This window comes from Trichococcus collinsii, assembly GCF_900107505.1.
Taxonomy (GTDB): Bacteria; Bacillota; Bacilli; order Lactobacillales; family Aerococcaceae; genus Trichococcus; species Trichococcus collinsii.
On the sequence record NZ_FNQH01000001.1, the window covers coordinates 720,901 to 769,843 of the forward strand.

Sequence of the window (48,943 nt, forward strand, 5' to 3'; positions counted from 1 at the left end):
AAACAATCCTAACTTGGGCTCTATTGGCAAAATTTCCAATTCGTTGAATAGTTTTTTTGACAATATGGCGTGTTGTGTTTCAAGATTTAACTTTGGTATGGTTGTAGCTTTATCCGCTAGTTTGGGTGTAACTACAGATCCATCCGCGAATGCCCCATTACCGATTGGCGTCCATGCTGTGCCTGTCCATGCGTAATTTAAGAGATTGTCAGTCGTCCATCGCACATCCCCAAGCGTGTTTCCGGTTGTCGGCAATGCGGCAAAAGTGGTACTACCTTTAAAAACATAGGCACTTGATGGCAAATCGGATAAATCAGCTTTTGTCGATTCGATATGCGCCAACTGTCGCTCAGTTGAAAGTAACCTTGAGTTGTTTATTTCCTCAAAATCTTCCAACTTCTCCGCAAGTTTAGCCGCGGCTATTCCAGTTTCCAAAGCCACGTCAAACTCTTCTATGTTGGCATCGGCGGCAGCGAGCGTGGCTGTCAGGTCTTCTGCTAAATCGCTAAACTGATTTTGCCGATTAGTTTGCGCCAAATTAAATGCCGCATTCCGGTCAAATTCGTTGTTATCGAACTCAGCTTCCCTGAGTATCTCGTTAGCCGCGAACTCGTCGATGTACGCGCGCGCCTCTCTTGTGAGCGTGGTCCAGTCGTGTATCATGATCTGTTGCGCTACTTGTGTTTCCAGTCCGTTAACGATCTCGAAGTCATAAAGTTGACTAGGGAAGTTTTGCTCATCTTCCAAACCTTCATTAAAGCGAACAACAAGTTGTATTCTCGCAATCCCGGCATGATTCCCCTCGTCCTCTTTTAACAAATAACTAAATGTAGTTCCTGTTAATTCAACATCCTCTTTCGGATTTTGGAAGAAAGAACCATCCCGCATGTATAGCAGCGTTGTAGCCGTTGCGCCTGAAAGTTCGCCAGCCTGCATATCCGTTACTTGGAACTGAAATTCGGCCGACCTTAAGTCATTCGTGTATACAATAGGTCTAACTAGACTTCTTTCTATAGTTGTTGATCGAAGTTTTACTTGATACGGTATAATTTTCGGCGTTGCCATCTAATCACTCCTTTTAATTCGTTTGTTTGACGTGCTTATTTCCATCTTCCTTTACCTTGGTAGTGCACGCCCATATAACTCTGTGTTGATGCCGCAAATTCACATCGCACATGGCCGAAAAAGCCATTAACATTTGAACCGTTGCGATACGCACCCGCTCTGAAATCGCTAAAAGCTCCGGATCCGTCGTACATGGAGCCTGTCAATACAACTTGGACAGGGTTGACGCAAGAGAACGGGAGAGTCTTTGTGAATGTCGCAACGCTGCCGGTTGAAAACGTTCCGTATAAGTCTATTTTTCCCCAAAATTCTATATCCCCATTCCCATACTTGGTGTAATAACCGTCCGCTTCATTACCTCCACTTTCAACGATGGCCCTTTCGGAAAGCTGCACTCCAATCGCTTTCGAATCAGCCTCCAATTTATCAAAGGTTAATTTATCAACCGCATTAGCGATACCATTTTCCATGTGGTTCATTCGGTCAGCTGTAACTACAGCTCCGTTTGCGGCATTCTGCGCCTCCGACTTCGTATCATCGTAATCTCCCCAGCTTTGTTTTATATATGCCATTATTAAACATCTCCTCCGGCCGCGGCGCTGTTATCGGCTACTAATTTTTCCAAAGCGCTCAGCCGCCTATTCATATCAGCATTTTCCGCTTTTAATTCATCAATAGTTTGAAGCATCTTTTGTAGCGCCATGCTATTGATATTTACTTGTTTTCCCATGTCGATGCTTAGGTAATTGGAACCCTGGTCTTTTACGGCCAAAAATGGCGCATATTGTGCTTCCATCCCGAACTGCTCGCCAGTCGGTTTTTTTTCGTTGTAAGGATTTGTTGCATCCCATTCAAAATTGATAAAACGCATTTTCTCAATGACGGAAAAAGGATCCACAACCGCATCCACAACTTTGTCTTTCAGGCGAATATCTGACTGATTCGTGATGACATTCCCATTCATGTTCAGTGTTCCAAATGCTCTTAGTTCTCGATATAGCAATTGCAAAACAGTTGTGATTCCACCATTTGTATCTAACCATCCGAGACTAGTGCTGTTATATCCGCCCAATGCCAAGATGCCATTATTATCAAATACCCTTCCGCCAGGAGATGTAGACGTTCCTTGCATCCAAATATTTTTGACGTACCTAATTTCTTGGTGTTTCATGTTTAAAATTCTCGGGATTTCAATAACATCTTCGTTGAAAGGTATTCTCAAAAATGTTTCATAAATTCCGGTTGACTCGTTCTTTCTTGAAATGCTGAAAGATTTTCCGGGTTCTACGAAAACCGCAACCCCATTTGACCCTTCTGACACTACGTACCCTGACTCTATCGCCCCGGTACGCGATCCGGTTTTTGTGAAAAATCGCATGCCTCCTTCTTCTACAACAGAGTATTCTCCACTTGCGGCGACTGCCTTCAATCCATTTGGAGTCATACTTACGCCTTGCGCAATTCCGTTGAATCCCGCTTGTATCATTCCGGCGTTCAATATCCCTGTGTCGATAAAATCAGCTACAATATGCCCGTCGATCGTTATCGCTACCCCAAAAGGTCCGTTATAACCGTTTTGGGAAAAGCCGATTCCTTCTTGATTCAACCTGATAACATTTGTGGCCGAATTGATATCTTCCGTGTCCATTACCAGGAATTCATAAGGTTTACCGTTTTCGTCATAACGGGCTGTGAGGTAACCGCCTCTATTTCCGGTTATTTTTTCATTAGCTTCTTCGAATGCATTTTTCAAGCTGCTACTTTCTTCTTTTATCTTTGACAGAGTTTTGTTTATCTGCTGTTGCAGCGTTGGTCTTCCGGAAGGTTTCACGTCTGTCCTACTCTTTGTTTCAGCTTCGCTCGTAGCCTTTAGACCACCGTTATACACCAATTTGTAACCCAAGTTAGGAACCTTTAAAGGAGATCCTGAAGCGTCTTGTATCGTGAATAAGTCGCCGGCCTCCAATGATGGATTACCCCTCCACTCCAACGCGTATGGATAAAAATCCACATCTGCCAACTTTTCGTACACATCGTTTAATATCTCTTGTGTCATTACGTCGTTCTCCAAATTGATTTGAGGTCCGGTATCCCTACCGACCTTAAGAGTCAGTGTCTCTTCGTCTTTGTTGACCGTACAAGTAATTCCTCCAACCCTGTAACGAATCCCCTTTTTAACTAACCCTTTCGAATAATATTCATCCATCGAAATGTTGTAATCGGAGTCTTGGAGGGTTCTTATTTGCAATTTACCCGTTCGGCTAAAAGTGACGAATCCGGCTTCAATTTGTGCGATTAACCCCAGCGCTTGACGATGCGTGTACCCTTTTGGCTCTTCGATTTTAGTAGCGCTCAGGTTCCCGATGTACTTATAATCTATTTCCACGCCCGCTTGGTTAGCTATTTCCGTAACGACATCCCTTATATCTGCAGGGTATTTTAATTGCGAGTTGTAGTCATTTTCTAAAAAAATCATTTGATCTTTGCAAACGATAGTTGTTTTCTTTTCGTTATAGTCGATATCAACATGATCGGATATATAGAATTCACCCAGCGGCACATACTCTATGTCGCTATCCGGATTCCACGAATTTAACCTCGTTCCGCCGACCCTAGCTGTTCCGATTTTCGTATTTAGCATTTTTCTTAACTCGGGAGATAAATTCCCCCTAACTACACCGATTTCAATAGTCACGCGGTCTAGGGCTACTACGGTTTCAATGATTTCGGAAAATACAATCGTGGCCGCATTGGTTATGGCCGATCCGATTGCGTATTCTTCGCCAGCCATACTCCCCAAATCTGCATTAATAGATACCAGGGTTTCGTCATCATAAATAATGTTATTAATTTTTACTCTCGCGCGAATGTCCCTTAAGCTTGATTTCATCGCATCGACAAACAAAGAGCTGTTTTTTAGCAAATGTTTCACCTACTTCTCTATAAAATTCATAGACAGACCTTGCCATTTTATCGCTCCGAATTTTTCGTTCCACGAATACAATGGTGCCGTCCGGTCCCCTACATAGAATGTTTTTGTGGCCATACCTCCGGTTTTTGGGTTCGGGTAAGTAACATCAAAAAAAGCGGAATCCACCGCGTTCAGGATGTCGAATATCTCTCCATCGCTCAGCGGACCCCACTTGATTTCTAATTTCACTTTTTCCGATATAATATCCCGTACCATTGTGCCACTTGCATTTCTCCCGCTTGTGTCAGCATCGATCGTTTGGTATCCCACGCTAAACTCTTGGGGGGCCTTTACGTAACGCCCACCCACTAACAGTAATTCATCCATTCGGACCCCTCCTAGATATTTATAGGGATTGCTCCCGTACGATCGATAATCTCGTTGATTTCGTTGATTACGATTTTTCCGATCTTCTGACCATCCATTACTAACGTTACCTCCATCGGACCGCTCGCTTTATTACCCGATGCAGCATACATAGCTAACGCGTTCGAAATCGATTCCGACATACCCGTAAGCCCTCCGCCAGCCTCTCTCGTAGATATTGGCATATCCAATCGCTGCATAGGCGTTTCTAAAAATAGATCAGGCATTTGTAGCGAGCTAGTATCGGAGACGCCTAAATAGTCTTTTGCTATTTCAAGCAATTCAAGCGCTCTGTTGCGTTTTTCAAGAGGGATGACCATTTCCTTCTTGTTTCCTTCCGCGAGTCTGTAGTAGCCCTCATTTGACACTACGCCGCCATTTTCGTAACCATGGCCGTTTCCGATGACACTCAGCATGCCAGTTGCACCATATCGGCTCTTGGCGTAATTGATACCAGCTAACAAACTGTCCAGACCGTTTAACCGGTTGTCGTGGCCAGGGAATTTATACGCATTGAAAGTTGCTCCGATGACTTGGACCAAACCTTTGGCCAAATCCCCCGTCTTGTTATTGATATCGCCGATGTTCCCTTGGATTGCTTTCTCGTTACCGCCTGATTCAGACTGAATTTGACGCAACCAAGCATTTACATAAGCGTCTGTCGTTGGCAGTCCATTCATGGATAGCGCCCTGATGACGGTAGGTCTCCATCTTTCTACGCCGGTTCCGACAGGAGACTCTGAGCCTTTTTCGAGCATCCCTTTGATAAAGTTCGTCGCACTTCCTGCAACCGTACTAATTCCACCCTTGGCAATAGCCAGAGCTGGGTTTACCGCGCCTGACAAGTTAACAAATTTGCTGATTGCGATATCCAGCAATTCGCTTGGGTTCGATAGATAATCCCAGACTGTTCCGGCCATTTCTTTCGCTCCGTTATAAGCTTTGCTAAACCAATCACCGATCCCATTCGCATAACGAGGAACACCGCCGTACATGCTGTTTGTTCTTTCTCCGTCAAGCACTTTCGCGCCTCTCGGTAGATTAACCAACATGTTTCTTTGGTTCGGGAATAAGCCGACTTGGCCACCAGGTAGTTGGAAAGCTTCGCGATAATTCTTACCGCTGCCGTCATTGACCATTGCCAAGCCGCCCGGATGCGCATTTGTCCCTTGCGCATATGTCGGTACAGCCCAAGTAGATAGTTTGTTGCCACCCGCTCCGACTTTATCCAATATCCAGTTAATCCCGCCAATTACGCCGTTAACAGCTTTACCAATAACGCCGACTATGCCGTTAGCGATTGATGCCGCTGCCGATTTAACAGAATCAAGCCCCTTTCGTAACCCTTCAGCAATTTTCGAACCCAAACCGGTAGCCCATCCAGTAACATTGTCGAACGTTGTACTTGCAGTTGATTGGATACTCGACAAGTATTCGCCTACCTTGGTTTTCATGGTAGAAAAGGCATTAATAGCTCCATTTTTGGCTTCGTTAGCTTTGGTGGACACCTTCGTTGAAACATTTCCCCACGCTTCAGACGTAGCGGTTTTTATTCCGGACCACTTCTCAGATATCCAGCCACCTAATTGACTAGCCTTCTCCTTGATCGTATCCCAATTTTTCCAAAGCAATACACCTACAGCGATGGCAGCTCCGATCGCTATGGCCCATGGTCCGCCTAGGAAAGTAACGACGCCTCCTACAGCTGTTCCAATGCCACCTAGAACCCCGCTCAGACCACCTATGGAAGATAGCCAGCCAAACACACCTGATAAAATCCCTGTTAGTGTTTTGAGTCCGCTAATGACTTTAAGTGCTCCGGCAAACGAGGCGAACGCAACTACAAAATTACTGAATCCCACTTGGTGCTCCGATACGAAATCACCAATACCGCTTAACGATGAGGCCAAACCTTCCAAAATGCTAACGATTACGCCGCCTGTCCACGCTGCTATTGGTGCCAAGAAATCATCCCATAACCATTGGAAAGTCGGTTGTAGAGCCTCTGTTATTTCATTCAGAAATTTCAACGCACCGGAAAGAGCATCTAGAAATGCAGGTAAAGCATCCTCGATCGCCCAACCAGCCAAAGGCAGTAAGACTTCTCGATAGAGCCAAGATAAGCCAGCTCCAATGTTGTCCGTCAAAGGGGCTAAGGCTTTCAATAGTGTGTCGATGGAAGTCATCAGAGGTGTAAAATCAAGGGATTCCGTCCAATCCTCTGTGGCCTTTGCCATATCCCTGAAGTGTCCCGTCAACATTTCGATGATCCCCAAGATCGTTGTGAAGATGCTTACTCCTAAGTCGTTCGTTTCCCAAGCTTCTCTAAGCCCGTTTGCGAGGTTTCCAACCGAAGTCAGGATGCTCGCTATAATCTGAAGGATGTTTCCTAATATTCGTTCGCCACTTCCGCCAGTCCACACTTCCATGAAAGATCGACCGATTGATTTGGTCAGCTCCCAAACTTCGGTTAAAGCGAATTTGGCGGCATCCATTACGGATTTTCCGTATTTATTCCAGGCAGCTTGAACTGGTTCGAATAATTGCGAAAGAATATTCCGTGCATTATCCGCAAATTTAGATAACCATGCCGGCGTCGAATAGTCAGGAGTATTGAAATCGATGCCAGGGGTACCGGCTCCCGATCCAGAACCCGCTCCTGCGTCAGCATCCGAATTGACATCCAGACCTATCCTGTTAATCTCGTCAAAACCCATCAAAGAACGTTGTAACTCTTTGATTTTGTCTTTCGCATCCGTTGCGCCTGTTCCCGTATCTTCCAAGGCTTTCACGTTGTCATATAGCCCGCTTGCGCCTTGTTTTGCCGCCTCGTACGTCGATCCGAAGATGTTGGCTATAAATGAAGCGATATAGCCTGTAGCCTTCGCCAATGCGCTCATAAGCGCGTTTATTGCTGGTAGCGCGGCTTGATAGATTGGATAGAAGGCAGTCAACAGATTCACTTTGATCTGATTTAGCGAGTTTGCGAATTCTTGGTTAGTTTTGAGCGAGTTCCATAGACCTTGCCCTAAAGCCATTATTCCGCGATACAGGAAAGTGAACACAATCAGCTGATTCCCCAACATCCAGATTGTTTTGCGCCATCCGCCTACATACTTACCTAAAGCGCTGTTGCTTTGTGACAACCCTTTATTCATGCGGCTGCCCGATTGGTTGAACATAGAGAAGAAGCTGCCCAAATTCTTACCAACCGACTTAGTGCCGTGTGCAATATTATTGGAAACGCGGTTGAACAGGCCACCGAATCGCGACCAGGTATTACCCGCTTTTGCAGATGCATTTGAAATACTCTTTACCCCAGAAGCCGCATTCCCCGTTTGAATACTAGACTTATCAAGCGTGTCTCCAAGCCCAAAAAGAGCAGTTCTGAGAGCCTTCGCCCTGTCTTCCGTCGTTGCATAAGCCTGTTGCAAAGCGTCGTTAGAACTAATTAATTTGTTCATTTTAGCCGTTTGAACTTGTATCTTTTGCATAGTATCTACTGACTTGTCAGAATCAGCTGTACTAAACCCAGATTGGAACGACCCGACCGTCTTTCTCTGTGACTCATATACCTTCTGCATGTTTGCGATTTTAGATCGTAGCGTTTCGATCTGCCCCTCATTCTGATCCATCGTCGCCGCGATATTCTTCAGGCTAGCAGGAACGGCATCGAACTCAGCCTTCATTGTCCGGGCCATTTCGCGCGCTTTGTTTCGGTAACTCGTCATTTTTTGTTCAGCGCTAGCGATTTGTTCGTCATACTTCACCACTGCGCCTGTGTCGTTGTCTTTTACAGCTGATGTACGTTTAGCAGCTAGGTGAGCAATCTTGTTCTGAGCCGCTCTAGCTTGCCCCATTTTTGAGTTGATATCCTTGACCATCAAATCGATTTCTTTTCCAGCCCTAGCGCGCGTCTGTTTAAACCCTTGCTCCAGATTGCGGGATGTTGCATCAGTCTTGCTTTTGGATAACTCTTCCATCCGGTCCATTTGTTGGCTGAACTTCTTGATGAAATCGCCGAGCGTGTTTTCCACTTTTTTAGTAGCATCGCTCATATCCAGATTCTGCTCGATTTTTTCACCACTCTGACCAGTGGCGCTTTCGATTTTTTTCAAAAGACCGTTAATTTGCGGTAAAACACGGTTGATAGACTCTTGGACGTTCTTCGTGTTTACCTCGAGCAGAACCTCCAGTTTTTCTAACTCCATTTATTTCACCTCCTGTTTTTTCGCCTTCCTAGCCCTTGTAGCTTTGATGGCTTGCGCCATTATCATCATGCGTTGTTGATCTTCTTCCATTTCCTTCACAAGTCGTTCCTCTTCTGTGATTTCCTCCACTTTCCCAGCGAATGGATAGGCGGATTCGAAGCTTGGCATCTTAGACGGCTCATTCATCGCGTAAGCCATTAGTTGTGCTAAGCGGTAGTTTAGGTTAGCTTCTTGCTTGATATCCTCTTCTTTGATGCGTTGGTTCGCATCCACTTGCACGATAATTTCTTCAAATGTTTTTGACCAATACTCATCCGAAGGGATTCCATTTTGAACCGCCGGAAGATACATATCGTTCAAGAGTTCGGTAAGAGTTGTGTATTCTTTCCGATTTACAGGATTGATTCCTCTTCCTTCGCGTTGTCCAGGGTCAGCTCTTCGCTTTCTGCCTTGTCTTTCGATTTCCCGAAAAAACCTGCCTCACCCAGAAGATCTTGAACGATTCCGAACAATTCCATAGAATTGCCGCCATCATCGATAAAGTTCTCAAAAGCCTTAACGACATCTGCTTCTTTCACGCCATGAACGGTATTTGACAGATGCAGAACGATCAGAACTTTGTTGGCAGGTGGAAGTTTCATCTCGCCTTCATTTTTAATGAAAAGACCCATCAAGGACTCGTCCAAACGTTTCTCGATATTCAAGATAGCCCTTCCGGTAAGGCGGCATTCAAGCGTAAGCCCTCCGAAGTTGACCGTTTTTGTAGTAGGCATTTTTGTAATTTGTCCCATGTATATAAACCTCCGTTTTTTTATGAAAAGAAAAAAGGGCAATCGCTTGGACTGCCCTTCATTTTAGTTACACTACCGGCGCGAAGTCCGGACCGTCAGAAACTACGATAACCAATGTGAATTCAAGTGCTCCGTTGATTTCAGCGGCGCTGAACTTGAATTTTGGCACACCTTTGAAAGTGACTGCCATACCATCCGGATAAACCACTTTGAATTCCGTTTCCACTCCGGTTTCGACCAATGTGTGCACATCTGTGAAGTTTGCGGTTTGGTATACAATCGCGAATTCTAAGTTATCAGTATCTTCGATACCAGCGATATATTTTCTTTTTGCATCGGCTAGCGTAGTGACATCTACACGTTCCGGATCTCCACCTAATTGAGGGATCCCTTTGACACCGGCTAATTCTACGAATTCGGCTAATTTTTTGTACGAAAGAACTGTACCTTTTGTTAACAACCCCACGATTTCACCGGCGAATTGTTGTAATTCCAATTTCTCCATATTCCTTTTCCTCCTATAAAAAAACTATTTTTGTTTTGTTGTCCACGATTGCCCTGCACTCAAGCACGATGCGCTTTAACCCGGCCACGTTGGCATCCTTATCGGATACCTTGAACCCAAGTTTTCTCATGCCGTCAGCAATATTTGCAGCAAGATCAGAAACGCTCTTTATTCCGTAAACTTCGATAACGACTGTCCATTTTGTTTGCAGCTCATTTCTGTACGCGTCGATTGCATGCCCTTCTGCGGCGGTACGATATATCGCACAAGGAAAAGTAGCCATTTCTTGCGGATAATCGGTGCTGAAGTCTTCAAGGCCATCAACCGAACTTAAGAGATATGCAATTTCTTGTTTCATATTGAACCTCATTGACCCAACCCCTTCCGCAAATTCTTCTGAACGTGCTCTTTGTATACTTCTTCAGCTTTATCGATACCTTCTTTGAATGCCGGATACATGAACGGTCTAGCAGGTTGTCCGCTCGTACGATAGAACTCCTTGCCTTGAATCGTTATTTTCCGCATGCCGTATATCGCCGTAAGATCGATATCGACAGCATCGACAGGGAAAAACCAAGCCTCTTTCGTGTAAACCGGGTTCACGCCTTCAGGCAGATCCTTCGGAGAAGCTTCACCGACCGGACCAGTACCAAATTCGCGAAACACCGAAACGGGATCGTCATTCCACACGCGACCCACTATTTTTCCTTCGCTGTCCTTCACGACTTCGTTCTTATTGCTGCCAGCCAAACCGCCACGATTGTAGTAAATGCTTGAATTCAGCTTACTTTCTACTCTTCCTTGAATATCTTCGACTATCTCGAATGTCGCATCGAAAACCGCATCTTCAAGGGTCGTGGGCAGTTTTTTTAATTTTGCGTTAAGCCTATCCAATCCAGTTATCGTTACCTTCATATCAAGTCTCCTTAATCAACTTTTCAAGCTTTAAATTGAGGTGGTCTGAGAAGGGTTCGATTGACAAAATTTCATAATCAGGATCCGCCCCAGGATCTACGTAGAGGCAAATGCCATCCTTTTCGTTTTTGCCAGGAACAAGGCTTTCACCCTGATACTTGCAAGTCTTGATATAAGGCAAACGTCCACCGTATATCTGAGCATTAACCACACCGCCTGCAGATTGCACATTCATGCGTAACGGTTCGGCGTCCCTGCTGTAAGAGATGGTTTTATCCCCCTCTTCGTCGCGTGTGACAATTCGCTTCTTCAGGTAAACGGTCTTTAGATCCATTTCACGTAACCTCATCTGACACGCCCCATTCTCGCCACGCGGTATTTGTTTAGCTGAGAGCGTATCTTTCTTGGGATTCCATCTTCAAACGTCTGAGATACGCCACCTTCTGACCTTGATAACTCCCCTTCAGAACCTTGCTGGTTGTACCTTATTTTGGCCAGGTCGCGGATGCATGTTGTCATACCGAAGTGAATATCATCCCGGTTGCAATAGCCCAGGGCCTCCATTACGGCATCATCATAGATGTCCTCTAAAAGCTTCTGTTCAGCAGCATCCATGCTCGACTTGCCAAGAAAGCGAACGAACTTTTCAATCTCTATTGTGCGATCATACGATTGCAACACAATCACCAACCCCTCAATCCGCGCTGTCCGATGCCTTTAACGCATCGCTTTTATTTGCGCTTGCTTTGCGAGTGACTTTCTCTTTCGGAAGCTCTGAGCCTATGTGAACTTCTGACACTATGTCTAGTTCCAAAAGTCTTTCTAGTTTTTCTTTATCGCCATTGATAACGGTACCTTTTTTTACAATTTCTTTGGATTCCGCGTCAACGTAGTCTCTTTTTGTTAAATAAGCCATGATTTAACCTCCTCGGCGCCTATTCGCCATCTTCTCCGTCTTTTTTAGAATCATCTTCCAAGATCTCGAATAACTTTTCATCATAAGCTTCTTTTTTGATGGTTAGTGTCTCATTTTCAACATAACGCTTACCGCTATATCGCACAGGCATTTCCTTGACTCTTACTTTCATTTCTACACCTCCAAAAATAATAGGCGCCGACAATAGTCAGCGCCCGGCAAATTAAGCGATTGGTTGCGCTTGGAAAACTTCGTCTGCGGCAGCGAAGGAAGGTAGCGCCGTAGCGACTGCTTTTTCCCATGTTCCGACAGGGTCAAGGTTTTCCTCGTAAACCATTGCCAACACGTTACCGACCATGGAGATGTCCACAGCGGCGCGGCGTACTAAACGTTCTTCCGGAGTTGGCCCGAATACTGTTTCACCCAGAATCTCATCATCAAACATGACGAATTTGTTTTCAGGGAAATAACGCTTCGTTGTGTAGGTGCCGTTCTTTTGTTGCTCTTTGTACTTATCGTCGTACGTGCGGATGATCGGCAACCCATTAGACTGCATGAAGGCATCCAATTCGTTACGAGTCAGAACCTTGCCGGTGTCGCTACCGAAAACAGAAGCCTTCACTTGCGGATGGCGCAACAATGCATTGAGAATCTTTTTAGATGTCAGAGCGCGTGTCGGCGTAATGCTCATCGCTTCGATCCAGCGGTCGATATCCCCTAATGGATCTGATGTCGGATCTGTCCATAGGTCCGTTCCACTTAGCGCTTCTTTGTGGTCGGCTGGAACTTGGTAGTCCACTGTGGCGTTAAGTCCGTTCTCGTTGATGGTAACTTGGCCATTAGCAAGAACATCCATACGCATCTTCTCAACACGGGCCATTACACCTCTGACCAGAACTTCGATATCGTTGTAGACTTGCTCCGTCAAATACGTTTGCTCTTCAGGAGTTCTAGGGTTTTCCAAAGCCATGATATCTTTTTCTTTCAACTGCATCTTACGCTTGATAAATGCCAATTCAAGCGTCGCTTTTGCAGCTTGACGAGATCCAATTTCAGATTCAGTGTCAAATGCGTGGATGCTTGCGATGACAGGGATGCCGCCACCACCGGTAATTTGCTCTAATTCCAGGGATGTCGTTTTACGAGATGGGAACAATTCATCGCCCAATAATGTTGGAAGATTCCGGTTTCTTAAGTAGTTCAGCACTTCTTTATGGCTGAATAAGTCAAGGATCGATGTGCCTGCAAACATTTGTAATTTCATTTCATTTTTTAACATATGTCTATTCCTCCTGTTTTGTTATTAACGGTATTTGATGCCGGTCATTGCCGTCTTAGCGGCTGCAATCGGTTGTGCAGGCAAACGCTCAGCGATGATATAGCCTTCTACGATCACGGAGGCTGGTTGTGGTCCGTGTGTTACATCGACAGCATTCAGCAAGATTCCTTTGGCTGTTGCATCATTCGCCGGCCAAACAGCACCTGCAGGCACTACCTTGATGCCGTTAGTGGTTACCGTTTGCGCGTGAGTAGAGGCGACTTGTTCCGTGAACGCTTGGAATTTAGCACTTGCCAGAAAATTGATTTCTTCATATTTTTGCTTTTCAAAATACATGTTTATTCCTCCTAATTAACCCCAAAGAGATTTTTTGCTTTCGCTTCGTTGGTTCATTTCTTTTGCGAATTGCTCGCTTTTTGTTGTAGGTTTTGCAGTTGTTCCGCCGGCAGGGATGTCAATAGATGCAGCTAAACGCTTGTCCACCTCTGCTTGTACAGCTTCGGAAAACGCTTCTGATACTACATCGATGTGCGCTTTAACTGTGTTTTCATCGGAATAATTGAGGATGTCAGCCAGTTTGGTGGGAAGACCCTTCTCCGAAAGAATGTCACTCGCAGTGAATTTCAATTCGCGTTGGTTTAGGCGCCTCTCTTTTTCGTCGAGTTCTGCTAACCGTTGCCTTTCAGCTTCGGCTGCCTTTTCTTCTGCAGACATTTGTCCAAGTTTCTCAGCTTGCGTCTTAGCGGTTTCGATTTGCTCTTTCGTTTGTGTTTCCCAATCCTTCTTAGCGTTTGCCAAAGCAGTATTTACGGCTTTTCCGATCAAGCTATCTAATTCTGATTGCGATTGCGGACCTGTAAATTCCGGAGGGGTGCCACCTTCTCCGCCCTCTCCTCCATCGCCTTCAGCGAACATCTGTAAATTGAGCGCTTTTTTAGCCTGCAGCAGATAATCGTATTTAGCGTTTTCCGATAAATTCATTTTCATTTCTCCTTTGCCCAATCAAGTCCCGCTTACTCGAACTGAAATCACGCAAAATAAGCCATCCAAGTGAGTGCCTAAGCCCAAACAAGTACAACTTCATGTGTCGCTATTCAGTTGTTTCAAAAAGCCAAGAGAGTGCCTTTAATTGCCGATTTCGGAGGCATCGCGATAAGTTTAGTGTCGTTCGAGGACAATGATTGTTTATTTAACGTCGTATTTGATGTTTTCCCACTTCTTGTAAGCATCAAGGTAAATTTCTTCCTTGTCGCCGTTATACGTGCACTCGTAGTACATGCCATCAGATAATGGCGTGCTGAGCAATGCTTTATTGTTCTGTAGGGTCTTGCAGCACCAGACGACATAAACCTCGTGAGGCGCAACCGTTACGTGTTCAGTAGGATCCACGCGGTTGTTTGTGTAGTTGGAAACTATTTCCTTACATTTTTCGATAAATTCTTGATTATCCATTTCGCACCCCTATTTGTAGTATCAAACGATTTCCCAATCTTCTGCCAACATATCGCTTTGGGAAGCAAGCCATCCGATTTGGATATGGTTGCTTGTAGTTTTTATAGCGAGGACGTCTACAATAGTAGGCTCTCCTTCATACTCGCCGTAACCATATTTCAAACCCCGTTGCAATTCAGCCCCTTTTATTAAATACACGAACTGACCTTTGCCGTTCCACCCTTGGCGCGCTACTTGCTTACCTTCTTTTAACGCCACTATCGCTTGCACAAAATTCATTCTGTAGCTCCTTCCTGAATAAAAATGAAATCATTATCCTTTAAGACCTGGTAAAGCACTTTCCCTATCCTGTCGGCCATTTCTTCTTCGTGTTCGCTGTAGCCGGCCTCCATCAAAATACCGTGTGTCATTTCGTGGATTAGCGTTTGATTGGTGAGTTGTGGATTCAGGTTGTCATCTATGCGTATTTTGGTTTCTTTGTACGCAATGTGTCCCCAGTTCCCTTCCTTACCCTGCAAATCTTTTGTGATTTCAACGCCGTAAAGAAGGCCGCCTATTTTGATTGTTCTCGGAAACATTCCACACCCCTCTATTTTCGCCTTGCTTTGGCGTATAAATCCTTCAGTCTTTCGTAAACGATCGAATCCGTATACTTAACGTTTTGGAATTCGTCTACTGTCTTGTACGTGAATTCATCACCTAGCATAGCTTTGTAGCGGTTGAATTGCTTTGTGTCCGCAGTCAGGTTCTTCACTTTCTTTCGAAAGGATTCAACCTCTTCTTTGCCGTGACGCTTGGTGAGCATTTCTTCCCATTCCTTGTAATTCGTACGCTGACCAATCTCAAATGTCTTCTTGGCCAAAGGATCGTTCGCGATTCGCTTGCCGTCAAGAGTACGCTCTCCGAAGTATGCGGCGGCTATTGTCCTGCACCACGGGTGAAATGGCGGATAATTCCCATCTTTCCCGTTGCATACAGCCTTATCCACTTCATAAACCTTCCCATCGATAGATCGGCATATGGCGGACGTCCTGAAGTCCAATACGGCAATAAGGATGTATTTCTCTACCCCGTGCGCCTTCCAAGACCTTAACTTTGCTTGCCCGGCCATATAATTCGCTTCCGTGCGCACCAACCGCCTGGCCACATGCATGGCTGTATCGAATTCGCTCGCTAGAATCTTGCTCATTTCACTTTCTGACATGCCTGTTAAATTCTTAACGGTAAAGAGTTCTTCTAATCGTTTGGCCAATAAGTCTGTGTCGCCCCAAATACGTTTGGAATAGTTCGACCCCTTCCATTCGCTCTCGAGGATGTTCTTCACGTACCTGGTTGACAGCTCCTTGAATTCGGGTACCTCAGGATCAGGCTGCAATATGACTTGTTTAACCACTTTTTCCGTTTGTGCATCCCTAATCTGCAATACCTCTTGTGATTTCGTAGCCACGAACTTGGGGTACTGCCCTTCTTTGACCGTAATCTTTTGCTCCGTCTGTCCTACTACCGCCTCGGTTGCCGCTTCGGTGTAAGCTTCGCGGATTGCGTCGATATGGAAGTCCGTCTGTACGTCCAGTTGAACGTTTGCTATTCGTTTAGCTACTAGGTAGGCTTTAGCCTTTAACGTCTCCAAGAGGCTAATACGATGCTTTACAGATAACCCATTTAAATATGCCTTGACATCTCTTTGGATTTCCTTGTCCGTCAAACTCTTGGATAGGCGCTGCAGTTCCGCGAGGTCCGTCAAACTAGCGGAAGTATTTAGAATTTTCCTGACTTCCGCCTCATCCAATCCCGATTTGTTTAAATAACGATCATAGATCTTTCTGGTCTGCCTGTTTAAATAATCTTCGGCTTGTATATAGGATTCGAGAATGACAGCCTCCTTTGCATCCAAAGAACGATGCATGGCTTCTTCGTTTTCGATGTTCCGTTTCAGGAAATAACTCTCAGCTGCCATCGCGTCACTCCACTTCTAGGCACACATGATCCGGATACTGTTCCGCCAGCATGGAAGCACCCAGCTCAAAAACGCCCGTTATCAAATGGCTTTCGCGCGTTGGTTTGCCTATCTCGACAGATCCGACACCAGGGTAGTCAAAATCGACTTGTGTCATCGTTTCTTCTCTGCTCGTAAGAGAATAGCCTACAGTTTGAAGTAGTGTACTGACAGCTGCACAAACGATATCTTGCCCTCTCGGCGCATAGTTCGCATGTCCTGAAACTTGGATAGTTTGGACGTTATGCATCAAGTCTTTCTTGATTCTCACTCTGATCATCTGCATCGTCCTCCTCTTCCATCTCCACATCGCTATGGCTGTTCGCTGTGCCCATCGCCTTCTGATTCAGCTTAATCTCTTCTTCTTTCTGCGCTCGGAGCATTTCCAGTATTTCCTCCGGATCATCTATATCATCTAGCCATCCTAGTGATACCAGCAGCGGGATGAACTCCTGGCTGTCGCTGATTTGTTTAATGATGTCGCTGCGGTTGATTGGAAGATTTGGTTTAAATGAGATCTTGATGCCGTCCACATCGACCGCCTCGCCCTTCAAACTCACGATATTCGCAAGCAAGCGCAAGCGTTCTGTTAACCCGTCTTCCATGTATCCGATCTTTGTGGCCAGAACCAAAAGCAATCCGAAGAGCTTGTATTTCATAGCCTCACCGGATACGTTTCCGCTGAAATTCTCGTCATTTAGGTTCGGCACGTAGGAAGTCTTGTGGAAATCGTCTATTAACGCATCAGCTAGTACCTGCACGCCGTTCTCATCGAAGGTATTAACAAGAAACTCAGCATCCCCGCCGTCTTCTTTAGCGGGTGCATTAAGTACCACATTCCCATTCATTTCATCGGGACGCTCTTCCGGCAGCGTGAACCCATACAGGACCATCACGGCCTTGATGAAGTTTTCTTTGTCCCGTATCCTGTCGGTCATCAGTTTGTTGTAGCCATCGATCTGCGGGATTTGTTGCTCAAAGTCCCCTTGTTTCTCTTCGTTGTTGCGGTATTCGGTGACCGGCACATCTTTGTAGTAGTGAAGCACTACCTTTGGCCTGTCATCCATCAAGCTGCTCTGTGTCAGCTGCATTTCTTTGCTGCGGTATGTGATCACCGCTTTTTTTGTGTAGATATTAAATTCCCAGGTGCGCACACCCTTGATGCTTTGCTTCTCTTTGTAGCGTACCGCAAACAATTTTTCGCGCTCCACAGTGTCATCCACTACCACGAACATGCCCCTAGGATCAATTGCCGCTATTTTGGGCACTGTCTTAAGCGGGTTGTCCGGATGCCGTGATAGATACTGCAATTCCAGCCCGATGCCGTACACTGAAATATCTTTGGCCAGTTCTTTGTCGTGCTTCCGGATGCGCATGGCATCCAGTGCGTCTATAATCGGATCGATATTCCCGGCTTTCGGCGGCGCGTACGATATAGGTGCACCCACAGCAAACCCGACCATCATATCAGTGACATATTTAGCATTATTCACGTAGATTTCTTCTTTTTCATGCGGCGTGCGCACATCAGCAAGCTCATTCGGCTTGTGCGGCCGCCCGTCGTAGTAGTCACTCAGCATCTGCAGCCTAGCCAGTTCCTTCTGATGCTGCTGCACACACCAGTTGATCACCTCGAAAGATGGATTAGAGATATCCCCAGCCTCTTCCCTGTCAATCGCTATTGCCATGTCTTTCCTCCTCTCTTATTTTTGGCACAAAAATAGCCGACTATGATAGCCAGCTTGGTTTTTTCGATAAAGTTGTCTGCTTTCTGTAGATGACCTTGAACACGAAGTATCTCAATGCATCCATTGCGTGGTCGTGCTCCTTGATCGGCTTATCTTCACCCTTCAAAGAGGCTTTAGCATCCCACGTATAAGATCCGAACTCTTGTATCAAGTTCTTGCATGTCCGGCTGAACTTGATAGCACCCTCGTTCATGGCTGCCGCCGTGGCGCGTATGCCGTCAATCACGTCATTTTTAGCCTTGTCCACCGTGTATCCCTCGTTTTTGAGGGCTGTGATGAAGGATGCTGCAGATGGATCCACAATGATAGTGACAGATTTCTTGTCCAAGCCGTGCTTTTCTACAAACCTGTTCATTTCTTCCACATATTCCGCATCCGTCTTCTGCCTTTGCGTCTTACGGCCGGAATAATAATACTCATCCCGCGCGTACCAGGTCTTAAAGTTCCTGCCCCATAAGAGGAAGGCGGTCGGGTTAAGTGTCCCGTAATCGACAGATATGTAGTTCTTGTCAAACCGCATGTCATCCGGTATGTCTAGTACCATAGTTTCAGGATCGAAGTTGTCGTAAATAATCCCCTCAGACATCACCCACAGGCCGAGAATGAACCTCTTGAAGAACACGCCTGAGTACATCCGCTTGTAACGATTCTTGACCTTTTCCGTCAAACTTGGATTGTCGTCCATCGTAAAGTGGATATGCAGCGCCATTTTTTCAGCTGCCTTGTCTATCCACTCAGTCTTAAACCAGTGATAGGGTCCTTCCGGGTTCATATTAAACCACAGTTTGGACCCGTCCACACTACACCGCGCCGTCGCTTGATTGACAAACGATTGTGGCATGAGCGCCGCCTCATCGAAGAAGAAGCCTGCCAGCGTGATCCCTTGTACCAGGTCTTGGGAACTCTCGTCTTTTCCACCAAACACGAAGAAATAGTTCGTCTTCCCGCCTTTAGAGATGGTCAGAATGTTGTCCGATCGATTATCATGCACCTTGTAGCCGCGGCCCCACAGGATGATTTTCAGCGTCCGCAGCACGTTCCGGCGAAATGATCCGATTGTTTTCCCGGCCATCCCGAATTGTTGACCGTCGAACTCCGTCATAGCCCACAGGATATAACTGAGTGACATGATGAGCGTCTTCCCGGCCCGTACAGAACCATCGCAGATGATGGCTTCTAGCTCCTTTAATTTCGGATGCCGCCACCACGTCAGGACCTGCATTTGTTTGTTGCTGAAAGGTGTGAATTTAAAAGATACCTTCGACCGCACGGCCCTACTCATCCAGATCACCCCATACAGTATCAAGCGATTGATCAATGGCATTCAAGAACCCATCATCATCCGTACCATCTTCACCGCCCAGCGCGTCGGCTTTAGCCTCGGCCAGTTCCAGGCGCGCTTTTTCCAGTTGGATCTGCATCAGCTCTTTGTTGATATCCTTCACATCATCACCAAAATACTTAAGTAGGACGTCCATCGCCTTGTTTCGGTCGTACAGCTTCACAGAAACGCCGTCCTTGCCTTTTTTGACCTCTTGGATGATTGAGCCGTCCACCTCATGAGCGTCTTTAAGGATGACAAACGAACGCTTGTACACTTCCACCTCTCCGGTCTTCTTATCCAAAATAGGATTACCGGCCTTGTCCACTACCTCCAGGACATCGGTGCCGAACTCCACATAATCAGTGATATCTGCAAATGCTTGTTTTACGTACTCTTGCAGCAGATCGCGAGTGTCTAGATAGATATCCTGATGCATCTGCGATTTAAGTCGATGGATTTCTTCTTTTACACGAACATTAACCAACAGCCTGGGCCCTGCGGCATTCGCCACTTTATAACTCACGTCATAGGCCTCTTGATATGCCTTCGTTGCATTGAATCTGTTTTGCAAATATAGTAGACAGAAATTTTTTTGTTTCTCGCTTAGCTCGGTATTACCGTCCAGTTCTTCGATCGCTTTCGGTGTTGCAACATTTTTTTGTTGCGTGTTGCGTGTTGCAACATTTTTCTTTGGTGTTGCATCTTTTTTGATCGGCGTTGCAGCCCGTTCCTTTTTCGTAGAACTCTTCTTTTCTTTCTTCCACCCCTCGCGGCTCTTTCGGCTGCGGGCAGTGGCGTACTTGACGCGGTACTTTTCAGCCAGATCCTTCAGGGTGGCATCTGTCTCCTCAAATTCGCGCTTTAATCCGTCCCAATCAATCAACCTCACCACCTCACATGATTATGTATTTTGGACGCAAAAAACCCACCCCGCGACGTAGATAGTCATGAGGTGGGTTTTTGAATATTCTTTTTTGGTTAGCCGCGTGTGTACTCTTGGCTACTATACTACACATTATGCTTGACAGACCTGATTATGTCAAGAATTACAGCGGTACCAACAAAAGGCGCTCCGTCGTATCCGATTTACCATCATTTATATTTATTTCTTTATATAAACTACTTTACATTGTATAAAGTACGTGATATACTTTAGTCAAGTTAAGAGAGAGGGGAAATTAAAATGATTAAAACAGAATGCATCAAACGTGATTGGGATGGCGCGAACGTATATGAGGAAATCTTGATCAGCGAGGAACTGAAAGCCCGTCTAGAACAATCCGCAGACATGAACAAGCTTTTTACTGATTTGATGACCATTAAAAGAGATTACCGCATCACCGACATCAAGTTTTATGAAGCCTTCCCCTTGATCAATCACTATGTTTTATCTGTACAGTACACAAACCCATTCCAATAAGACGCCAGGGCGGTTCATCCGCCCGATCATTTTAAATGAAGGAGGCACCCTGTTATGCATACCAAAGAAAAAAACACGCTTGAAAAAATGATTCGCGAATTCAGTTTGGTGGACTCAGAAAAACGAATGCTAGATAAATACCAATGGTTTGCCCTCGCGAGTGGCATCCGCGATGAGGATCTTACTTTAAAACTCATGTTGCAAATTTTCGCAGAACGTCATTAAGGAGGATTTTGAAATGAAATACTGGTATGAATTGATTCACAGACCCATCGACCTGCACACCCAACCATCCGGCTACACCGATATCGATCGGGACCACATTAATCGCAGTGGTTTCCCGTTCGGAAAGGTGGCCTATGATCACCCGCTATCCCAGCAGGATCTTTTCCATTACGACATGGCGCCGCTGCCCCTATCTGATTATGTATGCATCGAGAATATGAAACCGTCCTTCTTTTCAGCCAACCGGATCAAGATGACCATCGACGTGCTCAACTACTTGGTTCAAAATGAGTTGCTGACAGCCATCTACATCGAGGGCCACCACGGCTTGCATGTCAATATCGAAGAAATGAAGGAATATGCCCGGGATAACTTCGAGGATCTAAAAAGAATTTACAAGGAATTGAAAAAAACGAAGTAAATCACTTGCGTATATATAAAGTACGGTATATAATGTAATTAAGATAAAGAAACGAAATAAGCCGCCGGGAAACCGGCGCACACATTGAGGAGGAAAATAAAATGTTGAAATTAAGCGTTGTAAATCATGGGGAAGTCGATTTCGAAAAGGAATTCGCGGCCGCTGCTGGCATTATTGCTTACCTGAACGAGAACACGGAAGAGCTTTTTGGATGGATCCTGGAGAACGAACCGGATGCGGTTTTACCAGATTTCTCGGAAGCCTCCACATTGGATCAAGTTGAACGAATTTTGAAGGATTATGACTACAGCTGGTGGACAGTGCAGATCGAAGAGGAGGAAGCTACAATGTTAAACGAAAATCAAAGTTTGGAACAAATCATCGAACTGAAAGAAACGATTGACCGCAGCCGCCGGGGGTTGCCTGTTATAGCAATCTACGAAAACAAAGCCGAGATACTTAAGACTCTCGAAGCCACAGGCGACGAAGATGTAAATTGGGCGGAATACGTAGCGGATGCCTACTCAGATTTTGAGGATGATGAAAAAATCATTGAGGTCAATCTCGGCAATGGCCTTCCTGAGAAATTCCACGCTCACGAATTCAAAGCGATTGATGAGTATACCGATCAAAAATAGCAAGCAAGGGGGCTTTGCCCTCTTTTTGCATCAGAGAGGAATGGCGAACATGGAAAGCGAAACAATGCGGGAATTGATCAAAAAACTTTTGGATAGCGATGTCAGCGCGTACCGGATCGGGAAAGAAGCCGACATAGCGACAGCCATCATCTTGAATCTTAGAAACGGCAAACGCGAGGTTGACAACATTTCTCTTGCTACGGCCGAGAAAATGGCGGCTTATCAGCAAAAAATAGACAACGCATAGGAGGATGGCCTTGAAGGATTTGGATCTAATCGGCAAGGAGTTTGGTAGGCTTAAGGTGATCGAACGTTCGCCGAGCAAAAACGGACGATCGCAATGGTTGTGTCAATGCAGCTGCGGCAATGTCATAGTTGTCCCGGCGAGCTACCTCACCACCGACGACACGCAGTCGTGCGGCTGCCTCAAAAAAGAGCAAGAGCAAATAAATCTCCGTGAGAAATACGATTCCAAGCGCGTGGATGACGTCGCAGTACAGTTGTTTAAAGGTCAGGAGCCGAGATCCGACAGCACAACGGGGTACCGCGGTGTCCTGAGATACTACACCAGGGTGTCAAAAGAGGAAAGGTTTAAAGCTTGGATCACAGTAGCAGGTAAGAAGTATTACAAAGCCGGATTCCTGACGGCCGAGGATGCGTACATGATCGGCAGGAAGGACCTAGAAGAAAAGTATATACCAAAAAAGCCTTCACTCGATTAAGAGTGGGGCTTTTTTGGTATGTATATTTTTTTCGTGATGCGGCATGCTCCGAGAGCCACCTCTTCGCGACTCGCAACAACGGCCGATCTGTCAGCCCATAAGCTTTAATTTTCGTGCTAATCTATTCAGAAAAGCGTTCTCGCTAACTCTTATCGCTGCAACGGTCAATCCCAGCTGCTCCGACACATCCGCTTGACAAAGTTGTTCGAAGTATCTCAGCTTTACGACGTTTTGCACATCCTTGTTAAACTGACTCAGCGTTATCTCGATCGCATTTTTGTGCATAAGCAGATTGTTAATCCCCTCGTCATCCATGATTTTCACCGCAACGGCTTCGGTCGGCCGCCCCACTTCGCTTCCGCGTATGCCTCCAGTATTTTCATCCACTCTCATGCTGTCAGGATTCAGGATGCTTTCTCTTCTTTTGTGTATTTCCTTTTCCAAAGAAGGGTATTCCCGCAAAACGCCCTTCAGGTAATCTCTTGTATAATTCTTCACCCTGTCCCTCCTGATTCGCGCCCTTTCGTGCCTGGGCTGTTGTGATAATTGTACCTGCATTAATATTTAACCGATTATCGTTTCCAACTCTTCGTGCGTCATGTAGCCCATATACTGCAAGTCCAATTCATCTATCACTTTATATGTCAATTCGTTTGTATAGCCGATATACCATTCGTTCCGCGCGTTGTGCTTGAAATCCCACGCCTCAGCATACACCAGCCGCTTCTTCTTCCTTGCCCGATAGATATGATACACGGTCAGCCCTCCTTGGATTCAAATAAATATCTTGCCTTCTGTCTGAATTGCGCTTTTATCTGTTTTTCGTCAGTCAGTTTCAACTGATGGAATAATTTTTCGTGTTGCGGACAAAAGTCGTGCCCGACGTGTTCAGTTGCACAACCATCACACATAGGCAAGTCGCACGTTTCCAATCTCCCTTGATTCTTGAAATCTTGGAAATCCCTGTAAAAAATCGTACTGTGGTAATCTATTATGAAATCGCATAGGCGAGTAGCTGATTTTTTGCCGCACACTCCGCAAGGGTTCTTGAATATATCAGGATCATTCATCCCTATACCTCCGAGCCTTTACAAAACTGGCAGCTTGTTCCGCAACGCAGCCACTCCTCGCTGCCTTCCGCATACCCGGGATCGTCCTTGTACCCGCCATATTTATGGATGAGGACGTTAATGCATCTTTCGCAAGAGGTTGCAGCAATGATGATTGCTTCGTTTAACGTGTACTCTCCGGCATTGGCGATATTAAGAACTAACCCTTGATTCCAAGTTTCGTTCGCTCTCATGATCTCTTTGCAACGAGTGTTTGCGGTATCATCTATTTTCAGGTAGGAGGTTGTCAATTGGAACGGGAACCGCGAGACTTGAATGTGCGGGCCATCAAACATTGGGGGCGTCCAATCTGTTTTATTCGTTTCGATTACTTTTCCATCCATGTCCTCATACCACAATGTCTTCAGATGTTTTTCTCTATCAATTTTCATTCAACTTCCTCCCATCTAAAAAAGTGAATATCATCATCTATCCTCTTGTACAAATTTCCGTCAGTGATCTTAAACAACGTTGTTACGCCATTCTTTTTTGTTGCATACAGATCATGCTTGATGTAAACAACATCGCCATAAAGCGCCTTTAACTTATCGACTGCCTCTTGTCTGGTCATTTTTCGCCCCTCACAGTCTTTTGACTACGGTTGTTGTGATGCATCGCGCGTTTGTCCGGCGCATGCCCATAACCTTCGACGCGTTCACGATCAAATCCATACTTGTGATTTATACCGCGCGTCTTTGCCTTTTTCCCGATCCGCTCATTTCTGACAACGTGGTGTGCGCCATCATCTGACTGGATGATTACTGTATTTATATTCTCGCGGACAACGTGTCCTTTTATTATTTCCCCGTAGATGTTGACCGCCTCCGTCACTGGTTCCATCTCTTTTCCCCACTCTCCAATTATTTCTTTTTCCGCTTGGTCAATAACCAACAACGCGACTTCTGACTCGCTGCATCCAAGCCTTTGCGCGATATCCGCTATCGGCACCCGTGTCATCCACATAGTCCTGAACGCAACCAATTCAGCTTCAGCCCATTCTAATTTCAATCCTTCAAGAATTCGCATCCAGCACCATCCTCGCGTTCCCAAGGCGGATTTATTTTATACAATTTTGAAACTTCCCTGTTCAGCGATCGGACCATACTTTCTAAAACAACGGCCTTCATCCCAACTGATACTTGTTTTCTTTTTGCTGGCTTGACACACGTAAGCCCTAAACTGCGATTATCGTAAATCGTATAAACGCCAACATCGTATAGGCTCCAACGAAAATCTTTGTCTTTGCTCAATTCGTCCCACAAAGTTTGGGGCATGACGTAGTAATTGAAATCTCCGATAAACGTCTTTTTGGCCAGACTGTTGAAATCTGATTTGCTCACTTTGATTTCATAACAATAAACCTCGCCTTTGGTGTTATAGGTTATAAAGTCAACGCGTTCCACCCCGCCGCGATAATCACCGTTGAAGCCTATGGAAACCTCGAAGCATCCGAAGGTGCCCATTTTTCTATTTTTTACCCATAACGCATGCTCAACCTGCTTTGTTATATCCGTTTTCATCAGTTACCTCCTAAAACGGAAGCGAATCATCATCGATATTAATTTCTTCGCCATGACTACCAAATGGATCCGGCGTATTGTTGAAATCGTTGTATGCGCTCCGCTTCTGCTCCTGTTGGCGTTCGCGCGTACTTTCCCGCGGCCGCTGCTCCGTCGTTTGCTTCGGCTCCAACAAGGTGAAGTTATCCGCAACGATTTCTGTCACGTATACACGTTTCCCGTCATTTCCCTCGTAATTCCGCGTTTGAATTCTTCCTGTGATACCGACCAATGCGCCTTTGCGTGTGAAGTTTGCAAAATTCTCAGCTGACTTTCTCCAAATGACGCAATTGATGAAATCCGCTTCCCGTTCGCCTGCCTGATTCGTGAACTGTCTATTTACCGCAAGAGAGAACGTCCCGACTGCCGTTCCTGTTGATGTATAGCGTAAATCGACATCTTTTGTTAACCTGCCAACTAACACAACTGTATTTATACTCATCTGATTTCCTCCAGTTCCGCCCAGAATTCGCCTCCGGATTTCAACGGAATTTTCTTGTATAGCTTTCCCCTATCCAACATAAAGCGATATTCTTTATCCGAGTTAATCGCACGGATCAAATAACTTTTTCTTAACCGAGATATTCTTTTTGTTTTCCAAACCGTGTAGCCCAGTCCTTTTATAAGCTGTAGCGCTTCATCGAGTTTCATTGCTTCCCTCCTTGTGTTCTTGGTTCAACCTATCCAACTCTGCAACGACTTCTAGCAAGCACGCACTATCAAAAACATTTCCGAAATTTGTATGAAATGTGTATTTTCTCCAAGATGCAAACCATCTTATTTGTCCTAAAGCTGATCCAGTTGCATTATTAACGACGCTTATGATCTTGGTCTTGCCGCTTGGGCTTTTGCTGAGTTCGCGAAATTCCAAATATTTATTTTTCATCCCTGGCCTACCCCAATTCGTTCCAAAAACGCTTTTTCAGTTTGAAATGCCAAAGGGTTGTACAAATCGATTCCCGTCCACCCCTCACCCGTTCCCTCATCCTCATCGAAATCGTAATACATAAATTCATATGGATTCTTTTTGCTTCCACAAGGTACCATAGCAGAATAAGAGTTGTATGTCGGTACGCCCTTGAATGTGTAGGTCTGTGGCATGTAATCGACTATCTTGTCAGTTAATTCGCCATTTTCGTCCGCTGCGTACAACGGTCCAGCGTAACGCATGATGTCGTCTGTGTTAGCCCAAAGAATCGGACCACGCTTTTTTATCTTTTTCCATAACTGGCGTTTATTCATTCTTTTTCCTCCTCAGGTTTAAGTGCATCAGCTAAGCTCTGAAAGAAATCAGCAAGTCCGTTTCTTATTTCGTTAACCGCTGTTTCGACAAGTCCCGGCATGCTAACGAAGAAATTATTAAATCCGGCAATCTCTTTTTTTGTATGGTATTTCGGTCCGTAGTTCCGGATGTAGTGCCGATCTTCCAGGCTCAAAATCATGCCGCGCTCTTTATTGATTTTCGCGCGCTTCACTCTCTTTTTGATCTGACGTTTATTCATTAGCTGCCCGCCTTGAGATAACCGATATCAGCTGCAAACGATCTTATTTCCACCATTTCAGACTGCAAATATCCCCAATACGGGCAATACAAACCGCCATAACCATTTTTCCCATTTACGCATCTGCCTGTCCGTATGAATTCACTAAATTCCAGGATTAAAGATTGCATTGTCCCGCCATGGGAAAAACCCCTATCGAAATATCTTGGACCATATGCGTAAATGTATTCTTTAGTGTAGTCGTCTACGAAATAGGTGCGGTTATTTTTCAATTCAAAATGAGCGATAAATCCGTCTTTTTCGTTGAAGAAAAACCTTCTGCCTACTGAAGATATTTTAGTTATTAATTTGTTAACCGTTTCCAGTCGCTGCTCTTTAGTTTCATTCACCTCTCATTCCTCCTCCAACGCGATGATTGTCATGATGCAGTAGTTCGCGCAATCCATAAGCGTGTCTTTTATCGATTCCTCGGCAACACGCTGCTCTTTTGTACTTAGGCTTTGCAATCTGTTTACCTTGTCCGTAATGCGCGTAACGGCTGAAATTATGCCCAATTTGCGATACGTCTCTCGGAAGCTGTCGCCATAGTCGTGATTCTTTGCTTCGTAGATGGCGGTCAGCTCTTCAGTGATTTCTTTGTGCCGCATTACTTTCGAATCTTCCGGTAGGTCGTCCGGTTCATCGGACGAATCAGTTTTTAATATCTTCATGCCGCCGCCCTCTCTCGTGTGCATGCTGAAACCGAATGGCGATTGTGGATACGGGTACGCCTCGAGCATTTCATCATTCCAGCTCCACTTTCCATCATCTATTGCCAATCTATAACAATCTGACAAAACCACTTCTACAAGCGTTTTAGTGCCGCTGTATTTTAGCATTTCGTCACAAACCCAATATTCTGAAGCTTCTGGCAACACCTCACGAATCTTAACCTTATCGCCCACTTTAAATCTCATCACTTCTACCTCCCTCCACAAACTTGTTAATCAACAGATTCAACATAATTTTTTCTGTTAATTCAAGCCGATCGTAAGCCGTACAATACGAAATAGTTAGCCCGCCGTTTCTTTTTAACCAAAATTCGGCAAAAGCTTCGTACTGCTGCATGATTACGTATCGATCGTTTTCAATCTTCCCAATCCGAAAATTATTATTGCTCAGCATATCGCTTAGCGCCTTGTTCTTTTGTTCCTCGCTCATTACCCCTAAAAGGGCGTTTATGATATTCATGGTCGCAACTCCTTCCAGTTTGTGATGATGATATTCCCCTTTACATCAGGAGCGTTTTCCTGCAGGTGTGCTGCAATTTCGCTCAAAACCCGCGCGTTAACGCCTTTGTAGTTTTTTACCCGGAGCGTTGTGTATCCTGACCCATTTTGAAATTTGTAAGCAACGAATAACCGCATGGCGCTTTTTCTTCCGTATACCATCCCTCTACCTCCTAAAATCTAGTAACAATACCATTACAATAGCGATTGCCAGTAGTTCTGCGATTAGTGGTGGATTCATTCTGTAACCTCTGGCAGCATTTCTGGATTCTCGTAAATGTTTCCAATGACCTTCAGTTCTTCAGACAGCCGTTCCCATTCGTGCAATGGATCGTAAGGACCTTCGAACGTCTGTACCTGGAAGGCATAATCCTTCTTAACGACCACTCCCCTATCCATGATGGTTTTCAGTTCGCCATCAAGCAGTTCAAAAACGGCTTCAATGATGTCGCCTTCAAATACTTCTTTTCCGTGCGAATCTTTCTTCAGGCCTGTGTATTGTCTGAGCGTGCAATGACTACCTGCCCAACCTGTATGCATGCATCCATCAGAAACGCGGATGCCGCCTTCTAAAAAATCGATAGTATCCACGAGTGTCGTCAGCTTCGAATTATGCCAATAAGCTTTGTATTTAACTTCGCACATCATTAATACTTCCCTTCTCGTTTTTCCAGTAACGTGACGCCAGTCTCTTCCAGGATCGTATTGTTCAAATCATCGAGGTCTACGTAGTCGTTCTCGTATGCCTCATACAAGTTGAGCATGTTTTCCATGAACCGATTCAACCGCGCTTTGCCGAAGCCAAACTTGTCACGCAGCGTTAGAAGCGGAAAGCCCATCATCATGAGAAAGGCTTTCTTTGTGGCTTCCATGGTGGCGTCTTTTTTGATTTTCTAGATCTGCGCAGCGGTCAATGTGTAAACCGCTTGGCTTTTCTTCGAGTCACGTTCCAAGCGTCTGCGTTCTTCGCGGGATAGCTCCGTCCGGGGCAGATGACGCTTGACGACTTTATCTGTGTAGGATCTCATTCCGGCACCTCCTCGCCTTCCTCTTCCGTGTTCCAAACGTCGATATGCTTTGGTCTAATGTGTTTCAGACTATCTACAAATCTCTCATTGGCAGAATCCTCATCCTCCGCTTCCACCCATTGTTGAAGAACCAAGTAGTATTTATTCATTCCGCTTCCTCCTCGCGGTGACATTCGTCGTAAAAAATGAATGCATGGTGTTCGGGTTCGTTATTTTGAAGTGAAGTTGTGTTAATTTTAATATCAGTTATGACTTTCGTTTGATCCGCGATAAAGTCATTCACTAACTTTTGGAAGAAAGGCTGCACACTTGAAATTACTTTTACTTTTGGAACTATTTTTACATTCATCACACTTCCTCCTTATCCGAAAGCGGCCCGTAAAGCAAATAGGCCGCCACTTCAAGCTCTCTCATATTACGCAGGCGATTCCTCCACAATTTGAATTCATCTGAAGGCGGAAGCCAATCGTCACCACAACCAAACTCAAATGCTTTTTTGCACTCTTCTTCGTCATCAGCAAGTATGAACTTCAGGCACCCGAGAAATGATAAGCCATATTCTTGAAACTCCCAGAAGTGAGCGATTCGATCTTTTGCGCACTGCGGCATAATCATTTCCGGCGGCTTAGCTTCGCCACCAGAAACCGTCCACCCATAAACGTTTTGAATGCTTTTTTCTATTTCCGAGATCGTATCCTTATTCATTCCGCTTCCTCCTGAATTTCTACCAAAGCAGTAACAAGTGACACGTACAAATTTTTAAACGATTCTAGCGTTAGGCAATCCAAAACCTCCAAGTTAGCAGCATGTTCGTTGATTAATTCATTTAAGCCGTTCATTCCGCAGGCACTTCCTTCGCACTGGTCCATTTAGCTTTCAACCGATCAATTTCTTTGTAAAAATCATCGAAGGTGGCAAAGTCGTAGATACCTAAACAAGTAACCGAACTCCCATCGAAAAAGAAAGCGCCCGTATCGCTGAACTTGATGTTCTCCAGTTTGGTTTTCTTGTTTCTGAATTTTGTGAATGTAAGTGAGTATTCCCCTTCTTTGTTTCTAACCAAAAGGACGTTGACTCTTTCTGGAAATACATATCCTAAACCTGCTAATTTTTCTTCAGTCATTATTCGTTTCCTCCTCTTTATCAATGTGTTCAACGGTTCCGCCAATCTCCTTGGCTACACTAAGCGCTTGATTGCTATTTTGGAACAACCTCGCTGCGTACTTCGCGCCAGGCGAATCGTCAACGATCATGAGAGCGTCATCACCAAGCCATCTTGAAAAATACAAGTTCCCTACCCTTACTCTGCATTTCATCCTTCTACCTCCATCATGATTTTTGTTTTTTCAGCCAACCTAACCAGCTTTCTGCCGCTTCCTTAATCTCCGGAGGAGCCACTTGATTGTGTTTGCCTCTGAGCTGGATAATGTTTTCGTTCTTCAGCTCCAAGGTGTAAAAAGGCTTTTCGATAGCTTCTTTTTGACGAATAAAAACGATCGTCGTCTTCCCTTGCTTATGACTATCTATATAACCGCTGCCACCAACGCAATGATGGAGCGCCTTTCCTTCAGCAACTAACTCATTCAAATCTTTCGGTACCAAGAATGCGCAATCTCCTACAACGGTTTCGTATTTCAAAATAGCCTTCAGGCGTTTTTCGTACATTTTTTCATTCACTTCGCGCTGCATTTGATTAAGCAATTCCACCGCGTTGTCATGCGCCTTCTTCAGATCTTTAGGGAGTATGAGGTTTTCATCCAACTCGATCCCTAAATCTTTCAACAAGGATAAATAATCAAGGTAATACTTGAAATTGACCTTATTTTTTATCATCCAATTTTGGAACCTAATTATTCCGACACCCTTAGGCACTTTGTTGATATCCCGGTAATCAAGGTATCTTTCAATTCCAGGGACAACTTTCCCGTTCCGTTCTTTGATCCTTTTTTCGAGTTCGTACTCGAGGAAAGTGCGACTAGAGTTTTTGAAAAACTGCTTGTTTTTCCTGAGCCAATTCTCGTTGATTGTTCGCATATCAACATTCTTCCGCCAAGAGCCATATACGTTATTCATATACCTCGGAAACATCACCTGGTTGGCCAAAGCGTTCGCGTTTATTTTCTGCAGGAACTCTATTTCTTTTCTGTATTTATAAATGTTCTCGATATCGAAAGCGGAAAGCTGTTCGATTCTTAGATAGCGCAATTCCGATGTGTTGCTAATCTTATCCGCCCACCCGTTCGTATACAGCTTAACGCCGGCATACGGGCCGCCAAACGGCTTGTTTGGGGTTAATCCGAAGACGGGGCGCCCATTATCTAAACGCGTCACCATAACGTGCTTACCGCCCGCGAATTGTTCGAAGTTCGTCAACTCGCATTCGATCGTTTGCTTGCCTTCTGTAACCCTTGACCAAAAGCCATAGGACTGTATTTCAATCCGCTTGGCCGTGACCAACACGGTTGCAAAAGAGTAAAACTTATCAAAGAAAGTCAGGTTGGATTGCTTGGTCAGCCGCCTTTCAATAACAAAGCAATCCGACCTATCCGACGCCAGAATGGTTTTTTGTTTGTTTGACCATTTGAACGTCGATATTTGAGAATAGCACCAATCAAAGAATGCCTTCGGCGGCTTTAATTTGTTTTCAAAGTAGTATTTCGGCTCTTTCGTAGTCATAAGAAGTCAAGCAGGCTCAGCTGCTCTAGCTCCTCTGTTTTTTTCGGAGTTTCTTTTCGTTTGCTTTCCACTTTGACTTTTGGAGCCGATTTAGCAGCTACCGTAACAACAGCCGGGGTATTTTCAACTTCAACTTGATCGTCGGATACAAAATACTTTCTCACCCAAGAAAAGACCGTTTGATCATCCACCATAGCGGCATTGCCTGTTTTTTGCTTCTCCGCTTGCGATACGCAATATTTCATGGCGCCTTTTATTGTGGAGCCTTCTTTCAAAATCCCTTGCAGCAACGTTTCATCATCCTGATCACATAACCAATTGTGAATGGCATCTTCAGCACCGCTATGTTCGCCGTTCATTTCTTGGAGCATTTTAGCGTGCGCCTGCGTTTTTATGTTTGGCATCTTCTATTCCTCCCAGGGATAATGATCAATTTTTTCACTTCTCAAAAATCGGTATCCATTTATAATTAGCTCTTCTTTTGTTAAAGGATCGGAGAAAAAGTGCTCCATTCCCATTTCATCGGCGTAATAGTAAATTCGCTTCACAGGCACACCTCCAACAACTCGGGATTATCGTACGCATTTCCAATGACTTCCGCCTCATGTCGATATGGATAGAGGGATAATCTCGTGCGGTATTTACGATCGTGTTCAGGGTGCCCTTCCGTCATCCACATGCCATTTCCCTTTTGGTACACTCTGCAGATATGCGTTAATTCGGTACCGTTTACCGTTCTCTCCCTCAATCGGATGATGTCGCCGTCATAGATTTCGCGGCCACCCGTGCCTTTTATCTTGGTAAATTGTCCAGCCGTTTCTTTATCGATTAGGTAAACGGAGTTTTCGTCAATCGGATTAACTATCGCGTATTGCCCAAACATAAAAGTGAGCAGACCGCGCTTCCATTCGCCATTTTCTGTCTTCCCTCGAAACTTATTATCATTCACTACTATCACTCCTTCACAAATTCCCAAGTGACCGTCTTCAACCCTTCTTCACGCGCATATTTCAGCGCCTCTTGCATCGTTTTGAATCTGCCTACAGCTTTATTGCGTGTGACATCAATCAGGATGCAGTCGTATTTTTTAGCCATTTGCTTCCTCCTGGTTAAACTTTGATGTATTCGATATCTTCAAAACTTACGCGTCTCAAACAATTCATGCGTGTCGCTACGAGGTATGCTTTTACCGTTTTTTCATCCATCTGCCGGATGCCGATGTCAAGGGTACCTTCATCGAAAACGTAAGTCACACCATAATTGACCTTGAATTCCCTCGTTCCGCAGATATAACCAACTTCTTCAATTGGCTCCTTTTTGAATTTGTCGAGGTGCATGCAGTCGCCTGCCATTTCATCGGACATCAAATGCTCTTCGAGATCAGAAATCCCCATCTTTTGCAGCTGTTCCGTTTGGTTTTGCCTTTTCCAATATTTTTTGATCCGCACTTTATCGCCTAATTCGTATTTCATTCTGATGCCTCCTCGCTGCAATGCGGGCACTTTTTAAAAACGATGCCCCAATTCTCTGTTTCGACATACACCACGCCTTTGTCGCAGCGTTCGCATCCTAAGTCTTTCTGGCTGGACCGCAAATTCGCAATCCGGTCATCGATTTCTTTTATTTCCGTGTCAGTCATGACGAAGCCTCCTAGAATTTAATGCGCCTATCCCTATCGTTTTTGAACTTCAGAATGTTCCCGCCTAAGTTCCGATAAAGCCTGCTGATTACCTTGCTATCGTACATAGCAGAAACCTGGTCGCTGCTTAAGTTTGTTGTGATAATCGTCGATTTGTCTTGCCTGCGGTTCATCAGCGTGTACAACATCCGTTGCGTGAAGTTCGATGCGCTTTTGTCCGTTCCGATGGGTCCGGTTTCGGCGCCCAGATCATCGATAACAAGCAAGTCAACTACCGCGACACGATCGATTAGTGAGCGTTCATCTTCCTGCGTAATTTTGTCGTTGTAGGTGCTGCGGATATCCAGAAGAAATTCGTCCAAAGAAAGGAATAAACAACTCATGTACGGATCCGCATGTTCGTTCACAGCCTTCAGGATGCTCATAGCTAAATGGCTTTTTCCGGCTCCTGCAGTTCCCGTCAGCAACGTGTTGAAAACTTCGCCTCTCATATACCTGCCTGCAATGAGTCTTGCCGCTAACTTGTTTCGCTCCGACTCTTCATCATCTACCACGAAATTATCAAAATTTGCCTCTCTAAGCGTGTGATCACCAACGATGGAGTCTTTATATAGCCTGTCGAACGTAATGCGTTTATGGTGTCTTTTTGTGAGGTTTTGAATCAATTCTTCGTCTTCCTTCTGAACTTTCTCCCGTTGGCACTTCTGACAAGCGATATGACCTCGATATTGATGCATCGGCTCGTTGTGAACTTCGCAAATCTGATCGCTCTCCAGGAGTAGGTTCTTCAGCAGACCCATGCTGCTAGTAAACGATTCCTCCATAACTATCCGGCCCCTTTCGTGGTTTTGTCGGCACTTGATTTAGGTACTGATCGAATTTCGTTCCGAACAATGTACTTGGCTGCAGGTACTTACTCATCTTTTCGTCCTGCAACCAATCAGCACACTTGTTATCAACGACTTTTTTGAAGTCGTCTGTTCTGTACCCTTCGTTCCATCTTGCTCTGATATTTTTCCTATGAGACTCAACAGGCTTGAAAGATCGTTCTGTTTTTTCGTTCAGGTAAGAGATGATTTCCGAAAAAGGGATAGAGGGTTCGGCATCGCCGGACAATATCTCTTTCTTACCCTTACCTAACCTATCCTTACCTAACCTAACCTGTGTATCCCATCCGTCTACCTTTGGTATGTCATCTGGTATGTCATTTGGTATGCCTTTTTGCGCACCGAACACATAACGCCCGTTATCGCTGACGGAAAGTTGTTCCTTTTCATCGAGGTATACCGTTTCGGCATACCTGTCTGACCGAATATAGTTGTGAATCTTCCAATCCTTGATGACAACAACGCCGCTTTCGAAAGGAATAATGAACTCCTTAGCCATCAAAAGCTTCAGGTCATCATCACTTGCGCCAATCATGCGCTTCGCCGTCTTTACGTTACCTATAAATCCATCGTCATCAGCCGCCATATTCAGGTGGAAATACAAGCACTGCGTTGACATCGGCATATCCAGAAACAAATCGGTTTCCGTTATTTTTTTGCTGAACATTCTTCTTTGAGCCACTCGCTCACCCTCCTATCTTGAATTCTTTTACTTGCTGTGGAGATAATTTGATCGGTACAATCACATGCTTTTTCATGAACGTCTGCAACCCTATTTGATGCTGCTCTTGGTGATGTTTGCGGCATAGGCGCATGTAACGGTGTTTGCTATGGTCTATCGACCTTCTATCGCGCCCCATACCAACAGTCTCGTAATGCGCTGCATCCGAATTCGGCTTACCGCAGCAGAAGCAAGCACCGTGTTTCATGTAAAGGAATAGCACACGCGTGATATCGCTGCTAAGGTGGAATTTCTGATACTTGAAAGGTATTTCTTGTTCGAAGCAAAATTCGATTATGTATTCGATAAATTCGCCGGCAAAAACCTGACTGATGCCGTACCCTTCCATGCTGAAATCTTCAATGCTTTTATAAGCCGAAAACATGGCCTTCATGAGTTCTTTGATGTAGTCCGGCGGATAACCCGTATAAATCGAAATATCGTTAAACAGACCATAAATCATGCCGAATTGAGCCTTTGTAACAGCTCTATCATCAATTGGTTTGATGATAGCTCTCGGAAATCCTGAAAGGGATAACCGATGCGCTTCCGCAAGGTCGAAGTCACGATCCAATTTGAAAGTGACTTCATCGCCCTGCGCTCTGATTAGTTTCCCTTCGTATTCCATCCAATCACCCTAGAACGGCCATTCATCTTCATTGGCCCACGCTAAATCATCTTCCATGTATTCCTGATCTTGTTCAGATTCTTCCGAATCCATAGGAACAGCTACCAACTCAACGCGAATACCGCTAGTTATAAGGAATTCGTTCAATTTATTTAGTTGTGCGATTGTCCCAGTAACCTGAATGGTATTTGTGATAACGGGTTCATAGACTTCTATCTGCTCAGGCTCTTCAAACGGAGGAACTTCAATGATTTCAGCCTCTACAATAGCTGCCAGTTCTTCCTGTTGTTTCAACAAGAAAGCCTCATGCTCGGCTGCTTTGCGCTCCTGTTCGGCAGCGATGCGAGCCTTGCGTTCTTTATCCATGTTGATCAAGTCGATGACTTCCATTGCGTTTCGATGGTCCAACTGCGATACCCATCCGGCCGGTTCGATGTCCTGCCCTTTGCAGAATTCGATCAACACCTTCACTTGCATTTCGCGGTATTCTTTATCTTTCACTGCATCAGCAACGGCCTTGTCGATTTCATCATTCAATTTTGTTGACGGCTTCAATTTGGCTGACCACATACCTTTGTTTAACCAAGAAGCATTTCGTTCGATAGAGATATCCATGTCTGCAAGTTTGATATCCAGCAGTTCATCAAGTGCAGCTACACGCTCCTGGCGTTCGGCTTCGTCAATTTCTTTCAGGCCGTCACGAATCTGATTCAGAGGGACATCAATCAGGCCGTTCAATTCCTTTATCTTCGCTTCATAGGCATTAAGCGGTTCGTTGTATGCCCGTTTGATGATCTTGCGTTCCTTCTCGAACTTGTCGCGCACTTCCAACAACTTGCCGCGTACTTCTTCCGCACCTTTTTTGTCGGCACGCGTGAAAGCTAACCCGGTATATTTATCAGAAAAACCTTGAACAACGGCTTTCATTTCATCAAATTTGTGCATTTCAAGTGTGGCGGGTTCGTAGATCGTCCCCAAGGTGCTGTTTTGGATTACCTCTAATTCATTGCTCATCATTTGCTCCCCCAATTCACTGTTTGTGTCGTTCTACCTTCAAGCAGACTTTCTTGCTGCGCCTTTTGAGGCTCTTGCTGTCGGTTGTTCTGGCGTTTTTTTTCATCGTTTTTAAGTTTCGTGTAGCGTGCTTTTAAGTGTCCGAGCACCCTAATCTTGTCGGCATCGCGAATGTCGCTGACACCCTCTATTTTGGCGATTTCAACGTATAATTGATTGATATCTAATCCGGCTTTTTGAATGGCAGAAACATATTTGTCGATTGCGTCGTCTGTGCTCGGAATCTGCTGTACTTTCTCCTGTTGCGGTTCTTGTTGTGTGATTCGTTTCTCCGCTGCCCCATTTGCTTTGGTGTGATTTGAAATCAAATCCCGAAATGCTTTAATAGCTTTGTCCGCTTGCTCAGCGCTGGCATCATCGAGGCTATTTAGTCCCAGTTGTTCCGCCGCCCACTTCAGAGCTTGATTGGTTGCGTCTTCGCCGTGCATTCCACGCAATTCAGCGTATCCTTCCGCAAGGTCAAACAGTTCCTTGTTTTGATCCCGTGAAATTTTGGCTATAGGTTTCTTGGATTCGATTTTGTCTTGGAAAGCATCTGGGTCATCTTTGTCGGTTGCAATGTTGAAGAATTTCAGCAAGAAATATTTTTCGCCGTATGTCAGCGCTTTTCCTACCCCTTTTTCCCCCGCAAGATCAACTCCTTGCGCATACCAGGAAACTTTCACGGTATCGCTTGGATCGTCGACGTTGACCCACGTCATCGTCATATCCAGTTCGGTAAAGTATTCATTTGAAGGCGTTCCTTTTGAGTTCGTGCGCTCGAACGTCGTCAAGTGGTGACCTAATACTTCCGGAACCAACATCAGGCCGACTTCGTTGATTTTTTCGTGTAAGGAACCCAATACATCGGATGAACCGACATAGTTATACTGCTTTCCTTGCTGGTCTTTTTTTAGGTACGGAACGGACTTCCTGACTTCCGCAAGCCGTTGATACACATTTAATATTTTTTCAGTCATCACCGCTCACCCTCTTCCTGCCGTTTTCAGCGTGTAATGTTCGTTCAAGTAGTCGCGCAAGGCATCTATCTCATTGATGACATACTCACCTTCGATATCAAAATACTCCTCGTTTTCGTAGATAGGCTCACCATCCCACGTTTCGGCCACCGGCTCCTGCTCCATCTCTTGCAGGTAGGAGCAATGTGCTTGGGATAAAGCTTGGTTATTATCCATCCGAAGTCCTCCTTTTATGATAAAATGGTAGTGGTTCTATTACTTATGCCGCCTATTGCTGTAGGTGGCTTTTTTATTTCAAAAATGCAGAAGCTTCGATTTTTCCTTTTGTCGCTTCCGTCCAAACATAGCTTTCTGAAAGATTGACCTCGCTCGTTACTTCAACCAGATCCGTAAAATCAAAGCAGTCCAACGCATTCGTTTCATCGTATTTGAAAAAATGTACGTTATCGCATTTACGGTATAGCTCCAAGACTAGCTTTTCTTCCTGAGACAATCCGCGCGGCCTCGTGCTTTGTTTTTTCTTCATGCGTTTATTCATTTGTCGCTTCCCTCTCCTCGATAAAATCCATCAGCTTTAAAATCTCACTGTAGCTGTGCTGCGCTTTTTCTTCGCATGGCTCTTCATCCATGTTGATATGCAACACATTTTTAAGGGTATGCCACATCGCTTCGTAGTCCATTTCGATCACCTCCTAGAAGTCTGTTCTCACTGGCGTTATTAGGTATTCGTATTTTTCAAAAACAAACTTGAACGGCTTATTTTTTGTGGTGAACTTAACAATAGCGCAGCCGTTGTTAAACTTTTTCTCGTTTATGGCATCATTCATAAATTCCAGCGCATTTATCAATTAATCAACGTTTACCGACAGCAACATTTCGCCTTCGCAATCCTCTAAAGGCATTTTTATTTCGTAATCGGGCCATCCGTCTTTAGTAAGCACGACCGCTTTGTTTTTGATATCCATCTTGATCAAATTACTGAAGGATGTTTTCGTCATAAACGGCCTTACAGACTTCAAAAGCGTTCCGATATGGACATTTATTTCGCAACTGATGTTTTCGAACTCGAAAAATTTCCCAACCTCAGGGTATTTACCGTCTTCCGGCATCATTGTAAAAATGTTTAAGATGAAATCAGTTGGGTTACTATGGAACTCAGAAACCTTAACCGCAACATGAGAGTCTGTAGCATATAGATTTCCGTCATTTGAATAATTGATGCATTGCAGCATTGGCCGTGTAGAGAATTTGCTGACGGCCTTTTTTAAATGTTTCGTTAATTGATTATCTTTCACTCCGATACCTCCATTACATTCCTGTTTCTATCCATCCGACCAGGCCAATGATTAGTAAGGCGATACTAACCACTATTGTTGTGCCTATAAAGTTGACCAGCTTATCCTCAAACTCGTCTGTAAATACCTTCATTTCGCACTCTCCTTATATGTCATCGTGACGATGAACGGGACGCCTGCATACGTTTCGACAGCATCCTCAAATTCGATCTCAACCCATAATTCAGACCGCGAATGGCGAATGGCCTTTACAACCTTTCCGCGGTTTTCTTCTCCTACAGCAAAACTCGCCGTTTCGCCATCGTTGTAACAAATAACCACTTTCTTATTCAAATCGATTCCCCCTGTTTATAAATTGCATCCATTACGATTTCGAAATCATTCAGGGCCTTGCCTATTTCAGTCATTGCGAAATCTGCAGTAATGACACCAACACAATAGTTCCCATGCGCGGTTTTTATTTTTCGGAAAGAATCGGCAAGAGCTCCCGTGTACGCTGCATCGAAATTAAATTTATCCACTCGTCCGTACCTCCTCAGAAATTAAGGACCCATAGCAATTCACCCAGACAAAAGCAAAGGTAAAAATACAAGCTGAGCCATATAATTTTCACGATTGATACACCTCTTTCAAACGCGGGAGTTCAGCTGGAAAACTGACGCTTCTTGTTCCGGCTTCAAGCAAATCTCTATTCTCGAAGTAGAAGGCGAAACAGATGATATCGTAAAGCGTGTCCATCCCTCTATTTTTCAAGTATGGCTTGTATGGTCCGAACGTTTTCGGATGACTGTCCGCGTAATCTCGGAACCCTTTTAGCAGCTTCACAGGGTCTTTATATCCGAATATCCGCCCGATATCTTTCGTAAATGCGTATTGCTGGGCTTTACTTTTCGTTTGCAAGATGACCATCGTCAGGCCCCTCCTTCTCCTGCATACTCAGTTAACATTTTTTTCAGACGCGTTTTTTCAGGTACATTATTGAACGGCAGCGCCCTTTCCTTGTGAATGTTGTCGACCATGAAACAAAGGGCTGTCCATCCGTATTTATCTATGAACCTCTGATCAGTAATCACGGAACTGAGTTGTTTAAGCTCGCGCTTATCAAAATTCGTTTGGAAGATACTAACTTTAATAAAGAAATCTTTGAAGTGCTCTGCTGCTTCCAATTCATCGACGATCGCCTTTTCTAATTCGTTCATTTTTTATCCCTCCAATAGTTCTGCTTCGTTCAAGAATTTGTTGATGAAATACTGTTGGCCTTTACCGGTCACTTTCGGCGTCCTGCTAATCCGTATGGATCCGTCCGGATTGTTGATGGTCGTTTCCTTCACTTCGAATAATTTCATTTCTGCAGATCGTTGTGTTGGCATATTGTAGTCCGTGCCCTTACGCTTGATCAGGAAGCCGTTTTCTCTAAGCCATACAAATAATCGGTTCCCACCAATCTTGATGCCGTTCTGCGAAAGTAGTTTTGCGAGGTCTCCCACTAAAATCGATGTATGGCTTGCTGCAACCGCGTCTGCGAATAGCGCTTTTGGTGCCATAGCGGTAACTTTTTGCTCCGCTATCAATCGCTTGGAGCGCTCTTCTTTCAAAGTTGTTGCTAATTGAATGAGCGTGTCAGGATTAAGCAACGCTTCTTCGATTTTTTCAGGAGTCAAGTATCCACCGTGCTTTCGTATTGATGGGAGAACTTCGCTTGTTACCCAATTTTCAAATTTTTCAGCTTCAGGCAGTTTCGAACGGAATACCAATCGATAAACGTCTGACTCTGGAATTAATTTGAATTGCTGCGGGCGACCTAGCGAATCGCTACCCCATCCCATGAACCCTTTTTTGCAGTGTTTGTTTGTCGCATCGCTTGCGTTTGCGTAGCCAAGAGTTTTTGCTACATCGTTTGCAACAAAGAACGGTTCGTCGTTTACGATCATCGTTCTGACTTCGTTATTTTCAAAATTAAATATTTGTAATTCGCTCATCATTCTCGCTCCTTTATATCCAATATTTTTTTGATTCTTTCTTTCTGCTCAGTCGCTTTTCGTCTTCCGTAAATTATGTCGGACAAGTACGGTTGCGAAATTTCTAGCAATTTGGCCAAATCTGACATGTTCATGTTTCTTTTTGCCAACTCAACTTTCACCTTTAAACCGAAATCCGTAGGCATTTTCTCACCTCCTAAAATATTTTTATTATTTTAGCTATTTTATTTAGCTTTCCGTTGACATTCCTATCCAAAGTGATAATATTAAGGCATAGCAAACAAGGCCTGAAATTACCACATAAACAAAGCGTTTGGCGACGGCTTTTCATTGGTTTTTCGTTGTCTTTGGAAGCTACAAATCTTAGCTACATACACATTGTATTATCAGATGTGATAGAAGTCAACACTTTTCTATCACTTTGGACAATTTTTTGTGTTGCGCTTTTAAGGATGATTGATATGACGGTTTTTGACAGAGTGAAAAATTTAGCGGACAAGAGAGGTATGTCGATTGCTGACGTTGAAGAAAAGGTCGGAATGGGTAAAAATGCTATTTATAAATGGAAAAGGCAAAATGCAGCAACCGATAAACTGGAACTTGTTGCTGATTATTTCGATGTATCTATCGACTACTTATTAGGAAGAGCGGAAAAATCAAAAGAATCTGATCCGGCTAAAGATTTAGATGAGATACTCGACAAAGCAATGAGTTTTGACGGAAAACCTCTCACCGAAATCGACAAAGAGGCTATTAGGGCGTTCTTGCAAGGGAGATTTAGTTCTAAGTGAGGTGAGTTTATTGTTACGGATACGGGAGAAACTTGGCAAATTAGGAATCAAATTGGAATTCATCGAAATGGAATCCAAGGGCTGTTTTATAAATGACTTGGAGACCATGTTTGTTAATAGCGCTTTATCAGAAGATGAAATGAAAATGGTTATATACCACGAAATGAAGCACGCATTGGACCATGCTGACTACGCATTTTTGTACAAAGAGCCAATTTATCTAATTAAAATGGAGTCTGAAGCCAACGAATATATGGTCAGGAAAATTATCGAAGATAATGGAGGCGTCTATAATTACACTCAAGTGATAGAAGAATTCAAAATTGGCATGGGGTCAGATATTCGTTTTGCAAAATAATAGAAGCGGCTACTAAATGAATCGGATTTTATTTTGCACATAACAGAAAAGGAGTGGCTTATTTATGGCTGGACTATTCGATAAATTCAAGAAAGAAAAAGGGGATTTCGAAGCAACTTCAACCTTCGGGAGTATTAAGGTTGATGATAACAGGAGGATTTTTAAAATAGCAGGGAGATTAATCCCTTATGCTGATTTAGTCAGCTTTGAGTTACTGGAAGATGGGAAAATAATTACGGAAGGCGGTATCGATATCGGAAGGGCCGCTATAGGTGGAGCATTTTTCGGGATAGCCGGTGCTGGTATTGGAGGTTTTTCTAAAATGAAGAAGGAAGACAAGGAGTTCTGTACAAGCATGCAGATTCTTGTAACACTAAGGAATCAGAAATATGGAGCAGTGACGGTTCCGTTTATTTTCCTGAAAACGGACAAATCTAAAGCTACATATTCGTTGGCAAGAACGAATGCGAAAGCGACGTTGAGTGGGTTGAATTACATCCTCGAAATGAATGCGGACAAAACAATTTTAGGTTTCGATAACTTGAAAAAGTTAAAAGAGCTTTTCGATTTAGGTATTTTGACTGAAGGTGAATACGACAGCAAGAAAAAAGATATCCTGGGACTTTGATTTTTGCAATAAAAAAATACCTCACTCCCCCAGTTTGGCGACCGAGAAGTGAGGTATGGGAACAGCGTACGAAACGTTGAATAGCTCAACGTCTTTTTTTGTACCTGTACGCCCTATTTTAACACAAGTAGGAGGTAAAAAGATGTGGATTGAAGAATTACCGAACGGTAAATTCAAGTATGTAGAACGGTATACGGATCCCCTTACCGGGAAAACGGCAAAAGTATCCTTAACACACATAAAGAATAATAATCGTGTCGAAAAGGAAATGCTCAAGAAGCTCCAAGAGAAAATCGAAGGAAAGCTAAAAAAGACAAGTGCGGATATAAATTTTGAAGTGCTGACAAAAAAGTGGCTAGCCGTTTATAAAAAGCAGGTGCGTTTGAGCACTTATAACAATAACGTTTCTTACGTGAATACGATAAATAAAGAAATTGGATCCATCTCGTTGAAAGCACTAACCGGCGCTCATCTTAATTCGGTTATCCTGCATCTATTTGATCTTGGCTATGTGTATGATACCGTAAAAGGTATGACCGCAACTATTCGTAAAATTGTGAATTTCGCCCTGAAGTACGGTTTTTTAGCAGACAGGAATATTCTTCATGAAATCGAACTCCCAAGGATAAATGTCACTAAAAAAGATGAGTTCAAATATTTGGAACGAAATGAATTACAAACGGTTGTCGGCCAATTAGAAGAAAAAAACTACGGTGAGTTAGGAAGGATGTGCCTGATCCAGGCATACACAGGTATGCGTTACGGCGAAATGGTATCTTTAGATTATACAAAGCACATCAATTTTCAGGATAAGACCATTCTGATCGAACGCACCTGGTACCACCGGAGAAGAATATTCCAACCTACGAAGGGCGGGAAGCCGCGCACGATACATTTTAATGCGGAAACCGAAAAGCTGCTGAAGGAACAAATACGCCATACGAAAATAAAATCCATGCAGCTTGGTTTGGATAAAAATCAGCGGCTTTTGTTTATTAACGGAAAAAGCGAACCATTCACAAACAGCTATGCCAACGAACTGTTGGGGAAATACACAGACATTCCGGGCAAGCGTGTTACCACCCACATTTTCAGGCACACGTTTATTAGCTTGATGGTTGAGCAAGGCCACACATCAAACATCATCGCGAAGCACGTTGGACACGCGAACACCGATATGATCGAAAAGGTTTATTCCCACTTCACGAATAAAATGGACGAAGATCTGACGAATGCAATTGACGGATTTTCTCTCTCCGTATAACACTCTGCCCCTTTTCTGCCCCTTAACACTTTGATTATCATCCTAGGTGTTGTCATATCAACGGACGCGCCCAAAAACAAATACTTCCATCGTAATAGCATGAGTTTTATGACTATGCATGAACAGGTGAGAATATCCTTTATTTATAAAGGTTTTAGAGTCTTGCGTTTAGACCACAAAAGAAGAGAGAAGATAAAAAGGGGCATCTTTTGCCCCTTTTTTGCCCCCTAAATACAAAAAAACTCCCGCTGATCAGACGGGAGTTGTAAGTTGCCTTGTAAATATCCTTTTGCGTTGTTCAGGTCCTGCGCGTTGCTCTCATTGTTTGTGTCAGGTCGTTCGCACCTCGGATATTCGTGGCGTGCCGGTTGTAACCAAAAGATGCAATCTGCATGTCCGTGAGAATCGAATGATAGCACTTTGGCCAGCCTTACTAGCGATATATCTGCCTTTATTATAACATAAATCCAACAAAAAAGCCCTTCGCAATAACAAGCGAGAGGCTTTTTTAAGAGCGTGATAACATTGGCGCGTCAACGTTTTTCACTTTGTGACCGACAAAGATGTCGGTCAGTAATTTAAATCTCGGCAAGGATTTGCACCTTACATATTCATACAGTTTTTGAACTCGTCATCTTGGCGTTTGTATTGCTGGCACGACTCGAACGTGTCTTCTTGATTAAAAATCAAGCGTGCTACCAATAACACTTACAACCAAACACCCACGGGATCTACCCCCATAACTGTTTTCACTATGCGTCTACCTATTCCGCCACGAGATCGCACGGACGCTCGCAAGCACTCCCGCACTGGTCAGTTAATTATACCACATAACTGGTCGAATTCGACCAGTTAAAACCACTCGAATTCGATGGGTTATCCTAAAACTTGCGTGATTGTTGCACCTTTGTCTGTATCATAGTAAAGGCCGACAGTACCAAAATTTTCCAACTCAACAATCAGCACCTTGCCACCATTGCGCTCGCCCAGGATTGTATACACGCACTCGCCGTTCGGCCCTTCGAGTGAAATAACATCACCGGCCGTGTATGGTCCTTCAGGTGGATAGGTCGTCCAGTTTTGTCCGTTTGGCAGATGTAACAATGATGCGACTACTACTTTGTCTTTTTCGATAGCACGTTTGTCAATCCAGCCGACGCCTTTTGCATTGGCGTACTCACCGGTTTCGTTTTCCTCGTAGAAATAAAACTTCTTGCCAACGTGCGCATCCGTCGTGCCCCAGTTAATCATAGCATCCTCGCCCCATGGTTTCGAGTCGATAGAATAGCCGCCGCTGATAACGGTCGCGTCATAGCTGACCGGAACGCGCGTTTGTACGACTGGTTCAGGTGCTGCCGCTTGCGCTGGTTGAGCCAACTTAGCACGGAAAGCATCCATCTGCGCTTTGGTATATCCCGGACATGAGGAATTATTATAAATCTCATTGTGTCCTTTTACGTTACTTGCTGAGATATTCAAATCGCTCATAATCTTACGTGTAAGCCATTCTCTAGCTGCCACTTGTGCAGGTGAATAGTCGTTTCCATTTCCAGCCTCAACACTGATGTGGACGACATAGCCATTGTTATTATACACGCCCCAGGTAATGCGCTCATAGTCGTAGTTTTGCCAGATATTCCCGTCAGCGTCAATATAAAAATGATAGCCGCCGCGATCCCATCCGAGAGTGTTTTTCCAATACTCTTCATGGCCGGTAATAAATTTACGGACCGAACGCATAACCGCTGAATAGTGCCACCCGATTGTGGTAATTGCTGATAAGTTACGGTCCTTGCTTTGTCCACCTAGCGCTGAGTCTCGTCTGTCATTGATTACATAACTCATAGTTTTTTCTCCTTCCAATTCATCCCATCGCTGTAAGTCGTTCGCCTCTATAATCGCGATTAATTTAGTTCCATAAGCAGAATCAGTAGCATATGTTTTGGCCAAAGCATTACAAACAGTTTTATAGTCCGTTCCGCCAATCACAGCAGCGTAGTGAGTCTTCCGGAATTCCGTCGATGTGAAGAAATCACTATGATCCTGCACTGATGCTTGCCATGTTGGATATTTACGAAACTTCGAAGATTGCGGAAGCATTGAGCCAGTTATTTCCTCGTTCGATGTCATCGTGTGAATTTCTCCGGACCAGGGCGCGCTTGCCTTAATCCCGAATAGATTGTTTGCAACTTTTGCTAACGGGCTAGTCCCGGATGCGGATTCCAGTATAAATTGGGCCGCGGTAACCGATGGCAAAATGATATGATCATTTTGCCAAACTTGGATAACCTTTGATTTTATATCTGCTAGCGTAACCATCGCTACGCTCCTTTCAATGTTTTCGTTGCCGCGTCCCATACGCCTGACGCTGAGGCCCCATACAGCAATCCTTCAAACGCGTTGACAAAGATGTCACCCTTGTAAATAAAGCCGTAAAGAGCGCCAAATAGCGCCCCAAAAACTACAGCAACAAATGCCAGATACTTGCTTTCTAACCCCGCACGTTTGGCCATTTCCACAGCAATCATCGTGATTGGCGCAATAAAAATATTAAATTCCATCTTCTTTTTCCCCTTTCAAATTTTCGTTCTCGATTTTCAACGTATCGTTTTCTTCGCGCAGCGATTCGATTTCATCTTCCAATCTTTCAACGACAACTTTATATCCATTGATATCTTTGACATATTTATTTTCGATGTCTTTGATCTGCGATTTAAGTTGTTTGACCTCTTCGCCCAAAGCGTCCACCTGCTCTTTATAAAAAGTAAAAAGCTTCGTGATATTCTCTGTGTATTGTTGCTCTACTGATCCATTTGTCTGCTTATTTGCAACGGAAAAAGTGACCATGCCTGTGACAGCACTTGCGATGATTGCGGATATCCATTCCATTTTTCACGCTCCCTATTCAAATTAAAAAGGCTGCCCAAATGGACAACCTTCAGACTGTTATTGCACAAAGCGTTTATGTGCGTTTTTCTTTCGTTCTTCGCTTACCATGATATAGCGTAAAGTTGTTGACGGGTTGCTGTGGCCGAGCAATTGCTGCAGGTCTCCTAGTTCGATGCCGTTGTTGATTGCCATCGTTGCCATGCTATGCCTAAAGACGTGCGGAGTGACTTTTTTACTCGTTTCGACGCGTGATGCAATTTTGTTGATGATGTTCCGGATAGCCACCGTGGTCATCTGCCTGTATGGGCGCCGGTTTGTGGTGAAGAGATATTCGCAATCGTCTTCTTCAAATTGCCGGTCCACCAGATATTTCTTCAGCTGGTAGATTGCTTTCCCGTTCAGGTAAACGATCCGTTCCTTGTTGCCTTTTCCGATGACGGGCAAGCTACCGTTCTGCCAATCAATGGTTGCGGTTTTCATTCCAGCCAATTCACTGATCCGACATCCTGTTGAGTAGAAGACTTCTACAAGTGCCCGTTCCCTCGAATCCTGGCAGGCGTCCCGAATCATTTCAAGCTCATCCGGGCTCATGGCCTTCGGCAGGCGCTTTTCCTGTTTCGGAGTTCGTATTTTTGCAGTGGGATCGTGCAGGATAAATTCTTCTGCAGTCATCCACTTATAAAAAGCTTTCAGTGTAGATAGTTTTTTAGCTACGGTACTGGCAGCCCATTGGGGATTGGATGCCAGGAACCTTCTCACATCAGAAGTCGTCACTTGGACAACCGCCTTGTTTACAAATTCCGAGAATGACATGAGATCATAACGGTTACCTTGTAGTGTTTGTTCGCTGTACCCTTCGATTCGAAGAGCGCTTAGGTAAAAGTCCACCTTATCCTTAAAATCATTCTCTAGGGCTTCCAGTGTCTTCCTATCAACGGTGTAATTGTTTGTGACTTCCTCGAAACGTAATTTTAGTTTGACTATATCTGCATCGGGAATGAGAGTGGCTGCAATTGTTTCCAGTTCCATGAGTAGCCTTGCTGTATCGTTCGCTACCATCAGTATTCCTCCTTTAGGCATATTATATATACCGTATGCCTTGTGAATACATAATACACCTTCCGCTTGCATGCGTCAAGCGTATGGTATATATTAGACATATAGAGAAATTAGGGAGGCAACAGAATGGATACCGAGGATAAAGTCGTCAGGATCATAAACAATTTTCCCGAATCGCTTGTAAAAAGAGTTGAAGATTACCAGCATCAGCATCACATGAGAACAAGGAAAGACGCGTTCATCGAATTAATCGAAAAGGGATTGAAACAAGAAGAGCCTGCTGAATGATCAGCAAGCTCTCTTTTTTTCTCTACACTACTCCACATTACTCTACTTTTTTGCAATGTAAGTGAGAATAGTTTTTTAAAAACAGCCGTTATGAAAACGGCCGCTTTCATTTCATCTACTTTTCATTATGGTTCAGCCGTTTACAAAATCTTGTATTTGTTCTTTCCACAACAGATATCCCTGCCCGTTCAAGTGCGTACCATCGTTAGTGTAATCGGTGTTCATCTGACCATTAACTTGAAAGTGTGGATACAAATCAATAAACTCGCAATTATCATAATCTGATGATAAATTTTTGAGATATGTATTCAATTCAACGATTGTTTCTGAACTAACTTTACTGCCGTTTAATTCGTTGTTAATCGGTAACATGCTTT

At 44.3% G+C, this 48,943-nt stretch carries 85 protein-coding genes; 11 read left to right on the forward strand and 74 right to left on the reverse strand.

What is annotated here, in order from left to right; translation table 11 throughout:
• The 25 genes from BLV66_RS03400 to BLV66_RS03515 all read right to left on the reverse strand — a co-directional run.
• A partial coding sequence (locus tag BLV66_RS03400) for a hypothetical protein (RefSeq protein WP_218131788.1) occupies positions 1–1,065 on the reverse strand: 1,065 nt, incomplete at its 3' end.
• Positions 1,066–1,100: 35 nt separating this feature from the next.
• Entirely contained in the window at positions 1,101–1,637 is a 537-nt protein-coding gene (locus BLV66_RS03405; protein WP_086986743.1) for a hypothetical protein, read from the reverse strand.
• Between the two features lie 2 nt (positions 1,638–1,639).
• Entirely contained in the window at positions 1,640–3,970 is a 2,331-nt protein-coding gene (locus BLV66_RS03410; protein WP_143033084.1) for a hypothetical protein, read from the reverse strand.
• A 27-nt stretch (positions 3,971–3,997) separates the two neighbouring features.
• On the reverse strand, positions 3,998–4,363 hold the full coding sequence (locus tag BLV66_RS03415; protein WP_086986745.1) for a DUF6711 family protein: 366 nt from the start codon (positions 4,361–4,363) through the stop codon (positions 3,998–4,000).
• A gap of 11 nt (positions 4,364–4,374) precedes the next feature.
• Positions 4,375–8,613 (reverse strand): hypothetical protein, encoded by a 4,239-nt coding sequence (locus tag BLV66_RS03420; protein WP_086986746.1) that lies wholly within the window; start codon positions 8,611–8,613, stop codon positions 4,375–4,377.
• Positions 8,614–8,892, reverse strand: coding sequence for a hypothetical protein (locus BLV66_RS03425; protein WP_143033085.1), 279 nt, complete (start codon positions 8,890–8,892; stop codon positions 8,614–8,616).
• Positions 8,893–9,005: 113 nt separating this feature from the next.
• Positions 9,006–9,404 carry a DUF6096 family protein gene (locus BLV66_RS03430; protein ID WP_176974105.1) on the reverse strand — a complete coding sequence of 133 codons (399 nt, stop codon included), beginning with the start codon at positions 9,402–9,404 and terminating at the stop codon, positions 9,006–9,008.
• Between the two features lie 67 nt (positions 9,405–9,471).
• Positions 9,472–9,909 carry a phage tail tube protein gene (locus BLV66_RS03435; RefSeq protein WP_086986748.1) on the reverse strand — a complete coding sequence of 146 codons (438 nt, stop codon included), beginning with the start codon at positions 9,907–9,909 and terminating at the stop codon, positions 9,472–9,474.
• Between the two features lie 13 nt (positions 9,910–9,922).
• Complete coding sequence (locus BLV66_RS03440; protein WP_143033086.1) at positions 9,923–10,267, reverse strand: hypothetical protein; 345 nt, start codon at positions 10,265–10,267, stop codon at positions 9,923–9,925.
• Between the two features lie 8 nt (positions 10,268–10,275).
• Positions 10,276–10,824: an HK97-gp10 family putative phage morphogenesis protein gene (locus tag BLV66_RS03445; protein WP_086986750.1), complete on the reverse strand. Its 549-nt coding sequence runs from the start codon at positions 10,822–10,824 to the stop codon at positions 10,276–10,278.
• Between the two features lies 1 nt (position 10,825).
• Positions 10,826–11,173, reverse strand: a complete 348-nt coding sequence (locus BLV66_RS03450; RefSeq protein WP_086986751.1) for a hypothetical protein — start codon at positions 11,171–11,173, stop codon at positions 10,826–10,828.
• Positions 11,170–11,505: a phage head-tail connector protein gene (locus tag BLV66_RS03455; protein WP_245826706.1), complete on the reverse strand. Its 336-nt coding sequence runs from the start codon at positions 11,503–11,505 to the stop codon at positions 11,170–11,172. Before BLV66_RS03455 ends, BLV66_RS03450 begins: the two co-directional genes overlap by 4 nt.
• 13 nt (positions 11,506–11,518) lie before the next feature.
• The gene (locus BLV66_RS03460) at positions 11,519–11,740 is read right to left on the reverse strand and encodes a hypothetical protein (protein ID WP_086986752.1); all 222 of its coding nucleotides are present in this window, start codon (positions 11,738–11,740) and stop codon (positions 11,519–11,521) included.
• Positions 11,741–11,759: 19 nt separating this feature from the next.
• Entirely contained in the window at positions 11,760–11,912 is a 153-nt protein-coding gene (locus BLV66_RS15420; RefSeq protein WP_143033087.1) for a conjugal transfer protein, read from the reverse strand.
• 51 nt (positions 11,913–11,963) lie between these two features.
• Positions 11,964–13,019 carry a major capsid protein gene (locus BLV66_RS03465; RefSeq protein ID WP_086986753.1) on the reverse strand — a complete coding sequence of 352 codons (1,056 nt, stop codon included), beginning with the start codon at positions 13,017–13,019 and terminating at the stop codon, positions 11,964–11,966.
• 24 nt (positions 13,020–13,043) lie between these two features.
• A complete protein-coding gene (locus BLV66_RS03470; RefSeq protein WP_086986754.1) occupies positions 13,044–13,355 on the reverse strand; it encodes a hypothetical protein in 312 nt (103 codons plus the stop codon).
• 15 nt (positions 13,356–13,370) lie between these two features.
• Positions 13,371–14,000, reverse strand: coding sequence for a DUF4355 domain-containing protein (locus BLV66_RS03475; RefSeq protein ID WP_176974106.1), 630 nt, complete (start codon positions 13,998–14,000; stop codon positions 13,371–13,373).
• A 204-nt stretch (positions 14,001–14,204) separates the two neighbouring features.
• Positions 14,205–14,471: a DUF6275 family protein gene (locus tag BLV66_RS03480; RefSeq protein ID WP_086986756.1), complete on the reverse strand. Its 267-nt coding sequence runs from the start codon at positions 14,469–14,471 to the stop codon at positions 14,205–14,207.
• Positions 14,472–14,492: 21 nt separating this feature from the next.
• Complete coding sequence (locus BLV66_RS03485) at positions 14,493–14,750, reverse strand: DUF2829 domain-containing protein (RefSeq protein ID WP_086986757.1); 258 nt, start codon at positions 14,748–14,750, stop codon at positions 14,493–14,495.
• Positions 14,747–15,049, reverse strand: a complete 303-nt coding sequence (locus BLV66_RS03490; RefSeq protein ID WP_086986758.1) for a hypothetical protein — start codon at positions 15,047–15,049, stop codon at positions 14,747–14,749. Before BLV66_RS03490 ends, BLV66_RS03485 begins: the two co-directional genes overlap by 4 nt.
• Before the next feature lie 11 nt (positions 15,050–15,060).
• Positions 15,061–16,428: a minor capsid protein gene (locus BLV66_RS03495; RefSeq protein ID WP_086986759.1), complete on the reverse strand. Its 1,368-nt coding sequence runs from the start codon at positions 16,426–16,428 to the stop codon at positions 15,061–15,063.
• Positions 16,429–16,432: 4 nt separating this feature from the next.
• On the reverse strand, positions 16,433–16,747 hold the full coding sequence (locus tag BLV66_RS03500; protein ID WP_086986760.1) for a ribosomal-processing cysteine protease Prp: 315 nt from the start codon (positions 16,745–16,747) through the stop codon (positions 16,433–16,435).
• Positions 16,710–18,155, reverse strand: coding sequence for a phage portal protein (locus BLV66_RS03505; protein ID WP_086986761.1), 1,446 nt, complete (start codon positions 18,153–18,155; stop codon positions 16,710–16,712). Before BLV66_RS03505 ends, BLV66_RS03500 begins: the two co-directional genes overlap by 38 nt.
• 40 nt (positions 18,156–18,195) lie before the next feature.
• The gene (locus tag BLV66_RS03510; RefSeq protein WP_086986762.1) at positions 18,196–19,497 is read right to left on the reverse strand and encodes a PBSX family phage terminase large subunit; all 1,302 of its coding nucleotides are present in this window, start codon (positions 19,495–19,497) and stop codon (positions 18,196–18,198) included.
• Positions 19,490–20,422: a terminase small subunit gene (locus tag BLV66_RS03515; protein ID WP_086986763.1), complete on the reverse strand. Its 933-nt coding sequence runs from the start codon at positions 20,420–20,422 to the stop codon at positions 19,490–19,492. Before BLV66_RS03515 ends, BLV66_RS03510 begins: the two co-directional genes overlap by 8 nt.
• 300 nt (positions 20,423–20,722) lie before the next feature.
• Here BLV66_RS03515 and BLV66_RS03520 point away from each other — a divergent pair, with 300 nt between their 5' ends.
• The 6 genes from BLV66_RS03520 to BLV66_RS03540 all read left to right on the forward strand — a co-directional run bounded on the left by BLV66_RS03520 (position 20,723) and on the right by BLV66_RS03540 (position 22,965).
• Positions 20,723–20,959 carry a hypothetical protein gene (locus BLV66_RS03520; protein WP_086986764.1) on the forward strand — a complete coding sequence of 79 codons (237 nt, stop codon included), beginning with the start codon at positions 20,723–20,725 and terminating at the stop codon, positions 20,957–20,959.
• A gap of 54 nt (positions 20,960–21,013) precedes the next feature.
• The gene (locus BLV66_RS15500; RefSeq protein ID WP_176974107.1) at positions 21,014–21,184 is read left to right on the forward strand and encodes a hypothetical protein; all 171 of its coding nucleotides are present in this window, start codon (positions 21,014–21,016) and stop codon (positions 21,182–21,184) included.
• A gap of 13 nt (positions 21,185–21,197) precedes the next feature.
• Complete coding sequence (locus BLV66_RS03525; RefSeq protein WP_086986765.1) at positions 21,198–21,605, forward strand: hypothetical protein; 408 nt, start codon at positions 21,198–21,200, stop codon at positions 21,603–21,605.
• Positions 21,606–21,706: 101 nt separating this feature from the next.
• The gene (locus BLV66_RS03530) at positions 21,707–22,243 is read left to right on the forward strand and encodes a hypothetical protein (RefSeq protein WP_086986766.1); all 537 of its coding nucleotides are present in this window, start codon (positions 21,707–21,709) and stop codon (positions 22,241–22,243) included.
• A gap of 49 nt (positions 22,244–22,292) precedes the next feature.
• On the forward strand, positions 22,293–22,490 hold the full coding sequence (locus BLV66_RS03535) for an XRE family transcriptional regulator (RefSeq protein ID WP_218131789.1): 198 nt from the start codon (positions 22,293–22,295) through the stop codon (positions 22,488–22,490).
• A gap of 10 nt (positions 22,491–22,500) precedes the next feature.
• A complete protein-coding gene (locus tag BLV66_RS03540; RefSeq protein WP_086986767.1) occupies positions 22,501–22,965 on the forward strand; it encodes a hypothetical protein in 465 nt (154 codons plus the stop codon).
• A 90-nt stretch (positions 22,966–23,055) separates the two neighbouring features.
• On the opposite strand, the gene BLV66_RS03545 is transcribed toward BLV66_RS03540, so the two are convergent.
• The 44 genes from BLV66_RS03545 to BLV66_RS03740 all read right to left on the reverse strand — a co-directional run bounded on the left by BLV66_RS03545 (position 23,056) and on the right by BLV66_RS03740 (position 41,474).
• A complete protein-coding gene (locus BLV66_RS03545) occupies positions 23,056–23,463 on the reverse strand; it encodes a DUF722 domain-containing protein (protein WP_176974108.1) in 408 nt (135 codons plus the stop codon).
• A gap of 66 nt (positions 23,464–23,529) precedes the next feature.
• Complete coding sequence (locus tag BLV66_RS03550) at positions 23,530–23,721, reverse strand: hypothetical protein (RefSeq protein ID WP_086986769.1); 192 nt, start codon at positions 23,719–23,721, stop codon at positions 23,530–23,532.
• Between the two features lie 2 nt (positions 23,722–23,723).
• A complete protein-coding gene (locus BLV66_RS03555; RefSeq protein ID WP_086986770.1) occupies positions 23,724–24,035 on the reverse strand; it encodes a hypothetical protein in 312 nt (103 codons plus the stop codon).
• Positions 24,036–24,037: 2 nt separating this feature from the next.
• Positions 24,038–24,466 (reverse strand): hypothetical protein, encoded by a 429-nt coding sequence (locus BLV66_RS03560; RefSeq protein WP_086986771.1) that lies wholly within the window; start codon positions 24,464–24,466, stop codon positions 24,038–24,040.
• A complete protein-coding gene (locus tag BLV66_RS03565; protein ID WP_086986772.1) occupies positions 24,463–24,645 on the reverse strand; it encodes a hypothetical protein in 183 nt (60 codons plus the stop codon). The genes BLV66_RS03560 and BLV66_RS03565 overlap by 4 nt, the downstream gene beginning before the upstream one ends.
• Entirely contained in the window at positions 24,642–25,100 is a 459-nt protein-coding gene (locus tag BLV66_RS03570) for a hypothetical protein (RefSeq protein ID WP_086986773.1), read from the reverse strand. Before BLV66_RS03570 ends, BLV66_RS03565 begins: the two co-directional genes overlap by 4 nt.
• Positions 25,079–25,594, reverse strand: a complete 516-nt coding sequence (locus BLV66_RS03575) for a hypothetical protein (RefSeq protein ID WP_086986774.1) — start codon at positions 25,592–25,594, stop codon at positions 25,079–25,081. Before BLV66_RS03575 ends, BLV66_RS03570 begins: the two co-directional genes overlap by 22 nt.
• A 10-nt stretch (positions 25,595–25,604) precedes the next feature.
• On the reverse strand, positions 25,605–26,075 hold the full coding sequence (gene ssb, locus BLV66_RS03580; RefSeq protein WP_086986775.1) for a single-stranded DNA-binding protein: 471 nt from the start codon (positions 26,073–26,075) through the stop codon (positions 25,605–25,607).
• Positions 26,072–26,284 (reverse strand): hypothetical protein, encoded by a 213-nt coding sequence (locus BLV66_RS03585; RefSeq protein WP_086986776.1) that lies wholly within the window; start codon positions 26,282–26,284, stop codon positions 26,072–26,074. The genes ssb and BLV66_RS03585 overlap by 4 nt, the downstream gene beginning before the upstream one ends.
• Before the next feature lie 231 nt (positions 26,285–26,515).
• Positions 26,516–26,875, reverse strand: coding sequence for a hypothetical protein (locus BLV66_RS03595; protein ID WP_086986778.1), 360 nt, complete (start codon positions 26,873–26,875; stop codon positions 26,516–26,518).
• Positions 26,872–27,135 (reverse strand): hypothetical protein, encoded by a 264-nt coding sequence (locus BLV66_RS03600; protein ID WP_086986779.1) that lies wholly within the window; start codon positions 27,133–27,135, stop codon positions 26,872–26,874. The genes BLV66_RS03595 and BLV66_RS03600 overlap by 4 nt, the downstream gene beginning before the upstream one ends.
• The gene (locus tag BLV66_RS03605) at positions 27,135–27,524 is read right to left on the reverse strand and encodes a YoqU family phage-derived protein (protein WP_086986780.1); all 390 of its coding nucleotides are present in this window, start codon (positions 27,522–27,524) and stop codon (positions 27,135–27,137) included. Before BLV66_RS03605 ends, BLV66_RS03600 begins: the two co-directional genes overlap by 1 nt.
• A 3-nt stretch (positions 27,525–27,527) precedes the next feature.
• On the reverse strand, positions 27,528–28,091 hold the full coding sequence (locus BLV66_RS15730) for a DUF1599 domain-containing protein (protein WP_245826707.1): 564 nt from the start codon (positions 28,089–28,091) through the stop codon (positions 27,528–27,530).
• Complete coding sequence (locus BLV66_RS03615; protein WP_086986781.1) at positions 28,081–28,365, reverse strand: hypothetical protein; 285 nt, start codon at positions 28,363–28,365, stop codon at positions 28,081–28,083. Before BLV66_RS03615 ends, BLV66_RS15730 begins: the two co-directional genes overlap by 11 nt.
• Positions 28,362–28,565: a protein kinase family protein gene (locus BLV66_RS03620; protein ID WP_086986782.1), complete on the reverse strand. Its 204-nt coding sequence runs from the start codon at positions 28,563–28,565 to the stop codon at positions 28,362–28,364. Before BLV66_RS03620 ends, BLV66_RS03615 begins: the two co-directional genes overlap by 4 nt.
• A gap of 75 nt (positions 28,566–28,640) precedes the next feature.
• Positions 28,641–29,051 carry a YopX family protein gene (locus BLV66_RS03625; RefSeq protein WP_086986783.1) on the reverse strand — a complete coding sequence of 137 codons (411 nt, stop codon included), beginning with the start codon at positions 29,049–29,051 and terminating at the stop codon, positions 28,641–28,643.
• On the reverse strand, positions 29,051–29,275 hold the full coding sequence (locus BLV66_RS03630; RefSeq protein ID WP_086986784.1) for a hypothetical protein: 225 nt from the start codon (positions 29,273–29,275) through the stop codon (positions 29,051–29,053). The genes BLV66_RS03625 and BLV66_RS03630 overlap by 1 nt, the downstream gene beginning before the upstream one ends.
• A 21-nt stretch (positions 29,276–29,296) precedes the next feature.
• The gene (locus BLV66_RS15735) at positions 29,297–29,431 is read right to left on the reverse strand and encodes a hypothetical protein (RefSeq protein WP_256327590.1); all 135 of its coding nucleotides are present in this window, start codon (positions 29,429–29,431) and stop codon (positions 29,297–29,299) included.
• Positions 29,428–29,580 (reverse strand): hypothetical protein, encoded by a 153-nt coding sequence (locus BLV66_RS15505; RefSeq protein ID WP_176974109.1) that lies wholly within the window; start codon positions 29,578–29,580, stop codon positions 29,428–29,430. Before BLV66_RS15505 ends, BLV66_RS15735 begins: the two co-directional genes overlap by 4 nt.
• Positions 29,577–29,780 (reverse strand): hypothetical protein, encoded by a 204-nt coding sequence (locus tag BLV66_RS03635; RefSeq protein ID WP_086986785.1) that lies wholly within the window; start codon positions 29,778–29,780, stop codon positions 29,577–29,579. Before BLV66_RS03635 ends, BLV66_RS15505 begins: the two co-directional genes overlap by 4 nt.
• On the reverse strand, positions 29,780–30,136 hold the full coding sequence (locus BLV66_RS03640; RefSeq protein WP_086986786.1) for a hypothetical protein: 357 nt from the start codon (positions 30,134–30,136) through the stop codon (positions 29,780–29,782). Before BLV66_RS03640 ends, BLV66_RS03635 begins: the two co-directional genes overlap by 1 nt.
• Positions 30,137–30,266: 130 nt before the next feature.
• Positions 30,267–30,554 (reverse strand): hypothetical protein, encoded by a 288-nt coding sequence (locus tag BLV66_RS03645; RefSeq protein WP_086986787.1) that lies wholly within the window; start codon positions 30,552–30,554, stop codon positions 30,267–30,269.
• Positions 30,547–30,747 (reverse strand): hypothetical protein, encoded by a 201-nt coding sequence (locus BLV66_RS03650; RefSeq protein ID WP_086986788.1) that lies wholly within the window; start codon positions 30,745–30,747, stop codon positions 30,547–30,549. Before BLV66_RS03650 ends, BLV66_RS03645 begins: the two co-directional genes overlap by 8 nt.
• Positions 30,748–30,760: 13 nt before the next feature.
• On the reverse strand, positions 30,761–32,107 hold the full coding sequence (locus BLV66_RS03655; protein ID WP_086986789.1) for a PcfJ domain-containing protein: 1,347 nt from the start codon (positions 32,105–32,107) through the stop codon (positions 30,761–30,763).
• A complete protein-coding gene (locus BLV66_RS03660; RefSeq protein WP_086986790.1) occupies positions 32,104–32,511 on the reverse strand; it encodes a Cas9 inhibitor AcrIIA9 family protein in 408 nt (135 codons plus the stop codon). Before BLV66_RS03660 ends, BLV66_RS03655 begins: the two co-directional genes overlap by 4 nt.
• A gap of 140 nt (positions 32,512–32,651) precedes the next feature.
• Positions 32,652–33,056: a YopX family protein gene (locus tag BLV66_RS03665; protein ID WP_143033090.1), complete on the reverse strand. Its 405-nt coding sequence runs from the start codon at positions 33,054–33,056 to the stop codon at positions 32,652–32,654.
• A 5-nt stretch (positions 33,057–33,061) separates the two neighbouring features.
• Complete coding sequence (locus BLV66_RS15510; RefSeq protein WP_176974110.1) at positions 33,062–33,202, reverse strand: hypothetical protein; 141 nt, start codon at positions 33,200–33,202, stop codon at positions 33,062–33,064.
• Positions 33,203–33,216: 14 nt separating this feature from the next.
• Positions 33,217–33,579 (reverse strand): hypothetical protein, encoded by a 363-nt coding sequence (locus BLV66_RS03670; protein WP_086986791.1) that lies wholly within the window; start codon positions 33,577–33,579, stop codon positions 33,217–33,219.
• Entirely contained in the window at positions 33,576–33,746 is a 171-nt protein-coding gene (locus BLV66_RS15515) for a hypothetical protein (protein WP_176974111.1), read from the reverse strand. Before BLV66_RS15515 ends, BLV66_RS03670 begins: the two co-directional genes overlap by 4 nt.
• A gap of 11 nt (positions 33,747–33,757) precedes the next feature.
• The gene (locus BLV66_RS03675; protein ID WP_086986792.1) at positions 33,758–34,570 is read right to left on the reverse strand and encodes an ATP-binding protein; all 813 of its coding nucleotides are present in this window, start codon (positions 34,568–34,570) and stop codon (positions 33,758–33,760) included.
• Positions 34,551–35,315 (reverse strand): conserved phage C-terminal domain-containing protein, encoded by a 765-nt coding sequence (locus BLV66_RS03680; protein ID WP_086986793.1) that lies wholly within the window; start codon positions 35,313–35,315, stop codon positions 34,551–34,553. The genes BLV66_RS03675 and BLV66_RS03680 overlap by 20 nt, the downstream gene beginning before the upstream one ends.
• Before the next feature lie 4 nt (positions 35,316–35,319).
• Complete coding sequence (locus BLV66_RS03685) at positions 35,320–35,982, reverse strand: putative HNHc nuclease (RefSeq protein ID WP_086986794.1); 663 nt, start codon at positions 35,980–35,982, stop codon at positions 35,320–35,322.
• Positions 35,983–35,991: 9 nt separating this feature from the next.
• Positions 35,992–36,996 (reverse strand): DUF1351 domain-containing protein, encoded by a 1,005-nt coding sequence (locus BLV66_RS03690; protein ID WP_176974112.1) that lies wholly within the window; start codon positions 36,994–36,996, stop codon positions 35,992–35,994.
• On the reverse strand, positions 36,996–38,015 hold the full coding sequence (locus BLV66_RS03695) for an ERF family protein (protein ID WP_086986796.1): 1,020 nt from the start codon (positions 38,013–38,015) through the stop codon (positions 36,996–36,998). The genes BLV66_RS03690 and BLV66_RS03695 overlap by 1 nt, the downstream gene beginning before the upstream one ends.
• A 6-nt stretch (positions 38,016–38,021) precedes the next feature.
• Positions 38,022–38,231 (reverse strand): hypothetical protein, encoded by a 210-nt coding sequence (locus BLV66_RS03700; RefSeq protein ID WP_086986797.1) that lies wholly within the window; start codon positions 38,229–38,231, stop codon positions 38,022–38,024.
• Positions 38,232–38,304: 73 nt separating this feature from the next.
• Positions 38,305–38,553: a hypothetical protein gene (locus tag BLV66_RS03705; RefSeq protein ID WP_086986798.1), complete on the reverse strand. Its 249-nt coding sequence runs from the start codon at positions 38,551–38,553 to the stop codon at positions 38,305–38,307.
• Positions 38,546–38,695 (reverse strand): hypothetical protein, encoded by a 150-nt coding sequence (locus tag BLV66_RS15520; protein WP_176974113.1) that lies wholly within the window; start codon positions 38,693–38,695, stop codon positions 38,546–38,548. Before BLV66_RS15520 ends, BLV66_RS03705 begins: the two co-directional genes overlap by 8 nt.
• A gap of 168 nt (positions 38,696–38,863) precedes the next feature.
• Entirely contained in the window at positions 38,864–39,310 is a 447-nt protein-coding gene (locus tag BLV66_RS03710) for a hypothetical protein (protein WP_086986799.1), read from the reverse strand.
• A gap of 129 nt (positions 39,311–39,439) precedes the next feature.
• Positions 39,440–39,643 carry a hypothetical protein gene (locus tag BLV66_RS03715; protein WP_086986800.1) on the reverse strand — a complete coding sequence of 68 codons (204 nt, stop codon included), beginning with the start codon at positions 39,641–39,643 and terminating at the stop codon, positions 39,440–39,442.
• Positions 39,640–39,831, reverse strand: a complete 192-nt coding sequence (locus BLV66_RS03720; protein ID WP_086986801.1) for a hypothetical protein — start codon at positions 39,829–39,831, stop codon at positions 39,640–39,642. Before BLV66_RS03720 ends, BLV66_RS03715 begins: the two co-directional genes overlap by 4 nt.
• A gap of 88 nt (positions 39,832–39,919) precedes the next feature.
• Positions 39,920–40,219: a hypothetical protein gene (locus BLV66_RS03725; RefSeq protein ID WP_086986802.1), complete on the reverse strand. Its 300-nt coding sequence runs from the start codon at positions 40,217–40,219 to the stop codon at positions 39,920–39,922.
• 2 nt (positions 40,220–40,221) lie between these two features.
• Positions 40,222–40,509: a hypothetical protein gene (locus BLV66_RS03730; protein ID WP_086986803.1), complete on the reverse strand. Its 288-nt coding sequence runs from the start codon at positions 40,507–40,509 to the stop codon at positions 40,222–40,224.
• Between the two features lie 3 nt (positions 40,510–40,512).
• Positions 40,513–41,289 carry a phage antirepressor gene (locus tag BLV66_RS03735; RefSeq protein ID WP_086986804.1) on the reverse strand — a complete coding sequence of 259 codons (777 nt, stop codon included), beginning with the start codon at positions 41,287–41,289 and terminating at the stop codon, positions 40,513–40,515.
• The gene (locus tag BLV66_RS03740; protein ID WP_086986805.1) at positions 41,289–41,474 is read right to left on the reverse strand and encodes a helix-turn-helix domain-containing protein; all 186 of its coding nucleotides are present in this window, start codon (positions 41,472–41,474) and stop codon (positions 41,289–41,291) included. Before BLV66_RS03740 ends, BLV66_RS03735 begins: the two co-directional genes overlap by 1 nt.
• A gap of 276 nt (positions 41,475–41,750) precedes the next feature.
• Between BLV66_RS03740 and BLV66_RS03745 the strand changes: the two genes are divergently transcribed.
• From BLV66_RS03745 to BLV66_RS03760, 4 genes are all read left to right on the forward strand, one after another.
• A complete protein-coding gene (locus BLV66_RS03745) occupies positions 41,751–42,080 on the forward strand; it encodes a helix-turn-helix domain-containing protein (protein ID WP_086986806.1) in 330 nt (109 codons plus the stop codon).
• Between the two features lie 52 nt (positions 42,081–42,132).
• A complete protein-coding gene (locus BLV66_RS03750) occupies positions 42,133–42,438 on the forward strand; it encodes an ImmA/IrrE family metallo-endopeptidase (RefSeq protein WP_143033091.1) in 306 nt (101 codons plus the stop codon).
• A gap of 64 nt (positions 42,439–42,502) precedes the next feature.
• Entirely contained in the window at positions 42,503–43,066 is a 564-nt protein-coding gene (locus BLV66_RS03755) for an SHOCT domain-containing protein (RefSeq protein WP_086986808.1), read from the forward strand.
• Positions 43,067–43,208: 142 nt separating this feature from the next.
• Entirely contained in the window at positions 43,209–44,330 is a 1,122-nt protein-coding gene (locus tag BLV66_RS03760) for a tyrosine-type recombinase/integrase (RefSeq protein WP_176974114.1), read from the forward strand.
• 876 nt (positions 44,331–45,206) lie between these two features.
• On the opposite strand, the gene BLV66_RS03765 is transcribed toward BLV66_RS03760, so the two are convergent.
• From BLV66_RS03765 to xerA, 4 genes are read right to left on the reverse strand one after another with little or no spacing between them, the layout of a single operon-like run.
• The gene (locus BLV66_RS03765; RefSeq protein WP_176974115.1) at positions 45,207–46,649 is read right to left on the reverse strand and encodes a glucosaminidase domain-containing protein; all 1,443 of its coding nucleotides are present in this window, start codon (positions 46,647–46,649) and stop codon (positions 45,207–45,209) included.
• Positions 46,650–46,651: 2 nt separating this feature from the next.
• Complete coding sequence (locus tag BLV66_RS03770) at positions 46,652–46,891, reverse strand: hypothetical protein (RefSeq protein WP_093114545.1); 240 nt, start codon at positions 46,889–46,891, stop codon at positions 46,652–46,654.
• Positions 46,881–47,219: a hypothetical protein gene (locus BLV66_RS03775; RefSeq protein ID WP_086984679.1), complete on the reverse strand. Its 339-nt coding sequence runs from the start codon at positions 47,217–47,219 to the stop codon at positions 46,881–46,883. Before BLV66_RS03775 ends, BLV66_RS03770 begins: the two co-directional genes overlap by 11 nt.
• Before the next feature lie 57 nt (positions 47,220–47,276).
• Complete coding sequence (gene xerA, locus BLV66_RS03780) at positions 47,277–48,278, reverse strand: site-specific tyrosine recombinase/integron integrase (protein ID WP_176974116.1); 1,002 nt, start codon at positions 48,276–48,278, stop codon at positions 47,277–47,279.
• A gap of 126 nt (positions 48,279–48,404) precedes the next feature.
• On the opposite strand from xerA, the gene BLV66_RS15525 reads away from it, so the two are divergent.
• Positions 48,405–48,566, forward strand: coding sequence for a hypothetical protein (locus tag BLV66_RS15525; protein ID WP_176974117.1), 162 nt, complete (start codon positions 48,405–48,407; stop codon positions 48,564–48,566).
• A gap of 132 nt (positions 48,567–48,698) precedes the next feature.
• On the opposite strand, the gene BLV66_RS15680 is transcribed toward BLV66_RS15525, so the two are convergent.
• Positions 48,699–48,943: SGNH/GDSL hydrolase family protein (locus BLV66_RS15680; RefSeq protein ID WP_369596125.1), on the reverse strand; the 245-nt coding region annotated here is incomplete at its 5' end.

What these genes read in the sequence shown, in the direction of transcription:
- BLV66_RS03405 (WP_086986743.1), bottom strand. Translation starts at nt 1,637, where the DNA reads ATGGCATATATAAAACAAAGCTGGGGAGATTACGATGATACGAAGTCG.
- BLV66_RS03415 (WP_086986745.1), bottom strand. Translation starts at nt 4,363, where the DNA reads ATGGATGAATTACTGTTAGTGGGTGGGCGTTACGTAAAGGCCCCCCAA.
- BLV66_RS03420 (WP_086986746.1), bottom strand. Translation starts at nt 8,613, where the DNA reads ATGGAGTTAGAAAAACTGGAGGTTCTGCTCGAGGTAAACACGAAGAAC.
- BLV66_RS03430 (WP_176974105.1), bottom strand. Translation starts at nt 9,404, where the DNA reads ATGGGACAAATTACAAAAATGCCTACTACAAAAACGGTCAACTTCGGA.
- BLV66_RS03435 (WP_086986748.1), bottom strand. Translation starts at nt 9,909, where the DNA reads ATGGAGAAATTGGAATTACAACAATTCGCCGGTGAAATCGTGGGGTTG.
- BLV66_RS03440 (WP_143033086.1), bottom strand. Translation starts at nt 10,267, where the DNA reads ATGAAACAAGAAATTGCATATCTCTTAAGTTCGGTTGATGGCCTTGAA.
- BLV66_RS03445 (WP_086986750.1), bottom strand. Translation starts at nt 10,824, where the DNA reads ATGAAGGTAACGATAACTGGATTGGATAGGCTTAACGCAAAATTAAAA.
- BLV66_RS03450 (WP_086986751.1), bottom strand. Translation starts at nt 11,173, where the DNA reads ATGAGGTTACGTGAAATGGATCTAAAGACCGTTTACCTGAAGAAGCGA.
- BLV66_RS03460 (WP_086986752.1), bottom strand. Translation starts at nt 11,740, where the DNA reads ATGGCTTATTTAACAAAAAGAGACTACGTTGACGCGGAATCCAAAGAA.
- BLV66_RS15420 (WP_143033087.1), bottom strand. Translation starts at nt 11,912, where the DNA reads ATGAAAGTAAGAGTCAAGGAAATGCCTGTGCGATATAGCGGTAAGCGT.
- BLV66_RS03465 (WP_086986753.1), bottom strand. Translation starts at nt 13,019, where the DNA reads ATGTTAAAAAATGAAATGAAATTACAAATGTTTGCAGGCACATCGATC.
- BLV66_RS03470 (WP_086986754.1), bottom strand. Translation starts at nt 13,355, where the DNA reads ATGTATTTTGAAAAGCAAAAATATGAAGAAATCAATTTTCTGGCAAGT.
- BLV66_RS03475 (WP_176974106.1), bottom strand. Translation starts at nt 14,000, where the DNA reads ATGAATTTATCGGAAAACGCTAAATACGATTATCTGCTGCAGGCTAAA.
- BLV66_RS03480 (WP_086986756.1), bottom strand. Translation starts at nt 14,471, where the DNA reads ATGGATAATCAAGAATTTATCGAAAAATGTAAGGAAATAGTTTCCAAC.
- BLV66_RS03485 (WP_086986757.1), bottom strand. Translation starts at nt 14,750, where the DNA reads ATGAATTTTGTGCAAGCGATAGTGGCGTTAAAAGAAGGTAAGCAAGTA.
- BLV66_RS03490 (WP_086986758.1), bottom strand. Translation starts at nt 15,049, where the DNA reads ATGTTTCCGAGAACAATCAAAATAGGCGGCCTTCTTTACGGCGTTGAA.
- BLV66_RS03495 (WP_086986759.1), bottom strand. Translation starts at nt 16,428, where the DNA reads ATGGCAGCTGAGAGTTATTTCCTGAAACGGAACATCGAAAACGAAGAA.
- BLV66_RS03500 (WP_086986760.1), bottom strand. Translation starts at nt 16,747, where the DNA reads ATGATCAGAGTGAGAATCAAGAAAGACTTGATGCATAACGTCCAAACT.
- BLV66_RS03505 (WP_086986761.1), bottom strand. Translation starts at nt 18,155, where the DNA reads ATGGCAATAGCGATTGACAGGGAAGAGGCTGGGGATATCTCTAATCCA.
- BLV66_RS03510 (WP_086986762.1), bottom strand. Translation starts at nt 19,497, where the DNA reads ATGAGTAGGGCCGTGCGGTCGAAGGTATCTTTTAAATTCACACCTTTC.
- BLV66_RS03520 (WP_086986764.1), top strand. Translation starts at nt 20,723, where the DNA reads ATGATTAAAACAGAATGCATCAAACGTGATTGGGATGGCGCGAACGTA.
- BLV66_RS15500 (WP_176974107.1), top strand. Translation starts at nt 21,014, where the DNA reads ATGCATACCAAAGAAAAAAACACGCTTGAAAAAATGATTCGCGAATTC.
- BLV66_RS03525 (WP_086986765.1), top strand. Translation starts at nt 21,198, where the DNA reads ATGAAATACTGGTATGAATTGATTCACAGACCCATCGACCTGCACACC.
- BLV66_RS03530 (WP_086986766.1), top strand. Translation starts at nt 21,707, where the DNA reads ATGTTGAAATTAAGCGTTGTAAATCATGGGGAAGTCGATTTCGAAAAG.
- BLV66_RS03535 (WP_218131789.1), top strand. Translation starts at nt 22,293, where the DNA reads ATGGAAAGCGAAACAATGCGGGAATTGATCAAAAAACTTTTGGATAGC.
- BLV66_RS03555 (WP_086986770.1), bottom strand. Translation starts at nt 24,035, where the DNA reads ATGAATGATCCTGATATATTCAAGAACCCTTGCGGAGTGTGCGGCAAA.
- BLV66_RS03560 (WP_086986771.1), bottom strand. Translation starts at nt 24,466, where the DNA reads ATGAAAATTGATAGAGAAAAACATCTGAAGACATTGTGGTATGAGGAC.
- BLV66_RS03565 (WP_086986772.1), bottom strand. Translation starts at nt 24,645, where the DNA reads ATGACCAGACAAGAGGCAGTCGATAAGTTAAAGGCGCTTTATGGCGAT.
- BLV66_RS03570 (WP_086986773.1), bottom strand. Translation starts at nt 25,100, where the DNA reads ATGCGAATTCTTGAAGGATTGAAATTAGAATGGGCTGAAGCTGAATTG.
- BLV66_RS03575 (WP_086986774.1), bottom strand. Translation starts at nt 25,594, where the DNA reads ATGAAAACGGATATAACAAAGCAGGTTGAGCATGCGTTATGGGTAAAA.
- ssb (WP_086986775.1), bottom strand. Translation starts at nt 26,075, where the DNA reads ATGAGTATAAATACAGTTGTGTTAGTTGGCAGGTTAACAAAAGATGTC.
- BLV66_RS03585 (WP_086986776.1), bottom strand. Translation starts at nt 26,284, where the DNA reads ATGAAACTCGATGAAGCGCTACAGCTTATAAAAGGACTGGGCTACACG.
- BLV66_RS03595 (WP_086986778.1), bottom strand. Translation starts at nt 26,875, where the DNA reads ATGAATAAACGCCAGTTATGGAAAAAGATAAAAAAGCGTGGTCCGATT.
- BLV66_RS03600 (WP_086986779.1), bottom strand. Translation starts at nt 27,135, where the DNA reads ATGAATAAACGTCAGATCAAAAAGAGAGTGAAGCGCGCGAAAATCAAT.
- BLV66_RS15730 (WP_245826707.1), bottom strand. Translation starts at nt 28,091, where the DNA reads ATGAGATTTAAAGTGGGCGATAAGGTTAAGATTCGTGAGGTGTTGCCA.
- BLV66_RS03615 (WP_086986781.1), bottom strand. Translation starts at nt 28,365, where the DNA reads ATGAATATCATAAACGCCCTTTTAGGGGTAATGAGCGAGGAACAAAAG.
- BLV66_RS03620 (WP_086986782.1), bottom strand. Translation starts at nt 28,565, where the DNA reads ATGGTATACGGAAGAAAAAGCGCCATGCGGTTATTCGTTGCTTACAAA.
- BLV66_RS03625 (WP_086986783.1), bottom strand. Translation starts at nt 29,051, where the DNA reads ATGATGTGCGAAGTTAAATACAAAGCTTATTGGCATAATTCGAAGCTG.
- BLV66_RS03630 (WP_086986784.1), bottom strand. Translation starts at nt 29,275, where the DNA reads ATGGAAGCCACAAAGAAAGCCTTTCTCATGATGATGGGCTTTCCGCTT.
- BLV66_RS15735 (WP_256327590.1), bottom strand. Translation starts at nt 29,431, where the DNA reads ATGAGATCCTACACAGATAAAGTCGTCAAGCGTCATCTGCCCCGGACG.
- BLV66_RS15505 (WP_176974109.1), bottom strand. Translation starts at nt 29,580, where the DNA reads ATGAATAAATACTACTTGGTTCTTCAACAATGGGTGGAAGCGGAGGAT.
- BLV66_RS03635 (WP_086986785.1), bottom strand. Translation starts at nt 29,780, where the DNA reads ATGAATGTAAAAATAGTTCCAAAAGTAAAAGTAATTTCAAGTGTGCAG.
- BLV66_RS03640 (WP_086986786.1), bottom strand. Translation starts at nt 30,136, where the DNA reads ATGAATAAGGATACGATCTCGGAAATAGAAAAAAGCATTCAAAACGTT.
- BLV66_RS03645 (WP_086986787.1), bottom strand. Translation starts at nt 30,554, where the DNA reads ATGACTGAAGAAAAATTAGCAGGTTTAGGATATGTATTTCCAGAAAGA.
- BLV66_RS03650 (WP_086986788.1), bottom strand. Translation starts at nt 30,747, where the DNA reads ATGAAATGCAGAGTAAGGGTAGGGAACTTGTATTTTTCAAGATGGCTT.
- BLV66_RS03655 (WP_086986789.1), bottom strand. Translation starts at nt 32,107, where the DNA reads ATGACTACGAAAGAGCCGAAATACTACTTTGAAAACAAATTAAAGCCG.
- BLV66_RS03660 (WP_086986790.1), bottom strand. Translation starts at nt 32,511, where the DNA reads ATGCCAAACATAAAAACGCAGGCGCACGCTAAAATGCTCCAAGAAATG.
- BLV66_RS15510 (WP_176974110.1), bottom strand. Translation starts at nt 33,202, where the DNA reads ATGGCTAAAAAATACGACTGCATCCTGATTGATGTCACACGCAATAAA.
- BLV66_RS03670 (WP_086986791.1), bottom strand. Translation starts at nt 33,579, where the DNA reads ATGAAATACGAATTAGGCGATAAAGTGCGGATCAAAAAATATTGGAAA.
- BLV66_RS15515 (WP_176974111.1), bottom strand. Translation starts at nt 33,746, where the DNA reads ATGACTGACACGGAAATAAAAGAAATCGATGACCGGATTGCGAATTTG.
- BLV66_RS03675 (WP_086986792.1), bottom strand. Translation starts at nt 34,570, where the DNA reads ATGGAGGAATCGTTTACTAGCAGCATGGGTCTGCTGAAGAACCTACTC.
- BLV66_RS03685 (WP_086986794.1), bottom strand. Translation starts at nt 35,982, where the DNA reads ATGGAATACGAAGGGAAACTAATCAGAGCGCAGGGCGATGAAGTCACT.
- BLV66_RS03690 (WP_176974112.1), bottom strand. Translation starts at nt 36,996, where the DNA reads ATGAGCAATGAATTAGAGGTAATCCAAAACAGCACCTTGGGGACGATC.
- BLV66_RS03695 (WP_086986796.1), bottom strand. Translation starts at nt 38,015, where the DNA reads ATGACTGAAAAAATATTAAATGTGTATCAACGGCTTGCGGAAGTCAGG.
- BLV66_RS03700 (WP_086986797.1), bottom strand. Translation starts at nt 38,231, where the DNA reads ATGGATAATAACCAAGCTTTATCCCAAGCACATTGCTCCTACCTGCAA.
- BLV66_RS03705 (WP_086986798.1), bottom strand. Translation starts at nt 38,553, where the DNA reads ATGAATAAACGCATGAAGAAAAAACAAAGCACGAGGCCGCGCGGATTG.
- BLV66_RS15520 (WP_176974113.1), bottom strand. Translation starts at nt 38,695, where the DNA reads ATGGACTACGAAGCGATGTGGCATACCCTTAAAAATGTGTTGCATATC.
- BLV66_RS03725 (WP_086986802.1), bottom strand. Translation starts at nt 40,219, where the DNA reads ATGGTCATCTTGCAAACGAAAAGTAAAGCCCAGCAATACGCATTTACG.
- BLV66_RS03730 (WP_086986803.1), bottom strand. Translation starts at nt 40,509, where the DNA reads ATGAACGAATTAGAAAAGGCGATCGTCGATGAATTGGAAGCAGCAGAG.
- BLV66_RS03735 (WP_086986804.1), bottom strand. Translation starts at nt 41,289, where the DNA reads ATGAGCGAATTACAAATATTTAATTTTGAAAATAACGAAGTCAGAACG.
- BLV66_RS03740 (WP_086986805.1), bottom strand. Translation starts at nt 41,474, where the DNA reads ATGCCTACGGATTTCGGTTTAAAGGTGAAAGTTGAGTTGGCAAAAAGA.
- BLV66_RS03745 (WP_086986806.1), top strand. Translation starts at nt 41,751, where the DNA reads ATGACGGTTTTTGACAGAGTGAAAAATTTAGCGGACAAGAGAGGTATG.
- BLV66_RS03755 (WP_086986808.1), top strand. Translation starts at nt 42,503, where the DNA reads ATGGCTGGACTATTCGATAAATTCAAGAAAGAAAAAGGGGATTTCGAA.
- BLV66_RS03760 (WP_176974114.1), top strand. Translation starts at nt 43,209, where the DNA reads ATGTGGATTGAAGAATTACCGAACGGTAAATTCAAGTATGTAGAACGG.
- BLV66_RS03765 (WP_176974115.1), bottom strand. Translation starts at nt 46,649, where the DNA reads ATGGTTACGCTAGCAGATATAAAATCAAAGGTTATCCAAGTTTGGCAA.
- BLV66_RS03770 (WP_093114545.1), bottom strand. Translation starts at nt 46,891, where the DNA reads ATGGAATTTAATATTTTTATTGCGCCAATCACGATGATTGCTGTGGAA.
- BLV66_RS03775 (WP_086984679.1), bottom strand. Translation starts at nt 47,219, where the DNA reads ATGGAATGGATATCCGCAATCATCGCAAGTGCTGTCACAGGCATGGTC.
- xerA (WP_176974116.1), bottom strand. Translation starts at nt 48,278, where the DNA reads ATGGTAGCGAACGATACAGCAAGGCTACTCATGGAACTGGAAACAATT.
- BLV66_RS15525 (WP_176974117.1), top strand. Translation starts at nt 48,405, where the DNA reads ATGGATACCGAGGATAAAGTCGTCAGGATCATAAACAATTTTCCCGAA.